The following is a 57671-nucleotide window of genomic DNA, read 5'->3' on the forward strand; positions in this document are numbered from 1 at the left end:
CGCCCGGATCACCGCCGACCGGCTGCGGGAGGCCGCCCACGCCGTCACGGCGGTGGCCAGCCCCACCGGTCGGGAGGCCCCGCTCGCACATCTGCTGGCCGATCGGCTGGCCGCCGCCGGGTTCGCCGCCACCGCGCAGCATCTCGACGCGCACCAGGCCAATGCCGTCGGCCGGCTGCGCGGCCGGGGCGGCGGCGAGGACCTGATGCTGTACGCCCCCATCGACACGCTCACCACCGGCGAGGACGCCGTCGACCTGCCGTGGATCGGCGAGCGGCTGCGCCCGGACATGGTGCCCCGGCCACGGGACGAGGGCCCGTACGTCACCGGGCTCGGCGCCGGCAACCCCAAGGGGCACGCCGCCTGCGTCCTGGTGCTCGCCGAAGCCCTCGGCGAGGTGCGCCCGCCGACGGCCGGCGACCTCGTGGTGGCCTTCGGGGCCGGCGGTATGCCGACCAATGCCATCGAGGCGCCGGGCTACCCCGACCGAGCCAACACCGGCCATGGCGTGGGCTGTTCGTTTCTGCTCGAACGCGGCTGGCACACCGACCACGCCGTCATCGCCAAGCCCGGCGACTTCATCGCCCACGAGGAGGTGGGGCTCTGCTGGTTCGAGATCACCGTGCCGGGCATCCACACCTACGCCGGCAGCCGCCACCGGCTCCCGTACCGCAATCCCGTCGTCACCGCGGCCGAGGTGGTGACCCGGCTGGAGAAGTGGCTGGCCGGCTACCCGGCCCGGCACCGGACCTCCACCGCCGCACCGCAAGGGGTGATCGGGTCGATCGCGGGCGGCTGGGAACGCATGCTCGCGGTGACCCCCGCGACCTGCCGTATCCGGCTGGACCTGCGGATCGCCCCCGGAACGCCGCCTCTGGCCGCCAAACGGGAGCTGGCGGCGTATCTGGCGCGCCTCTCCGCCGAACTGGACACGGACCTCGGGCTCGAACTCGTCCTGGCGATCCCCGGCACCCACACCCCGCCGGACGCGCCGGTCGTACGCGCCGCCGTCGCGGCCTGGGAGCGGACCACGGGAACACCGCACCGGCCGGCGCCCGACAACAGCGGCGCCACCGACGCCAACATCCTGCGGGCCCGCGGCATCCCCACCGCTCGGGTCGGGATGCCGAAAGTGACCTCCGACGTCGTCGACGCCGACTTCTCCCGCGGCATGAACACCGTCGACGTCCGCGCCATGCGACGCCTGTGCGAAGTGCTGGCCCGGGTCGCGCTCACGGCCACGAACGGCGAGCGCGCCCCCTCGGCTCCCGCCGACCCACGGAAGGACTGACATGACCCCACCTCCCGAGAGCCGCTACGCCGACGGCGGCGGCACCCGTTTCCACTACCACGATCTCGGCAGCGGCCCCGACACCGTGTTCCTGCACGGCGGCGGCCCCGGCTGCACCGCCTGGAGCGACTTCGGGCCCGTCGCGCCCCTGTTCGCGGCCGACCGGCGCTGCCTCCTCGTCGACATCCAGCAGTACGGCAAGTCCGAGAAGAGCCGTATCAGCGGACCGATGTGGGACCACCACGCGGCCCGGACGGTCGGCCTGTTCGACACCCTGGGTGTGGCGCGCGCCGACTTCGTCTGCAACTCCTGGGGCGGCACGATCGCCCTCAACCTCGCCGCCAGGTACCCCGACCGGGTCCGCGCGCTCGTGGTGACCGGCAGCATGCCGGTGTTCCACGGCCCGCTCGCCCCCCTGCCCGAGGGAGGCCGGCGTGGCCGCAACGCCCGCGACGTCTACTACGGCGGCGAGGGCCCGACGCGGGAGAAGATGCGCCGGCTCATCACCCGTCTGGAGTGGTACGACGGCGACCGGCTGCCGGAGGAGACCCTCGATCTGCGGTACGAGCAGAGTCTCGATCCGGGGGAACGCGAACTGGCCGCCGACTCCGACTCCCCGCGCGGCGAGTGGCAGGACCTCACCAAGGAACTCGGCGAGGTACGGGCTCCCACCCTGTTCCTGTGGGGCATGCACGACGCGTTCCTGACCCCGGACTACCCGCTGATGCTGGCCCGCATGGTTCCGAACGGCAACCTGCATGTGATGGACCACGCCTCCCACCACCCCCAGGAGGAGCGTCCGCACGCCTACCACTCCGTGGTCAGCGGCTTCCTCGACTCGCTCGGCTCCCCGGACCCCGGCGGCTCCTCCCCGCTCGCGAAGGGGGCGGCCCTGTGACGACTCGCGCCAGGAACCCGTTCGTGCTCCTGATCTCGCTGGCCGCCGCTGCCATCGGACTGCGCAGGCTCGCCGCCCGCAGCAACACCCAGGTGCATCGCATCAACCAGAAGTAGCCATCCCCGAGAATGGGAGCAGTGATATGAGCATCTGGACCGAACTGGGTCCCCTCGCCCACCGTGTGGAGTACGTCGACGCGAACGGCGTGCCGACACGCACGCTGCGCGCCGGCGACCCCGACGCCGAGGCCGTCGTCTTCCTGCACGGCACCAGCGGTCACCTCGAAGCCTTCTACCGCAACATCGCCGCGCACGCCGAGTACGACCTGTACGCCGTCGACATGCTCGGCCACGGCTACTCGGGGAAGCCCGCCAGGCCGTACGAGATCGCCGACTACGTCGCCCACCTGCTGGACTTCCTCGACGCCGTCGGGGTGGAGCGCGCGCACATCGTCGGGGAGTCACTCGGCGGCTGGGTCGGCGCCCGGACCGCGATCGAGCACCCCGACCGGGTGATCAGCCTGCAACTGCTGTGCGCGGGCGGAACCGTGGCCAACCCCGAGATCATGGAACGCATCCGCACCAGCACCGAGCGGGCCGTCGCGAGCGACGACATCGGCCTGACCCGTGAGCGCCTGCGGCTGCTCATGGCCGACGACGCGGACGCCACCGAGGAACTCGTCGAGGTGCGGCACGAGATCTACCACCGGCCCGATTTCGTCGCCAACGTCGGCAACCTCCTCTCGCTCCAGAACATGGAACGCCGGCTGCGCAATCTGCTGCGCCCCGATGAGCTGGCGCGGATCACCCAGCCGACCCTGATCGTGTGGGGACGCCAGAACCCGTTCGGCGAGGTGCCGGAGGCGGCGGCCATGCACAAGGCCGTCCCCGGCTCCCAACTCGAACTGTTCGACGCATGCGGGCACTGGCCCCAGCACGAGCAGGCGGAGCGCTACAACCGGATCAGCCTGGCGTTTCTGCGCGGGGCGACCGGCTGAGCCGGTCCGTCCGCTTCCACCGGAGCGGTTCGCCTCCGGCGAGCCGCGGGTGGGAGTGCGGCGCTCCGGTCTCGTCGGCGCGGCGCCGGCACGGGAGGAACCGCCGCACGGGCCGGGTGGGAGTGGCCAGGGCCGTGGCCGTACCGGACGTCACCGGACGAATCCGGCGCGTGGTCCCGGTCCGTTCAGCGGGCCGGTTCTGTTGACCGGCCCCGGCCCGCGGGGTGATCCTTCGACCATGGCGAGACAGGTCGAAGCCCGCCCCAAAGGGGCGGAAACGGTCGCTAACAGTGTGCTGGGCAAGGTCCAGCTCATTCTGGAGGTGTTCGGTCAGGACGACGAGCACCTCTCCCTCACCGAGATCACCCGCCGCTCCGGGGTGCCCAAGGCGTCCGTCCACCGTCTGGCGCAGGAACTGCTGCGTTGGGGCGTGCTGGAGCGCCGCGGCTCCGACTACTGGCTCGGTATGCGGCTCTTCGAGATCGGCCAGCGCGTGCCCCGGCAGCGGATCCTCCGGGAGGCGGCGCGGCCGTACATGGAGGACCTGTACCAGGCGACCAACGAGACGATCCATCTGGCCGTCCTCGACGGCCTGGAGGTGCTCTATCTGGAGAAGGTCTCCGGACACGGCCAGGTCACCCGGCCCTCGCGGGTCGCCGGGCGGATGCCGCTGTACTGCACGGCGACCGGCAAGGTGCTGCTCGCGTTCGGGCCGCGGTCCCTGGTGGACGACGTGGTGGCCGCGCCGCTGGAGCGGATCACTCCTCACACGGTCGGTACGCCGGGCCTGCTGCTCCAGGAACTGGCGCGGGCGCGGGCGGCCGGTTACGCCGTGGAGTCCGAGCAGACCCGAGTGGGGTTCCTCAGCGTCGCGATCCCGCTCGTCGGCGCGACCGGGGCGACGATGGGGGCGCTGTCGGTGACGGCTCCCGTGTTCCGGGCGGATGTGCGGAAGTACGCGGGTCTGCTGGACATGGTGGGCCGGCGCATCAGCAAGACCATCACCGCCATGAGCCGCGACTGACACGGCTGACACGCCTCGCGCGGGACCTGCCGGGTCCGGCCGCGCGAGCACTTCACACGGGCGGCGCCACGGGACACCGGCTGTAGCGTCGCCGCAGCGCTCCCACGGGCGGCCGGCCGCTGCCTAACCGGCTGTCGCGTTATCGCGCTGCGCGGAAACCGGTCACGCCGCGCGGGAATCACCTCGGCATCGGCGATACCGTCACGCGCCGGTCTCCCGCGCCGAGGACCCCGCCGTCACCCCTGCCGACGCCGCCGGTCCCGGCCACGGCCCCTGGTGTGGCGGCCCGTCCGGACTGGTCGGCACATGTCTCACCCGCGCCGCGGCCGGTCCGGAACACTGCGGCGGCGACCGGCCGGCGGACGTTCGCCGCGCGGACGACGACCGATGGACCGCGGATGGGTTCCGGCCACCTCACCGCATCGCTCCTGCCCGATCACCGTCCCCGGTGTCACGCTTCCCCCTGCGTTGCCCATCGCGCCCTGACCGCCCCTTGAGACGACACACGCCTCGCGGCGCATGGACCACAGCGCATCGGGGTGCTGAGGGTCCCGGCAGCGCACCCGCACCGAAGATCTCTGCCCCGTCCGGCACTCCCCCGCCGACGGGTCCTGTTCCGGCCGTGACGCGGTCGCCGCAGAAGGAGTACAGATGAGAAGGATTCCCCGCAGGACGTCGGCCGCCGGAGCGCTGCTCACCGGCGTCGCGCTGATCGCCGTGGCCTTGCCGTCCGGTACGGCCGGGGCCGCGCCCGCCACGGCCGCCGGGCCGGACCCGTCGGCCGCGCCGACCCGTGCCGGAGCCCTGCCGGTGAAGCTCAGCCGCGCGCACCAGGCCGACCTGCTCGCCGACGCCACCGCCGCCCGCTCCAGGACCGCGGCCGCCATCGGACTCGGCCCCGAGGAGACACTCCTTCCGACGAGCGTGCTCGAGGACGCCGACGGCACGGTGCACACCCGCTACGAACGCGCCTTCGACGGGTTACCCGTCCTGGGCGGCGACCTCGTCATCCACGCCACGCCCTCCGGCACCGTCAAGGGTGTGACCAGGGCGACCTCCGCCCGGATCTCCGTCCCCAGCACCACTCCCGCCCGCAGCGCCGCGTCCGCCCGCGCCTCCTCCCTCAGCCGGGCGAAGAAGGACGGAACCCGGAGCGCCGTCGCCGCCGGCGCCGCCCGCGCCGTGGTCTGGGCCGCCACCGGCCGCCCGGTCCTCGCCTGGGAGACCGTGGTCGAGGGCGCCCAGCCCGACGGCACGCCAAGCGAGCTCCATGTGGTCACCGACGCCACGACCGGAGCCGAACTCAACCGCCGTGAAGCCGTGATGAACGCCACCGGCAACAGCAGGCACAGCGGCCGGGTCCCCCTGGTCACCTCGCGCTTCGGCTCCCTCTACAACCTCACCGACATCCGCCGGGGCAGTCACCGGGTCTACGACATGGAAGGGCAGGGGGAAGGCAGCGGGAAGCTCTTCACCGACAACGACGACATCTGGGGCGACGGCACCTCTGCGAACCGGCAGACCGACGCCGTGGACGCGGCGTACGGGGCTCAGGTCACCTGGGACTACTTCGCCGATGTGCACGACCGCTACGGCATCCGCAACGACGGTGACGGCGCGTCGTCCCGCGTCCACTTCCAGAGGAACTACGCCATCGCCTTCTGGCAGGACTCCTGCTTCTGCGTCAGCTACGGCGACGGCGGCACGACGCCGTACACGTCCATCGACATCGCGGCGCACGAGTTGGCACACGGCCTCAACTCCAGCACCGCCAAGCTGTACAGCTTCGGCGAGGCCGCCGGTCTCTCCGAGGCCAGCAGCGACATCTTCGCCGCCGCCGTGGAGTTCCACGCGGACAACTCACGCGACCGGGGCGACTACATGATCGGCGAGAACGTCGACATCGGGGGCGTTCGTCCTCCCCTGCGCCACATGGACCGGCCTTCCCAGCGGGGCAGGTCCACCGACTACTGGCACCCCCGCTTCACCTCCGGCAGGAATTCCGCGTACATGGCCGGTCCGGCCACGCACTGGTTCTACCTGGCCTCCGAGGGCAGCGGCGCCAAGACCGTGAACGGCGTCGCCTACAACAGCCCCACCCACGACGGACTGCCCGTCACCGGGATCGGCCGGGCCGCGGCCGAGAGGATCTGGTACCGGGCCCTCACCCTCTACATGGTCTCCACCACCGACTACGCCGGAGCCCGCGCCGCCACCCTCGCCGCCGCCGCCGATCTGTACGGCCGGAAATCGGCCACGTACCGGCACGTCATGGACGCCTGGGGAGCCGTCAACGTCGGCGTCCGCCACGACAACCCCGCCCCCAGGCCGGCCGGGCCCGTCTTCGAGAACACCACCCGCGTCCCCATCCCGGACCTGCCCGCCGTGGCCGAATCGCCGATCACCGTCACGGGAGTCCCCGGCAAGGCCCCCACGATCCTGCTCGTCGACCTGCACCTCGTCAACGCGTTCTCGGCGAAGACGGAATTGGTGGCACCGGACGGCACCGTCTACCCCCTCGCGAGCAATGCCTACGGGGAAACGGGCTCCTACATCGCCACGCTCGGCGTCGATGCCTCCTCCGAGACCGCCAACGGCACCTGGACCCTCAGGGTGTACGGCGACATGTCCACCCAGACCGGGCCCTTCATCCACAGCTGGAAGCTCTCCTTCTGATCCAAGCGATCGGCGCGATGCCCGGATCCCGACAGGGGGACGGCGGCCCGGAGCGGACCCGGCCACCGTCCCCCGCCATCCGCCGCGCCCCCGCGTCGTCACCGAAACCGGGTTCCGTCCCCTGACCGCCGGGCGGCGCTCGGTGACGGGTGTGGGACCCCACCGGCGACGAGGTGATCGCGCCCGCGGCCGCCGCGCCGGTCAGTTACGCGGGGCGCGGTACGCCTTCGGCAGCTTGAAGCCGCGTTCGGCCATCACCGTACGGAGCCGGTCCGGGTAGTCCGTGATGATGCCGTCGACGCCGTCATCGATCAGCTTGTGCATCGTGGCCGGGTCGTTGACGGTCCACGGGATGACCTTCATACCGGCGGCGTGCGCCTTCGCGACCATCTCCGAGGTCACATACGGCCGGTAGCCGGGATCGTTGACGGCACCGCCCTGGGGGTCGCCGTGCACGGGCGAGAGGGCGTCGGCCTTGAACGACTTGACGGCCGCCACCAGGTCGCCGCCGAAGTCGTCGATGTCGATACCGCCGAGCCACGGGGACTTGCCGGGCATACCCGCCTGGAGGAACTGCTGGCCGTTGGTGAGTGCGACGATGGGCAGGCGCGGCTCGACCTGGCGCATGCGCATCAGGGCGCCCCAGTCGAAGCTCTGGATGGTGACCTGGTCCAGGACACCTGCCTCACGGACCTCGCGGGCGACGACCTGGACGAACTGCTCGCGCGGCGCGGTCTCGTGCGGCGCTCCCGCTTCCACCTTCGTCTCGACGTTCATCATGACCTTGTGCGCCTTGTAGCGCTTGGCGACGTCGAACACCTCGGAGAGCAGCGGCATCTTCGCGCCCGGGCTGGGGCGCTGTCCGGGATGCTGAGGCAGCGTCTGCGTGCCGCAGTCGAGCGTGCGCACCTGCGCCAGGGTGAGGTCGACGATGTACTTGCCGGCATACGGGTACTGCGGGTCTCCCGGCACGGCAGGGGCCGTGTCGCGGCACTTCGTCGAGGCGATACGCCGGTCGTGGGTGACGACGGCCGCTCCGTCCTTGGTGATCTGGACGTCGAGTTCGAGTGTGGTCACTCCGGTCTCCAGAGCGTTGGAGAACGAGGCGACGGTGTTCTCGACGACGAGTCCGAGCCCTCCCCGGTGGGCCTGCAGATCGAAACCCTGCTTCTGCTTCTGCTTCTGCTTCGGCTTCTCGCTCCCCGACGCCGCCGATGCCTGCGGAGCCATGAGCGACACGGCCGAGAGGACTGCCAGCGCGGACACCGTGATCCTGCGGCCGGTGAATCGCCCGGCGCGCACGGCGAGTGGGTGGTGAGACATGTGATGCCTTTCTGAGGGAGGGTCGTCCGGTCCGTGCACAGCATCCGGCGGGCGGGTCGGCTTCGGGCGACCGCAGGCTGAAGGACTGGTGACCTGGGGATGTCGGATTCGGTCGCGTCCGCTCCCGAGCCGGGAAGACGGGCGGGGCTTTCGGCCGGAACGGCGGCCGTGATCCATCGATGCACGCCGTTCGCCTGTTCGGGTGGCGATCCGTACGTAAGGTGACACCCGTCGTACCCGTGCCGGCCAGGCGGCGGGAAGAGCCGTACGGGGGAGCGGATGCACGGCATGAGCGAGAGGACGGTCTCCACGCACGGCGGCCCGCGGCACTCCCGGCGAGGGGGTGGCTGACCGTGCGAGAGCTGCCCGAGGAGGCGCGGGAACTGCTGGCGCTCGCCGCCGAGGTCGCGCGTATCCGCGACGCTCCCGAGTGCACGAGCCGGGATCTCGCCATCGCCGCGGTCGCCCAGCGGCTGATCGCGAAGGAACGCGATCCCGAGGGCGCTCCGCCCGGTCTGTCTCCGGAGATGCTGCCCTTCGGGCCGTCCCTGGAGCGGCTGCTGACGGAGCCGTCGGGAGAACCGGTCTCGTCCGGGCTGCTGGAGATCGCGGCCAGGGAGAATCCGGATCTCGCGGAGTATCTGGGTACCGGGTGAGGGCTCGTCTCACCGGGTTCGGGAACCCCGAGGGGACGTACCTCCTCGCCCGGGGACGTGAGCGGTTCGCCCAGGGGCACGAGCGGGACGAGTCAATCGTCCGATCCGGGCGCATACACATCCGAGGCCGCGGGGATTCATGAAACGATCCCCCGGACCGCCACCGGGCGACGGAAGGACTCCCACGGATGGATGAGGACCACAGCACAGAGGCCGCGACGGTCTTCGACGCGCTGGGCGCCGACTACGAGCGGGCCTTCGCCCACTCCGCCGCTCACCACGCCTCGTTGCTGAGGCTGTTGGAGGATCTCGCGCCGCGCAGCCGCGTGCTGGACGTGGGCAGCGGAACGGGCCTGCCGACGGCCCGGACCCTGGCCGACGCCGGCCACGAGGTGCTGGGGATCGATGTCTCCCCGGTCATGGTGGATCTGTCCGCCCGTCAGGTGCCGGAAGCGGTCTTCGAATGCGCCGACATTCGCGAACTGACCCTCAAGGACGAGAGTTTCGACGCCGTCTGTGTCTACTTCTCGCTTCTGCAGATGTCACGGAACGATCAGTCGCGACTCCTGGATCGGCTCGGGCGGGCGCTGCGTCCCGGAGGCCGTCTCGTCGTCGCGACGGTGCCGCTGGACGTGGAAGCCGTCGACGGAGTGTTCATGGGCCAGCGGGTGCGGTTGACCAGCTTCGGGCCCGAGGAGTTCACGGCGCTGGTCACCGGGTCGGGCTTCTCCGTCCTGTGGGAGCAGAGCACCCTGTTCACCCCGGACTACCCGGACGCTGTGGCCGAGCCACAGTTGTTTCTGCTCTGCCGCCGGACCTGAATCCGGCCCGGCGACCGCGGCCGCGGGCACGGTCGTGCCGTGCCCGCGGCCGGGCGAATCCGTGTCGGCCGGGGTGCCGGGAGCGCACCGGCCGGGATGCCGTAGCAGGGAGCGGCCGGGGAAGCGGATTCGCTGTACGGGCCCGATCTCGGCCATCGCCCTGACGTGGCCGCCGGTGTTGGGCTACGGTTCCGGTCCGGCGACGTTCCGCCGTCATCCGGCGGGCTCACGGTGGACCGGCAGATCACAGGGAACAGGCGGCAGCGCATGAGCGACCAGGGCGGGCGAGAGACGTTACGGCACGGCAGCCGACCGCATTCGGCGCGAGTGTACGACTACATTCTGGGCGGCAAGGACAACTACGAGGTGGACCGGGAGGCGGCCGAGGCGTCGCTGCGCGCCTGGCCCGGTCTGCGTACGAGCATGCTGGCCAACCGGGCGACGATGCGCCGCATGGTCCACTGGCTGGCGGCCGACGCCCGTATCGGACAGTTCCTCGACATCGGCACCGGCATTCCGACCGAGCCGAACCTGCACCAGGTCGCCCAGGGGGTGACTCCTCAGGCGCGGATCGTGTACGTGGACAACGACCCGATCGTTCTCGCCCACGCCGACGCGCTGATGGACAGCACTCCCGAGGGCCGGATCGCCTATATCGAGGCCGATATGAACACCCCGGACACGCTGCTGGCCGATCCGGCCCTGCTCAGGACACTCGATCTGAGCGAGCCCGTCGGCCTGACGGTCATCGCGATGCTCCAATTCGTCGAGGACGCCCAGGGGTTGATCGAGACCCTGGTCGAACCGCTGGCGTCGGGCAGCTGTGTGGCCATCACCCTGGCGACCGCTGATCTCGCCTCCGGATCCGAGGCGCTGGCAGCCGAGTACACGCGGCGGGGCATCCCCATGTATCTGCGGAACCTCGCCGAGGTGGAACGGCTCTTCCACGGCCTCGCCCTCGTCGACCCCGGCATCGTGCCGATGACGGCCTGGCGGCCGCCCGCCGACGGCGAGCGGCTGCCGGACGCGGCGACGAACATGTACGCCGGGGTGGCGCGCAAGCCCTGAGCCGCCGGACTGGTCCGCCGACGCGCCGACCGGGCTCCGGCGGCTCGCAGCGCTGGGGCCGCTCCTCCGGGAGACCGGCCTCGCCGGGAGGCGTCCCGGCGAGGTCGCGGCCGAGCCCGGTCGTGGAAGGCGGAGCCTGCTCCCCTCGGGGCCGGTCCGGTGCGCGGAGTCACGGCCGTGCTCCCGAGCCGGACGCGGCGTCGGAGCCGGAGCCGGACGCGGTGCCGGACGCGGTGTCGGAGCGGGACACGGCACCGGATTCGTCGGTGGCGACGGCGGGTTCTCCGGTGGGCGGCGCGAGCGTGAGCATGTGCGTACCGCTGCGCGGCCGGAGGTAGCAGACGTAGTAGAGCAGGGCCCCGCCGACGATGGCGGTCGCGATGAAGAGGTCCCGTCCGGTCTGCTCGCTCAGCACGAGCAGCGAGATCGCCAGTCCGACCAGGGGCGGCAGAGGCCACCACGGCATACGGTAGGGCCGTTCGAGGTCCCGTCTGCGGATTCTGCTGACCACCGCGGCCATGGCGACGAGCGAGTACTCGATGGCCACCGTGGCTCCCACCCAGGTGGTCAGGGTGACGACGTCGGCGACGAGGATCAGTGCGGTGCCGGCCGCTCCGATGATGAGGGTGGCGATCCAGGGGGTCTGGAACCGGGGGTGCACGGCGGACAGGGCGCGGCTGACGGGCGCGGGCCAGACCATGTCGCGGCCGGAGCTGTAGAGGATCCTGGCGAAGTAGGGCATCAGGGCGATGACACCGTTCAGGATCGCGATGGCGATGCCGAGGCTGATGACCGTGTTGAACGTCTCGCCGCCGATGCTGGTCAGGAAGTACTGCCAGGGGCTGTCGCTGGTGGTCAGCTCGGCCATGGACGGCGAGCCGAGCAGTGCCGCCGCGACGGGCAGCAGTTCGGCGAGTACGGCGACCACCAGCGCGCCGAACACGGCTCTCGCGATGTTCCGCGCGGGGCCCTGGGTCTCCTCGGAGAAGAGGATCGCGCCCTGGAAGCCGTTGTAGGCGAAGCTGGCGACGGCGACGCCCGCGATCAGCGCCCCGGCGGTCAGCGGACTCGACCCGCCGTCGGCGTCGAAGAGCTGGGGGGTGAAGAGGTCGGTCACCGGGCGCTGCGCGTTCACGAAGCCGAGTACGGTGACGAGGGCGACCGCGGCCAGTTCGAGTACGAGCAGGATCCCGGTGGCGAGCGCGCTGAACTTGATCCCGAAGACGGCGATCACGGTGGACACCGCGATGACGACGGCTCCGATGACGTTGGCGTCCGCCGAGAACACGGTCTCCAGGTACTCGGCCATGCCGAGCGCGATGACCGCCGGGATGAGGATCGCCTGCACCGGGCCGGTGAGTACCAGGGAGACGAAGCCTGACGCCCGCCCGAGGGTCCGGGCGATGAAGGAGTAGTCGCCTCCGGCCAGCGGGTAGGCCGCGCCGAGTTCCGCCCAGCAGAACGCCATCGCGATGCCGAGGAGGGCGGCCACCGCGAACGCGAGGGCCGCGCCGCTGCCGCTGATCGCGAAGACGACGGCGGCGATGACGAACGCCGAAGAGGCGGGGGTGATGGCGGCGACGACGATCGCCATGTTCCCGAGCACTTTCAGGCTGCGGGACAGTTCCTGCTCGTACTTCTCGGGCGTGGGTTCGTCCTTCCGGGGCGCGGGTTCGTCCGGTCGGAGCCCCGGTGCGGGCTTGTCGGTCCGGAGCCCCGGCGCGGGCCCGCCCGGCTGATTCCCGGATGCCTGGTTCCCGGGCGCCTGGTTCTCCTGGTTCCGGGGCGTCCCGCCCGCGCCGCCGGTGACCGGTGGTCCGCCGGCGGGTACTTCGGGCTGGGGTTCGATGGGTCTCACCTCGGCTGCTCCTTGCCTGAACGGTGGTTCGACGTGGTGGACGCGCGGAGTGCGGGACGGTCACAGGCGTTCGAAGCCCCGCGCCAGTTCCCAGTCGGTGACGGCGGCGGAGAAGGCTTCGAGTTCGACCTCTCCGGCGCGTGCGTAGTGGTCGACGGTGTCCTGGCCGAACGCCTTGTGCGCGGCCGTGCTGTCCCTGAAGGACGTGATCGCCTCGGCGAGGGTCGGGGGAAGCGGCCGCCTGCCCGAGGTGTACGCGTTGCCGGTCAGTGCCTCGTCCAGCTCCAGGTTCTCCTCGACGCCCTGGAGTCCGGCCGCGATGATCGCGGAGACGGCGAGATGGGCGTTGACGTCGCCGCCCGGTACCCGGTGTTCGAAGCGCAGCGACTCGCCCGAGCCGAGGACCCGCAGGGCGCAGGTCCGGTTGTCGAAGCCCCAGGCGACCGTCGTGGGCGCGTAGCTCGCGGCGGCGAAGCGTTTGTAGGAGTTGATGTTCGGTGCGAAGAGGAGGGTGAAGTCCCGCAGGTAGGCCAGTTGTCCGGCCAGGAAGCGGGTCATCAGCGGGGAGAACCCGTGGGGGCCGGTACCGGCGAACGCCGGTCGGCCGTCGTGGTCGCGCAGGCTGAAGTGGAGGTGGCAGGAGTTGCCGTCGCCCCGGTTGGCCTTGGGCATGAAGGTGGCGCTCAGTCCCTCGTCCGCGGCGAGCTGTTTCACCGCGAACCTGCCCACCGCCTGGTTGTCGCAGGCGCGCAGGGCGTCCGCGTAGCGGAGTACGAGTTCGTACTGTCCCGCGTTGGCCTCGCCGACGAGTCCTTCCAGCGGGACACCGGCCGTGGCCAGGTCGTTCATCAGCCGGTTCAGGAACCTTCCGCCGCTGCCGGTGTCCAGGAGGCTGAGGTCGTTGCCGAAGTGGGTGGCCGGTTCGAGTTCGCGGTATCCGCTCGCCCAGGCCCGGCGGTACGAGGTCGTGTAGAGCAGGAACTCCAGTTCCGCGCCGACCAGGGCGCGCAGTCCGAGGGCGTCGAGCCGGTCCAGTTGCCGGCGGAGGATCTGCCGGGGCGATACGGGGACGGGTGCGCCGTCGCGGGTGGTGAGGTCGCACAGGACGAGTGCGGTGCGGTCCCGCCAGGGGGCCGGGCGCAGTGCGTCGGGATCGGGGCGGAGGACGAGATTGCCGTATCCGGTCTCCCAGGAGGCGATGGCGTATCCGGACGGGGTGCTCATCTCGGCGTCCGTCGCCAGCAGATAGCTCTGGCACTCCAGTCCGCGTGCGGCCACCTCGTCGAGGAAGTGGCGGGCGGGCAGCCGTCTGCCGGGCAGCCGGCCCTGCATGTCGACGGCGGCGGCCTCGACGGTGTCGACCGCGCCCGTCGCGACGAGTTCGCGCAGCCCGGCCAGGTCGAGCGGGCGGGGCCAGGAGGATGTTCTCGGCTCCGCCGGGCGGGGCCCGTCCTCCGCTGGGCGGGGGTCGGTCATGATCTGCGGCCCGCGATGTCCTTCTTCACGGCCGCCTCCACCGCGCGCACGGTCGCCTGCACCCGGTCGACCATCTCGTCGAGTTCACCGTCGCCGGCGGAGAACGCGGGGGCGAGGAGGGTCTGGTCGCCGGCGAAGCCGTCGGCGGTGGGCTGGGTGGAGTAGATGAGGAGCTGTCGGTCGCGGGCCTCCTGGTCGATGCGCCCGGCGACTCGGAGCGACGGGTCGAGGAACGATTCGCCGTCGTCCGGGTCGACGTAGCTGATGCCGAGCAGGAAGCCGCGTCCGCGGACCTCGCGGACCATCTCGCAGCCGGAGAGGGCGTCTTCGAGGGCCTGCCGCAGCTTGGGGCCGCGCTCGCGGACCGACTCCACCAGGCGCTCGCGGCGGAGCCGGTTGAGGACGGCGAGGCCGACGGCGCAGGAGACCGGGGCGCCGTCCCAGGTGTGGCCCGGCTCGAACGCGCGGGACCCCTGGGCGACGGCCTGGTAGACGTGCTCCCTGACGAGCATTCCGCCGATGGGGATGAAGCCTGCGCCGAGTCCCTTGGCGGTGGTGATGATGTCGGGCACGACCGGCGTCTGGTGGGCGGCGAACCAGGTTCCGGTGCGGCCCAGTCCGGTGACCACCTCGTCGAACCAGATGAGGAAGCCGTGCTCGCGGCGGCGCTGCTCCAGCCCGTGCCAGAAAGCCTCCGGCGGGCTGTAGCCGGGCAGTGCGGCGGCGCTGACCGGCTCCAGCAGGAACGCGGCCACGTTCTCCGGCCCGGCTTCGGCGAGCACCCGGTCCAGTTCGGCGAGGGCGCTCTGTCCGGTGGGGTCGGTGCGCCAGGTCGACGGGGCGATGTGCGGCTGCTGCTGGATGTAGGGCTGGTACGGGCTCTGCAGGCCCGGTCGGCCGGTGAGGCCGAAGGTCGCGATGCTCGCGCCGTGGTAGGACTGCGCCGGCGAGATGATCAGATGGCGGGACGGCTCGCCCCGTTCGACGTGGTACGAGCGGGCCATCCGCAGGCCCAGTTCGTTGGCCTCCGTGCCGCCGGAGGTGAAGTGCACCCTGGTGAACCCCTCGGGGGCGATCCCCACGAGTTCGGCGGCCAGTTCCTCCTGGGCGGGTGTGGTGACGTGCACGTTGTACACGTACGAGAGCCGCCGTGTCTGTTCGGCGGCGGCCTCGACGATCTCGGGGATGTCGCCGTGCCCGAGGCTGGTCACCATCGCGCCTCCGCTGACGGCGTCGAGGTAGGCGTTGCCGGCCGTGTCGTAGAGCCAGACGCCGTCGCCCCGCTCGATGAGCGGGTATGCCCGGTCGAGTTCCCGGACGAAGACGCTGGTCCGGTCGGCCCGAACGAAAGAACGATCACTCACGAAAAGCCCCCATTGGTTTATTGGACCTCAAGTGAGTCCTTTATAGATTCCAGGCCGACCACTGTCAACGGTCGGGCACCGGGAGGCCGAGAGCGGGACGAAAGGGGAAGGGGGGAAGAGGAGGAAAGAGGGGAAGGGGACTGAGGCCGCCGACGTCTCCGCTACCGGCGGGTCTCGGCCTCCGCTCGCAGCTGGCGGGCGTTCTCCGCGGCCTTGGCCAGGTCGAGACCGTTCATGCTGGCACCCTCGCTGACGGTCACGTAGGTGTTGGCGTCCAGCCAGGCGCAGATGGTGTAGCTGGCCGTGTGGTTGCCCGACGGATCCGGGTTGTCGGTCCGCAGGGTTCCCACGGAGCAGCGCAGGATGCCACCGAGCGGGCCGGGATCCTCCTCCGTGACCTCACTGTGTGTGATGGTCATGCCCGGCTCGTCCACATCGGGCTCCGGCATATGGGCGAGTATCTCAGAGCGTTCCTGCGCACTGATCGGGCTGTCCTTCTCGACTGCCAGCGCGACCACGTAGTTCTCACCGAGTAATCCGCCCGTGTACGCGGCGGAGGTGACGCGCGAGTTCGGGATCCGCGCCCTGACGGCCGACTCCTGCTGCTTGAGCGACTGGCCGACGTAGCTGTTGTCGTCCCGCGACAGGTTCAGGAATGTGTCGGGCAGTTGGATGCGGCCCATCGCCTGGTCCCCCGCGGCCGGATTCCGGTTGCCCCCGGCCGCGGCGCCCTGGTCGCCCGTACCGGCGTTGGCGCCGGTCGTCGGCTGCGTACCCCGGCCGCCCGCTCCCTGTCCGGCTCCCGCCGTCGCACCCGGAGCCGAGGCGGGCCGCGAGGTTTCGTTCGAGTTCGTCAGGAGCATGGTGGTGGCGATCAGAGCCGTCGCGCCGACGGCTCCCAGCCCGATCCAGAGCGCTTTGCGTGGAGCACTGCCGGCCGGTCCCGGTACGGGCATCGGTCCCGGTTGCGACCACTGGGGCTCGGGCGGGCCGTAGCCGCCCGCAGGCGGCGCGTACCCCGGCGGGAAGTGCGGCACCGGAGGTGGATCGGGAACACCTGCCGGCGGTTGAGCGGGACCCTCGGGCGGCTGCTCGGGCATCTGCTGTCTCCTCTACCTGTCGTGGTGCGGTGTTTGGTGCCAACCGAGGTAATTTTCCCAGCATTTGAAGGACCACGACCAGGTTCGGGCATCTCTGTTGCCGAACCGCAGCACCCGGTCGGATCGGCCGGACTCCGCTTACCCCTTGCTCGGAGACGGGCCCTCCGGCACGGGTGCGTTCCCACCCGGACATCACCAGGACGTAGACATAACCGAAACTGGACGGAAGCCTCCCTCGCCGACGAACGAGTCCCCCAGGGACCACGGCCGCCGACGAGATCCTCGACTCCCTCGCCGACTACCTCACCAAGTACTCGGAGTCGCCGTTTCCGGCGCGGAGCACTAGCGGGTACGGGGGTCGCGCAGCGCCGGCCTGGCGGCGAGCGACTCCAGGAGCGTGTGCATGCTCCGGGCGGTCCGGCCGACGTGCTCGCGCATCAGGGCCTCCGCCGTATCGGCGTCCCGGCCCGCGAGAGCCGTGAGGATGCCCGCGTGCTCGTCGATCGAGACGTCGTGCCACGCCTGACTCTCGGGCAGGAGCGCGAGCACCGCGTTGAGATGGAGCCGGGTCCGCTCGATCGCCTCGACCACGAAACGATTGCCGCTCGCCCCGGCGATGGCCAGATGGAACGCGGTGTCCTCGCGCATGAACTCGGCGTCCGTGACGGCCGCGTTCATCCGGTCCGCGGCCGCGCCGATCCCGGCGAGCTGTTCCTCGGTCCGCGCCAGGGCCGCCGCCCTGGCCGCGGCGGGCTCGACCACCAGCCGGTAGTCGATCGCCTCCCGGATCAGATCGGCGGACTGCGCCACTTCGAGCACCCGGAAGTCGAGGGTCCCCGGCCGGTCCGCGGGCGCCAGGACGAAGGATCCACCGGCCCGGCCGCGCCTGGTCTCGATGAGGCGTTCGGCTTCGAGGGTGCCGATGGCGAGCTGGATCGTCGCCCGGCCGACGCCGAACAGCCGCACCAGCTCCCGCTCCGGCGGCAGGGCCTCGCCGGGTGCGAGGATGCCGAGACCGATGTGTCTGCGGATCTGTTCGGCCACGTACTCGTGCGCCCGCTGCTGTTCGATCACATCGAAGAGCGGGCTCTCGCCGTCGCCCGACTTCCCCGTCACGGTGGTCATGATGCCACGCCGTCCACTGCCCCTTGACCCATTCGACGCCCAATGTTTGCATAAGGACCTCAAACGGGTCCTTTCTTGGTTCGAAGAACGAGGATACGCGATGTCATCTGGTCGGCTCATCGGCGACGACGGCAGTGAACTGATCGGCTACACCGACCGGTGGTCGGCCGCTCCCGGCGACTCCGTCCGGCTGATGGTCTCGGCGTCGGCCGCGTCGATCGACGTCAACCTGGTACGGCTGCGCCACGGCGACCCGAACCCGGCCGGCCCCGGCCTGCGCGCCGACCCGGTCCCCTCCCCCGTGGACGGCCGCTACCCCGGTGGTACACAGCGGATCCGGGCGGGGTCGTACGGCGTACTCGCCGACCCCGGCCCGGCCGACCGGCTCTCGGTGTGGCTGTGGACGGCCAGGCCAGCGCGGGGCAGCCGCCAGGTGGTCGTCGGCCGGGGAGATCTGGAGCTGTTCCTCGACGCGGACGGAACACCCGGCGTCCGCCTCGGCGAGGCTCTGCTGACGGCCGGGCGGGCGGTGGATCCGGAGCGCTGGACCAGGCTCGGGGTGACCGTCGGCCCCGGATTCCTGCGGCTGGAGGCCGGTGACGACATCCGGTCGACGCCCTGCGACCAGGCGGCACCGGCCGGTCCCGTCACGGTCGCGGCGACCACGGCCGGGAGCGAGCACTTCACCGGCAAGCTCGAAGAACTCCGGGTCGGGACGCGGATCCACGACATCCGGGAACTGCGGCTGGTCAACGGACCCACCCTGGCGGTGACCGGACGGCACTGGAGGGACGACACGACCGACTTCCGTTCCGCGCCCGCCGAGTACGCCGCCGTGCACTTCCACGAGGACGACGTCGAGGACGCCGGATTCACCGCGACCGCCGAACTGACCGTCCCGGACGACCTGCCCAGCGGGGTGTACGCGTTCCGCCTGCGGGACGGCGAAGGGCTCGTGGACCATGTGCCGTTCACCGTGTGCCCGCCGCGCGGCACGGCCACCGCGCGCATCGGCTTCCTGCTGCCGACCCTGACCTATCTGGCGTACGCCAATGAACGCCTGGTCGCGGCGGGCGACGGCGGGATGGTTCCCGCGGACCGGACCACGGAGCCGGCGCCCGCCGACCGGTGGCTCGCCGCCCACCCGGAAGCCGGTCTCTCGGTGTACGACAAGCACGGCGACGGCTCGGGCTGTTCGCTCGTGTCGATACTCCGCCCGATCCCCAATCTCCGCCCGGACTTCGTCTGGTGGAACACCGGGGCTCCGGAGCGGTTCGGCGCGGACCTGTACATCGCGGACTTCCTGGACCACCGGGGCGAGCCGTGGGACGCGTTCACCGATCACGAACTCCATGAGCAGGGGGCCGCGTTGCTCGCCCGCTATCCGGTGATCGTCACCGGCACCCATCCCGAGTACTGCACCAGGGAGATGCTGGTCGCCCTGGAGTCCTATCTGGACGGCGGCGGCCGGGTGATGTACCTGGGCGGCAACGGCTTCTACTGGGTCACCAGCATCGATCCGGACCGCCCGTACATCGCGGAGGTACGGCGCGGCGTCAACGGCACCCGCGCCTGGAACTCCCGGCCCGGCGAGTCGCGCCACCAGACCACGGGCGAGCCGGGAGGGCTGTGGCGGTACCGGGACCGGCCGCCGCACCGCCTCACCGGCGTCGGCTTCACCGCCCAGTCCGACGGCCGCGACCGGGCGCCCGGCTACCGGCGGACCGCCGCCGCGGACGACCCGTCCCACGCGTGGATCTTCGACGGGGTCTCGGACGCGGACGTCATCGGCGACTACGGACTCAGCCTGGGCGGGGCCGCGGGCTACGAGATCGACCGCTACGACCGGCGCGCCGGCTCCCCCGCCGACGGCGTCGTCCTCATGACCTCGCAGGGCCTGCACCCCGACTCGTATCTGCTCGCCGTCGAGGAACTCGACGTCACCGTGGCGGAGGTCACGGGCAGCACCAGCGACCGGGTGCGCTCGGACGTGGTCCATCTCGAACGCCCCGGCGGAGGGTCCGTGTTCAGCGTCGGTTCGTGTTCCTGGGCGGGCAGTCTGTCGCACGACGGCTACCGCAACGACATCGCCCGCATCACCGACAACGTGCTGACCGAGTACCTCCGCCGCGGCGCGAAGTGAACGTCCGCGCGGCGGGCTTCGGCGGCGGAAACGCACGGCGTGTACGACGGATTCCCGCGGCCGACGTCCCGGCGGCCCGGCGTGGGCCCCGGCGGACGCCGTGGCGTCCGCCGGGGCCTCATGGCCGGTGCCGGGGCCGGTGCCGCCGCCCCGGCCCCGGCGCCCGGCTCAGCGGATGTCCACGTCCACGCAGGCGTAGAACGCCATGGGGGTGTCCGCGATGTTCCACACCGCGAGCACCTTCTGCCGTCCGCTCAGACCACCGAAGTTGACCTGGTGGGACACCGTCGAACCGGGCTGAGCGCCGCCGTCGTTGAACTCCGCGACCTTCCTGCCGCCGACGTAGTACTGCCAGGTGCTCGTGGCATGCCGTGCCGTGAGACGCCAGTTGAAGCTGGTCGAGCTGCTGACTGGGGTGACCTTCCAGCCCCTGCCGTCGTCGTCGAGCTCCGCGAAGCTGCCGTTTCCGCCGCTACAGCTCCGCAGGCCCTTGGGCCCTTCCACGCTCTGCGGTTCGTACTGGATGGGACCGCAGGGAATCGTGCGGGCGGCGCACTGGGCCTGTCGGCTCGGAGGGGAGGAGATGTAGCCGTGCGCGCTGGCGGTCTGGGCGGGCAGACTCACCGCGATGAGCGGAGAGATAGCCGCGCCGATGGCGACGGCCAGCCGTTTCTTCCCGTGCATGTCGGCTCCTTCTGTACGGAGGCCCGCGCCGCTGCGCGAGGGCCTCGTGGGGGGGGACAGACGAAGACGGATCCGCGTGCCCGCCGGGTCGACGGCCGGTCGTGGGGACCGGCAGTCGGCGGCTTCCCGACGAGCCCGCCTCACCGCTTGGTCCAGACCATACGTCTTGACCGTGCTCAGTCAATAGGGCGCGACCGTCATTTCCAGCCTTTCGAGGGGGCGGGCCGACCCACGAGACGCCGGGAACGCACGGCCAAACCGCCATCCGGACGCAATGTCGGTTTACCTCTGCTTTACGATCTCCTCAGTAGCGTGACCCGGACTTGTCATACCGGCCGGGCCGCGCCCGGCCGTATCCATGTCTGGCACCTTCCGGGAGTACCATGCGCCGCCGAATACACCCCGCCGCAGCGGTCGGCGGCGCGACGATCGTGGGCGCGGGCGCGATCTACCTCGCCGGACTGCTGCTGACGAGCGACGAGATACCCGACGGCACACGGGTACGCGGAGTCGACATCGGGGGCATGAGCCAGTCGCAGGCCCGCGAGAAGCTGGACAGGGAACTGGGGGCCGGCGACGCCGCGGGGCTGACGGTGCGCGTCGGCGACGGAACCGACAGCATCGATCCGCGCGCGGCCGGACTCGGCCTCGACGCCCGCGAGACCGTCGCCCGTGCCGGCCGGTCGGACAACGATCCGATCAGCGTGATCGGCCGCCTCTTCTCGTCCGGCGGCGGCGAGGTCGACCCCGTGGTCCGCGTGGACGAGGACAAGGCCCGTACGGCCCTGGAGGGGCTGGCGAAGAAGCATGAGCGCAAGGTCCGCGAGGGGACGGTCACCTTCGACAAGGGCAAGGCGAAGGAGGTCCGGCCGCGCACCGGGCAGACCCTCAACGTCGACGCCTCGATCGACGTCCTGCGCGGCTCGTACCTCGCCGCGAAGCCCGGACCCGCCGTCCTCCCGGTTCGGGAGACGGCGCCGAGGATCGGCGCGGCGGAGACGGAACGGGCCATGCGGGAGTTCGCGCGGCCCGCGATGTCCGGACCGGTCACCCTGACCACGGGCGGCGAACGGATCACGATCAACCCGTCCGTCCTCGGCAGGCACCTGAAGATGCGGCCGGACGGTGGCGGCCGACTGGTGCCGGAACTCGACGGCCGCGACCTGCTCGGCGATCCCGCTCTGGCCGTGCCGGTGGCCGCGGCCACGAGCGAGGCGACCGAGGCCGACCTGCGGCTCAGCGGCGGACGTGTCGAGGTGGTGAAGGACGGTGAACCGGGTCAGGAGGTCACCGCGAAGACGCTCACGGAGGCCGTCCTGCCCCTGCTCACCAAGTCGGGCACGGCGCGCACCGGCGAAGTCGCCACCAAGAAGACCGAGCCCAAGGTGACCAGGGCGAGCCTCGCGAAGCTGGGGCTGAAGGAGGAGATCTCCTCCTTCAAGGCCGACTTCCCCGCGTCCGAGTACCGCAGGAAGAACATCGGCCGCGCCGCCGAGCTGATCAACGGGTCACTCGTCATGCCCGGCGAGACCTGGAGCTTCAACCGGACCGTCGGCGAGCGCACCAAGGCGAACGGTTTCGTCGACGGCATCATCATCCTGAACGACCAGTACACCAAGGCGGCCGGCGGCGGCGTCTCGACCGTCGCCACCGCCATGTTCAACGCCGTCTTCTTCGCCGGCGTGAAGCCGGTGGAGTACGGCGCGCACTCCTTCTACATAGAACGCTACCCGGAGGGCCGCGAGGCGACGGTGGCCTGGGGCAGCCTCGATCTCCGGTTCGCCAACGACTCCGGCAACGCCATCTACATCCTGGCCGAGTCCACGGACACCTCGGTGACGGTCACCTTCCTCGGCACGAAGAAGTACGACTCCGTGGAGGCGGTCAAGGGACCGCGTACGAATGTGAAGCAGCCGGGAACCCGCCCCGGCGCGGCGACGGACTGCCAGCCGCAGACTCCGCTGGAGGGGTTCGACGTCACGGTCGAGCGCGTCTTCCGTTCCGGCGGCCAGGAAGTGAAGCGGGAGCCCTTCCGGACGCGCTACACCCCGCGCGACAGCGTCACCTGCGACTGAATCCCCGACACCCGGTACGGGCGGGCGGCACCGCCGCCGCCCGCCTCTGTGCCGCAGTACGCGGCCGGTGCCGTCGAGGGCCACGCCCTTGACGGAGACCGGCCACTCGGGCGAGACATACGACATGGAGCACGTCTGCGGATCAAGGAGACCGGACGCCGGGAACGCGACGGCGGCACGACGTCTCTCCGCGCCCCGTCCGAAGCCCGGACCGGGAGTGTGCCGCGCGCCCGCACGCAAGACGTCCTGAACCGGCCGACCGGTTCCCGCGCCCGTCCGACGGCCTGGGAAGGCGCGGCCCCGGCTTTTGACGACGGACCGACGACGGACCTGGCCACAGACCGACGACAGACCGGCGACAGACCGACGTCCGGGCCCGCCGGGCCCGGACGTGACAGTTCAGCGGGTGCGTGGCGTCAGATGCGAACGCCCCACATGAACGGCATACCGCTGCGCGCGATCGACTCGTACCGGACCTGCGCGCCGGGCTTGGGCGAGTGGAGGATCTGGCCGTTGCCGGCGTAGAAGCCGACATGGCTCAGGTCGCTGCGCATGAGGATGAGGTCCCCGGGCCGGAGGTCGCTCAGGGAGTTGATGCGCGTGCCGTAGTTGGCCTGGGCCTGGGAGGTACGGGGGATGGCGACGCCGGCCTGCTTGAAGGCCCAGGAGGTCAGGCCGGAGCAGTCGAAGGAGTCCGGGCCGGTCGCGCCCCACACATACGGCTTGCCGACACGGCTCTGGGCCGCCGAGAAGGCCGCCGCACCGCGCGAGGACGCGCTCTTCTCGTTGCCGAGGTCCGTGCGTGCGCTGGCGCGGTTGGCGCGGTCCTCCTGCTCGTTGATCTTGGCCCGCTCCTGGGCGCTGAGGGTGTTGAGGAGCTTCTGGGCCTTGGCGAGCTTGCCCTGGATCTCCTGTTTCTTCCGCCCGAGTTCGGTGCGGACGTCCCGCAGGTCCGCCAGCTTCCGGCCGGCCTGGACGCGTTCCTGTTCCATCGTGCGCTTCTGCGCCTGGTACTGCTGAAGGACGCTCAGTTCGCGGTCGCTGAGCCGGTCCATGACGGACGCCTGGTCCAGATAGCCGTCCGGGTCGGCGGAGAGCATCAGCTGCAGGGCGGGGTCGAGACCGCCGCTGCGGTACTGGGCGGAGGCGATCGCCCCGACCCGGTTGCGCATCTCGTTGAGCTCCTGCTGCTTGCGGGCCGCGGTGTCCTGGAGGCCGCCGACCTCCTTCTCCAGGGCGTCGGCCTTCTCCTTCGCGCCGTTGTACTTCTCCGTCGCCTGGGTGGCCTCTTCGTAGAGCCGGTCGACCTGCGCCTTCACGCCCTTCTTCGTCGGGTCGGGCAGGGGGTCGGCCGAAGCCGCCTGGGACGACAGGGCGACGGCCGCGGCGGCTGAGGCCGTGAGCACGGTCGCGCGGGTCCGGCTCGGAGGCTTGGGACGACGGTGGGACGCCACGATGGGGCCAGCTCCTTCTTCCTGGGCCGCCTCCCCACCAGTGCCGCATCGGCGTATCGGGTGTGGTCAGGCGCTGCGTACAAGGACGGCTGCTCCGTCGCACCGGACCGGTACGGGCTCAGGTGTACGAAGGAACCGACCGAATACTAAGCAGGTTAACGATGAGATTCCAACCGCCGCAACCGCCCCGGTGCCATCGCCGGCAACACCGGGCGGGACACGACGGTCGTCGATAACAGCACATGTACGGCATGCGCGTTCTCCGCGGGCAGGCGCGTCCCGGCGGATCCGTATCGCTGTGCGCGGCCTCTCCGGTAGCCTCCCCGGTCGGGGGTGAGGGCGACGTGTTCGAAGCCATCGTCGTGGGTGCCGCGGTCGCGTTTCTGGGGTGGATCGCGTCGACGGTGTGGCGCAACCGGGGGCAGCTCTCCCTGCCTCTGGTCTCGTTGCGCTTCCGGGGCACCGTCCGGGTCTCCGTGGCCGTACTGCTGCGCGTACAGCACGACGACACGTACGTCCTGGTGCACTCGCCGTTGCGGCCCCATGCCTACGGACCGTTCGGCGGAGCCGCCAAGTACCGTCCCGCGGCCCGTCCCCGGCTGGATTCGCTGGGCTTCCGGGAGGAGCCGAGGGCGGACGAGCGCATGCGGCACGACCTGCGGGGATTTCTCCCCTTCCGGAGGCTGCCGGCGTTCGGCCGCTGGCTGGCGGAGTACGAGGACCGGGAGACCGCCGCGGAGTGTCTGCGGCGTGAACTCACCGAGGAACTCGCCGAGGCGGGGCGTCCGGAGCTGTCCGGGCAGGTCTCGGGCCTCCATTTCCGCCTGGTGCGCAAGGTGATCGACGGGCCTCTGAAGGTGCCGGGGAAGGACTACCGTCAGATCCGGTTCCTCGAGGTGTGGGACCTCGATCTCGGCACCCCGGACGCGACCGCCCTGCGTGATTCGTTGCTCCGGGCCGGCCGTGAGGCGACCGGGGCCGGGGCCGGCATCATCTGTGTGAGTGCCGAGGCCATCGGTCACGGTCGTCAGGAGGGTTTCTATCTGGCCCCGCAGAGCGCGTTCCTGATGGGCGACCGCAGGCTCCACGCCGACATCCCCGCCCCCCGGTGATCCGATGCTTCCGAGAATTCCGAAGCTTCCCCGTGATACGGCGGGCGCGCGGGCGGGAACACCGGTGAGAGCGCCGGGGACGACGCGGCTCGGCACGATGCTGATCATCGGCGATGTGATGCTGGACGTGATCGGCGATCTGAGCGGCCTCGGGCCCGACGAGGCGTGCGATTCGGGGCATGTACGCGAGAGCGTGGCCCTGCGTCCCGGTGGGACCGGCCTCGTCGCCGCGGTGGAGGCTCGCGGGGTGGGCTTCGACGATGTGGGCCTGTGGGGATCGATCGGCGGCCTTCCGTCCGGGAGTGCCGATCCCGGTGGTGAAGCCGCCCTTCTCGCCCTGCGCGAGGCCGACGTCCGCGATCTGCTGCGACGGGAGACCCGCGCGCCCACCGGCACCGTCGTCCAGTTCGCGTTCGCCGACGGCCGTCGCCTCATGGTGGCCGATCCGGGGGCGAACACCATGGTGGACGAAGAAGGCCCGTCGGAGGCGGTCTCGGCGTTCGCGGCGCGTTCCGACACGGTGTTCGTGTCGGGGTATGTGATGACGTCACCGGCACGAGCGGTGCAGGTGTGCCGACTGGTCGAGCTGGCCCGATCGCATGGCGCGGTGGTGGTCCTGGACGTGGTGCCGCACCGGATCGAGCAGCTCGCCCCCTCCGTGGTGACGCTGCTGAGCGAGGTGGACGTGGTCATCGGCGAGGCGGGCACCCTGCACCATCTGTTCGGTCCCGGAGGTCTCCCGACGACGGAGGAGGAGACGGAGGATCTCGCCCGGCGCATTCTGCGGAATCACCGACTCGCCGTCGTACGCCCCTCCAATGAGCGCGAGTTGATCGCGGCGCGCGGTGAGCGGATCGGTGACCAGTCCGGCGACGGGTCCGATGACGGGTCCGATGACCAGTACCGGTTCCTCTGGGCCGACACCGGGTACGGGGACCTCTCCGCCATCGGGCGCTCCGGAAGCCACGACCGGCGGAATCTCCGCATCCTGGCGGAGTGGTCCGCCCACACCCGGCGGTCGCCCTGACCCGCGGGGGCGCTCCGTCCGGCGGGGAGTCGACCGTCGCGGGCGTCTTCCCTCCGGGACTCGGGCCCGCGCCCGGCGCCGGCCGCTTCCTCGCCGCGCTGGCCCCAGGGTCGTACGACCGGGCCGACTCTCGTGACCTCCGCGAGCCGGAATCCCGCGAGCTGGGCCCCCGCGGTCCGGGCGGGCCGCCCGCCGCGGAACGGGTACTCGTCCCATCGCCGCGGGCAGGCGGGCGGCGGGTGGTCCTCGACGCCGGATTCGGCGACGGACGGCTCCGATCGCAGATCCTCGCCGGGGGTCTGTCCTGGGTGGGCGCGGACATCGACCCGGCACGCGTCGCCGCCGCCCGCGCGGCCGGATTCCCCGCTGTGTGCTGTGACCTGACCCGGTCGCTTCCGTTTCGCACCGGTTCCGTGGACGGGGTCGTCCTCGTCTTCGTGCTCAACGTGATTCCCCGGCGCAGCCGCAGAAGTCGTCTGGCGGCGGAGATCCGGCGTGTGCTCAAACCGGGTGGGGTGGTGTGGATACGCGACTTCCAGCGGGTCGACGATCCCGGGGACGGGCGGATCGGCGGCGAGGTCGGACAGGCGGAGTGGTCGGCCGCGAACCGCCGCCATCGGTGGGGCCGTCGGCTGGCGGCCGAACTGGCCGGGGTACCGGCGCGTGATCTGCTGCCGGGTTCCTTCCCTGCCTTCCGCGTCGCTCCCGGATTCGCCGGAACGGATCGGTTCGTCAACCACCGTTATTCGGTACGGCAGTTCAGACGAGCCGTCGCACGGCGGCAGGTGACGTTCGACTTCGTGGCCTGCCACTCGACCGCGGACGAGCTGCGGAACGAGTGGGGTCGGATCGGTGTGGTGGAAGAGGTTGTACGGACTGTCGGCCAGGCGCGCGGGGGCACTAAACTGCCGGCGCTGGATCTCCTGGTCCGCATGTGACTTCGTGAGGGGAGCGACATGGCGGTCGTGATCGAATGGGACGGTCCGCTGACCGATCTCCGCATCCCGATCCAGGAGCTCATCGACCAGGTCTTCGGCTCGCAGGAGGGCTTCAACGCCGAAGTGGTACGGCTCCTGCCGTTGTCCGGCGCGGAGAGCGGCGCCGCCGTTCTCCGGGCGATCATGACCTCTCCGCAGTCCCCGCTCCCGTACATACTCAAATGCGGGGAAGCGGAGATCATCGACCGGGAACTGGCGAGCCACCAGCGCTGGAACAGCAGCACCACGCTGTGGAACGGCGCGCCGCTCCACCCCCTGACCACGCCTCCGCGTCTGCAGCGCGGCGGGGTCACCTGGTCGGCGGCGCTCTACCGTCTGGCGGGGAACACCGGGTCGATAGAGGATCTCCTCTCCCTGGACGAGGCGGTGGGCTCGTTCACCGACGGCGAGAGCGGGCCCCATGAGTCCTCGCGCTGGGCGGCGACCTTCAACACCCTGGCCCGTACGCTCGCGACCTCCTACCAGGCGACGCAGACGAGCGGCTCCGCGGCCCGTGTGCTGGCCGTTCCGTCGAGGGAGCTGCGGGCCGTCGTGTCGTCCGTCGCCGCTTCGGCGTCCGACGCCTCGGATCCCGACGTCGCGGGCTGGCATGAACTGGAGACGACCCTTCCTGCGTGGGAGGAGTATGTCGGGCAACTCCACCGGGAAGTCCGTCTGGTGCTGTGTCACGGGGACCTGCGGGGGGCCAACGTCCTGCTGGACGGCGAGACGTTCCATCCCTTCATCATCGATTTCGGCAGTGTCGGAATCGGCAGTCCTCTGATGGACCTGGCCCGGCTGGAGATCGATCTGCTGGTGCGAGCGGGAAACCTCGACGAGTCGGCTCTTCCGGCCGTGCATCAGATGCTCTTCGACGATTACTGCGACGCGGCCTGGGAGCACAGTGACGTCAAGGCGCTCCGGGTGGTCTACCACCTCCGCCGGGCCTTTGAGCGGGTGACCCATCAGGGAGTGCAGACCGGCCGGGTACTCGACGAGATCCGCTTCTTCCACTCCTGCCGGATTTCGACGGCGGCGCGCATGCTCCGCTGGGCCGACCGGTCGGTGACCTCCCGGAACGCCCGCCGCCATCTGCTGTGGCTGATGATCGAGGGCACCCGGCGGGTCCTTCAGTCGCCCCGCGGCGGGAGTCGGGTCATGCGCCCGCTGCCGCGTCAGGCGGGTCCCATCGTCCGGCAGACGTCGACCGTCGGCATCAACGCCGTGCACTCGTCGACCGATTGGCCGGCCAGGAACGCCGCCAAGAAGTCCGTGCTGGAATCCACCGACGATCTGTGGCTGATGGCCCATTCCGGCTGGTCCTACATGGCCCCCGAGGGTGCGCTGTTCGAGGCGATGGAACAGAGGACCCGGCGCAGCCGCTCCGGTGAAGCGGGTTTCTCCCGGATCATCATCATGAGCCCTTACACGGAGGAGGGGATCGTCCGGGCCGCCCAGCAGAACCCCCGCGCCACCACATTGGAGGGTCTGGAAACCACCCGGACCTTCACCCGGTTCAGCCGCTGTCTCTCCGATTTCCAGAATCTCTTCATGGACGATGAGACCCCGGACCCGCGGGTGGAGTTGCGTGTCTCCACCTTCAGTATCGGGGTGACCGTACTGCTGGCCGGCGGCACGATGTTCTACGAGCCCTATCACGCGGGGCTGGCGTCCCGCCGGGACGTCAAGCTCCAGACGTTTCCCGAGTTCGAGTTCTCGGGCCCGTCCGGGGCCGCGTATGTGAGCGCGGTGCGCGAGCAGATCGAATGGCAGTGGGAACGGGCGCTGAGCATCGACGACTATCTCGCGCAGGAGTCGGCCGTCCACGAGCGGTCGTCCGGCTACACCCGCCGGTTGCTCGGCGCTCCGGCCGGGGAAGCGCGCGAGTGAGCGGCCTGCTGTCCCGCGTGTCGGACGCCTACCCCTATGAGCCCATCCAGTTCCATGACAGCTGGCTGGCGGTGGACCCGGTGATCGGGTGCAAGGCGTCGTGCTCGTACTGTCTGCTCCGTATTCCGGGATGGACGGGGGTCCGGCCCGAGACGGTGACCCCCGTCGAGGACATCGTCGAACGCCTCCGCACGCACAAGTACTTCGAACCCCATGTCACCCGCCTGTGCTTCGGCACGCGCACCGATGTGCTGCTGCCCGAGGTCCAGCCGTACGCTCTGGACTTTCTCCGTGCTCTCGACGCCAAGGGGTTCCGCAACGCGGTGGCGCTGATCACCAAGCTGGAGGCGCCGGACGACTTCCTGGCCGCGATCAGGGCGCTGAGGCACATCCGCGTCGTGTTCCTGGTGAGCTGGTCGGCTCTTCCGCCGGGCGTCGAGAAGGGCGTACGCCGAGGCGCGGCCGTCGCGACGATACGGAAGCTCTCCGCGCGGGGCATCCCGGTGATCCACTACTTCCGGCCACTGGTGCCGGCCAACAGCGACGACGGGACCTTCCACCGGGTCCTCTCCGAGGTCGCGGGCCGGGCGCTGTGCACGGTGCACATCGGGCTCAAGCTCAATCCGCGCCTCAGGGACTTCTACGCGGCGGATCCGGTGCTCCACCCGGCGACGCTCGACACGGACGAGGCCGACTACGGCGTCTGGTCGCCCGAGGGCGCGGTAGGCCGGCTGCGTGCGATGGCCGCCGAGCACTTTCCCGACCATCCGCTCTACGACCGGACCTCGTGCGCGATGGCCCGCGCCCTCGGTGAGGCCGACTACACGGCGACCCTGAACCACGAGGAGAGCTGTCTGGCGAGCCGGTGTCCCGAGGGCCAGCGCAGGGCATGTGTGCGGTCGCGCCGCGTGCCCGGGGTCCGGGAGGTCGAGGAGAGGCTCCGCGGCATCGGGCTGACGAACCGTGTGGTGGTCGAGGACGGGGCGATCCATATCGACGGCGAGATCGGGCAGCAGGACTATCCGTACCTTCTGCACGCCTTCAGCGTCCCGATCTTCGCCGACGTACGGTTCTTCCGTGTCTTCAGGGGGGACATCTACCCTCCGGGCCGCTGACTCACCCGGCCGCGGGCGGCAGGGGACTCCGCCCGTCGGCGAGGGGGATGCCGGCGGCGCACAGGGGGCACTCCTCCGGTGCCCAGACCGCCGGAGCGTCCACCGCCGTCAGCGAGACGACCGGCAGCGGGAACCGGGGGACCTCGGGCTCGGGCAGCCCGCCGCTCCGGTCCACCAGGACGCCGATCCCGGCGACGGTGAACGGCTCCAGAGCGTCGATGGCGGCACCGAGCGTCCGTCCGCTGGACAGGATGTCGTCCACCACCACGACGCGGGCGGCCGGAGCGACCCGGTGGCCGCGGCTGAGCGTGAACGGTCCGTCGGCGAGGGGCCGTTCCAGGAAGAGCGCGTCGACGCCGAGATGGCGGGCGACTCCCCAGGCGACCACCATGCCTCCCTTCGCCGGGCCCGCGATCACCTCGGCGCCGAGCCCGCCGATCCGCTCGGCGAGGGCCGCGAACAGGCGGTCCGCCGCCGGGGGCCGCTGAAGCACGGCGGACTTGTCCCAGAACTCGCTGCTGTGGTGTCCGGCGGGCACACGGAAGTGGCCGCTCCGGATGCCTCCGCACTCCTCGAAGACGGAGCGCGTGAGTGCGGCGACGGAATCCGGATCATCCGGTCCGGCGCTCCGGTCGCTCGCGGGGCTTGCATCAGTCGCAGCGCTTCCGGTGCTTGCGGGTCGAGGCTGGTCCGGCATCGCGACGGCTCCTTCTCATCGGCTTCTCTTCGACTCGCCGGATGTGCGCCCTGTCGCCGACGCCCGGCGCAGACGCCCCGCCGGCACGGCCGGGACGGACGACGACCCGTCAGGATTGGGCCGGCATCACCCTGGTCACCTTGCCCTCGCGGTCCGCTTCCAGATAGCCGCCGTCGTACTCGTCGGAGAGGTAGACGGCGAATCGCGCCGGGGTGTCCGAGAGTTCGTTCGGCTGGCGTATCAGCAGATAGCGCGAGGTCGGCTCCTTGACGTTCAGGTCCTTCTCCGCCCGGCTCAGCAGCGCGGGCAGGACATCCCAGTCGAATGTGTCCAGCCCCACCGGCAGGTCGCCTCCCGCCAGCGTTCCGCTGATGGGGCCTCGGGAGACACCCTGGCCGACACGGTAGGTGTAGGTGTCGTACCGCTTCTTGCTGCCCTTGACCATGCCCTGCGCGGACGCGTACTCCGGGTAGACGGAGAAGCTGCCCACCTGGTCGGTGCCCATCTCCGCCTTGAGCTCCCTGACGGCCTGGCGGATGCCCTCCGGTGTCAGCAGGTCCGTCGTCTCCCGCGATCCCCCGGAACGCGTTTCGGGCTTGGACCGGGAGGACGCGGGCGTGGGAGCCGGACCGTCACCGGGCGTCCGCGACCCGCTGGGTGTGGAACCGGGCGAGGCGGACGAGGCGTTGTCGTCGGGACCGGGCAGCAGCGCCCACACCAGCACGCCCGTGAGCGCCGTGCCGAGGAGCGAAGAGCCGATGGCGATCCGGCGGATCCGCACGGCCCGGCGATCGGGCGCGGCTCCCGGCCCCGCATCGTCGGTCCAGGTCGGGGCGGTGAACGGGTCGGCTCCCCACGGGGCGGCGTTCCGGGGAACAGCGTCCTGGGGGCCGGTCGGCCAGGGTCCGGTGGGAGGCGCGTCGGCCCGCGGCCCTGCCGTCTGAGGCCCGGCCGTCTGAGGCGCGAAGCCGGGGGCGATCGGGGCCGAGGGCGGTGCCAAACGGTACGAGGTCGTCCCGGACTCCCCCGGCACGGGCGTGACCAGGTCTCCCCGCACCACGGCCGACAGCATCCGGTCCACGGTCTCCGGGTCGGGCCGTGCGGCCGGATCCTTGACCAACAGCGCGTTGAGGACGTCGGCCAGCGGTCCCGCCCGGTGCGGCGGCGGCAGTTCCTCGTTGAGGACGGCGGCGAGCGTGGCCAGCGTCGTCCCCTTGCGCAGCGGATGACGGCCCTCGACGGCCACGTACAGCATCATCGCCAGCGACCAGAGATCGGAGCCGGGCCCGCCGTCGTCCCCGGTGATTCGCTCGGGGGCCATGTAGTCGGGTGTGCCGATGAGGGACCCGGTGGCGGTCAGGACGGTCGACTCACGGATGGCGGCGATGCCGAAGTCGGTGAGCACGGGCCGGCCGTCTGGCCGCAGTAGAACGTTCGCGGGCTTCACGTCACGGTGCTGGATACCGGATTCGTGCGCGGCCCGCAGCGCGGCCAGCACCTCCCGGCCGAGTCCGGCGGCCTCGACGGGCTCCATCGGCCCCTGGTCCAGGCGGTCCTGGAGCGACCCGCCCGCCACCAGCTCCATCACCAGCCACGGATAGGTGTTCTCGCCGCCGTCCACGACATGGTGGATGGTCACGACATTGGGGTGGTCGACGCGGGCGAGCGCGCGGGCCTCGCGCAGCACACGGGCCCGCAGTGTCCGTGCGGCCTCCGGGTCGTACTCGGCGAGCCCCGGATCGGGGGGCCGCACCTCCTTCAGCGCCACGGCCCGGTCCAGAACCAGATCCCGAGCGCGCCACACCGTGCCCATGCCGCCACCCCCGAGCCGCGCCTCCAGCGCGAACCGCCCGTCGATGACCCGTCTACCGCTCTCCCCACCACTCATGGTCCGGAGCTTACGAGATCAGGGACACCGCCCCGCCATCCGGTCAGCCGCCGGACGCCGGACGCGGGGCACGCCGAGGCGACCGCGACGAGCGGCCCCTCGGCGGCGTCCGGATCTCCCTGGGGACGTCAGGGCTTGCGGGCGATCGCGGCGTGGCAGGACACTTCGGCGTCGGTGATGCTCTCCACGTCGTCGCCGGGGTCGGGACGCCAGTGGTGAGAGGTGACGACGCCGGGGTCGAGAAGGTCCCAGCCCGTGAAGAAGCGCTCGAACTCCTCGCGTGTGCGGGCCTGTACGGGCGTTCCCGCGGCTGTGTACGACTTGATGAGGTGGGCGGTGCCTTCGGGGTCGAACGCGGCGGTGAAGTGGCTGATGGCGAGAGTGCTGCCCGAGGGGAGGGCCCCCTTGAGGTGCTCGACGATGTCATGGGCCCTGTCGTCGCCCGGGACGAAATGCAGGACGGCGTTGAGGCTGAGGGCGATGGGCCGGCCGAAGTCGAGGACCGAGAGCGTCGGGTGGGCGAGGAGAGCGGCCGGTTCCGTGATGTCGCCCTGGTGGTACGCGGTCATGCCGTCGGGGTGGCTGTGAAGGAGCGCTCGGGCGTGGGCGAGGACGATGGGGTCGTTGTCCGCGTAGACGACACGGGCGCTCGGGGTGATGCTCTGGGCCACCTCGTGCAGATTGGGTGAGGTGGGGATGCCGGTGCCGATGTCCAGGAACTGGGTCATGCCCTGCTGGGCGAGTGCGCGGGTGGAGCGCTGCATGAAGCGGCGGTTGACACGAGCGGCCACGGGGGCCGAGGGGAAGGCGACCAGGGCGCGGGCGGCCGCTTCGCGGTCGGCGGGGAAGTTGGTGACACCGCCGAGAAAGTAGTCGTACATGCGGGCCGAGTGCGCCCGGTCCATTTCCAGGTCCACTGTGCCGTCGTCCATCGTCGTTCCCCCTGTGTGATGTTGGCGGGCGCGGCCGGGTCAGTCCCCTCCGTCAGCTCACTCCTCGAAACGGTGAGGGGCGACAGCGGGGACGGGCCGGCCTTGAAGCACTGCGGCCGAATGAGCGACCATCGAACGGTTGCACCAATCTTCCCCACTCCCACGGGTGAGTCATCATGCTATTGCGGTGCGCCGAAGAAATCGACGGGCGCCTTGCACGCAGAGTCGGTTCATCCGGTTGGCTGTCCAATGGGAGAGTGCCTCTTCCGCACCGAAGCCCTCCGTCGTGGACGGGTACGGTGTCCAACCCTCAAGGAAACGTGTGAACATCCCTCTGGACGCTCCGGCGGTCCGGACGACCGCCACGCGGGAATTAACCGAGACCGCCACGCGGGAACTAACCGACACCGCCGCGCGCCTCCGGTCCGGAGCCTTACCCATCGCCGCGAGCCGCTTGCACCACCGGTCGAGCACGCCCTGTTCACGGCGCGCCCGACCAGCCCGCCGCGACCGCGTCGCCTCCGGGGGTGCCGGCCGGTGACCCTTCCCACTCAGGGCCGCGCACCCCACGAGGACGCCGGACCACCCGTCACGCCATTCGACCGGCTGACGCTGACATTCGAGGCGTTCCATCAGTTCCACCGCACACTGTGGATGCGCTTCGCCCACACCCAGGTCGGCACCCACAAGGCCGCCGAGAAGGTGGTGGACGCCGCATGCGCCCGGCTCCAGAAGAACTGGAACCAGGCGCTCAGCCAGGAGTCCGTTCCCCGTTACGCGTGGACGGTGCTCAAGGAGGAGGTGCAGAACTGGCTCGACAAGCGGGGGGACACGCCCCAGTTGGTGGGCACCGCCGCCTTCCGCAAGGCCGTCGGGAAGCTCCTCCTGCACGAGATGCGCGACGACTTCGCCGCCCTGTCCGGGGAACTCGGTCTGTACGCGGCCATCTCCCGCCTGCCCGAGCGGCAGTACGACGTCGTGGTGCTGCTCTTCGTCCTCGGGCAGAAGGAGGAGGAGGTGGCCGACTATCTGGGGATCGAGATCGCCACCGTCCGCTCCCATGTACGGCACGCCCGGCGCAGTCTGGCCAGGGAACTCGACGTACGCCACGAGAACGAGGGAACCGGGAGGTAACGATGCCCCGCACCGACGAGCCGCATATCGACACCGTGCTGAGCGATGCCGAAATCCTCGTACACGACTACGACGGCTACGACACCGACGCCGCCCTGCGGCGCGTCACCGAACTCGCCACCGGCCCAGGCGTCCCCGTCCCACGCCCGCGCCCGCCCCTCTCCCGCCGGCTCACCGCCGCCGAACAGGCGGCACACGACCTCAACCTCGCGGTCAGCCTGATCGTGGACGCCCCGCAGGCGGCGACCAGTCTCCAGTGCCTTCTCGACCGGGACAGGACGGAACCGGCGGGAGCGCTGGTCTTCGCGGCGCTGCTGCATCTGGCAGGTCATCGTGAAGCCTCCCGGTTCTGGTGGCAGTTCGCGGCGGGCGGCGGCGACAGCACGGCCGCGTTCTGTCTCTACCTCCTCCACCAGGAGCGCGCCGAGTTCCGCGACGCGGCCTACTGGCGTGCGCAGAGCCGCCAGCTGAGCCGTCCCGGTGCGACGCGCCCGCACGGCGTACGGCCGCCGCTGCTCGCCGAGAGCGTCCGGCGCGAACTCATCAGCCTGTGCAGGCGGGGTCATAGACCGACCCTGCCGCCCCGGCTCGAAGCCCTCATCCATGGCCTCCCCACCGACGCCACCGACCTCGACTTCGGTGACATCCCGCGCCCCGACCACGACCTCACACGGACCCTCCCGCAGGAGGCGCCGTACCCCGCCTGAGCCGGGTCGCACCGGGTCGCGCCGGATTCCGAGGTGGGGTGGGCGGTCCGTTCGAACCCTCGGCCGAACCGATCACAGACCGGAGCATCGTCGGTAGTGTCGGGGTCCCCGGTCGGGATCCGGGGGTGGGGAGGAATGGTGACATCACCCGTTGACGATTTCGGTCCCTATACGGCACGGGCTCGTTCGGCGGTGGAGAGCGCGCAGATGGCGGCGCGCTCGCTCGATCACGATGAGGTCCTGCCGGGTCATCTGCTGATCGTCCTGGCCACCGGGCACGGGATGGCTCCGGTGATCCTCCGGGAGCTGTCGGTACCGGCGGACGGGGTCAGACGGGCCGCCGAGGAAGGGCTCGGTCTGGGGGAAGGGGCCGCGGTCCGGGGCGTCGCCTACTCCGCCGAGGCCCGCGGGGTGATCGCCCTGGCGCTGCGCGAGAACCCCCGGCCGGGGCCGAACCGGATCGGTACGGATCACTTGCTCATCGCCCTGCTGCGTGCGGGCGGATTCGCGGCGGAACTCCTCGCCGGACACGGTGTCACGGCTGACCGGGCCGTCGCCGCCCGCGACCGGCTGCTGCCCGACATGTGCTACGGCTGCGCCGAGAACGGCTACACGCCCGAACCCGCTCCGCGGCCGAAGCTGGTGCTGCCGGACCTCCAGGACATGAACGAGCGCATCGCGCTGCTCCGGCGGCTCAAGGAGGAGGCCGTGGACGCGCTCGACTTCGAGCGCGCCGCCTCGGTCCGGGACGCGGAGAAGGACCTTCTGCGGCGCAAGGCGATGCTCATCAAGGAGCAGACGGACGGATTCGACGCGGAATCGGCGCTGGACGAGATCGACCGGCTCGAAACGCTCGTGAGGCATCTGCGCGGTCTGCTCCACCACGGGCACGGCATCGCCTCCCCCTGACCAAGTGCTGTGACCGGAGCCCGTCCGGGAACCGGGCCCCGTATCGGGCGATCGGCCGGTTCCGCTGGTTCCGCGCTTTGGGCGGAACGGCGGAGACGGTGTGCCGGCATCCGGTGGCAGCCGGGAACAGGCGGTCCGGTTTCCGGGCGCCGGCCCTGATTCCAGGATGGATGGACATGTCCAACTGGTGGGACTAGTCTCTCAGTTGGTCTAGACCGCAACACCTGGAGCTCACTTCCCCCCAAGTCTGCAGCGCCCCCCACCACTCCCTTCAGGAGCGAAGCATGCGCAGAAAGATCGCCTCGTCGCTGGTCGGCCTCGGCCTGGTCGGCGCCTCCCTCGCCGTCACCTCCGGCAGCGCGCAGAGCCACGGCTACGCCGACACGCCCATCAGCCGCCAGCAGCTCTGTGCCGACGGCACCGTGCAGGACTGCGGCCAGATCGAGTGGGAGCCGTGGAGCGTCGAGGGCCCCAAGGGCTTCCCCGCCCGCGGCGCGGCCGACGGCTCGCTCTGCTCGGGCGACAACGCCCGGTTCTCCGAACTCGACGACCCGCGCGGCGGAGCCTGGCCCAGGACGACGCTGGTCGGCGGTGAGAGCCACACGTTCAACTGGCGGATCACGGCCCGGCACGCCACGACCGACTTCCGCTACTTCATCACCAAGGACGGCTATGACCCGACCAAGCCGCTGACACGGGCCGACCTGGAGCCGCAGCCGTTCCTGACCGTCCCGTTCGGAGGCCGCCAGCCCGGCTTCACGGTAACCCACTCGGGCGTCCTGCCCCAGAAGTCCGGCAAGCACCTGATCCTCGGCGTCTGGACGATCGCGGACACGGAGAACGCCTTCTACGCCTGCTCGGACGTCCAGTTCTGACGGACGTCCGCGCCTGACGCGCCGTCTTCCCCGCACAACAGCTCATGTCCAGCCGCGGGACCCCACCGTGCGGCTGGACATGAGCGCGTTCCGGGCGGGGAGACGGAGTGCGCCGGCGTGCCCCCGCGTCCCCCTTGTCCCCGTGACAGCGGGCGATCCCCGCCTGCAACCTTCTCGCAACGTAGCGGGGTGTTGACTGTGCTCCCGCACCGGCGACCCTTGGTTTCCGCGCTGCGCGTACCGCCGGAGGATGAGGAATCCGCTGGTCAGCCACTCCCTGAAGAAGCCCTGCTTCTTCCGACCGACAGCCCTCCGCAGGCCGGATGTCAGCCTGCGGAAGGTGCGGGCTGGACACCGCCCACAACCTCCGGGGCGGTGGCCGGCGAACAGGCCAGGGCCTCGGAGCGGAGTCGGCGCCGCTCCGGGGCCCCGGTTCGTCCGGTCACCACCCGGTCGGCCGGAAGGGTTCGAGGGGCGGGAGTGATCGCCCGGCCCCGGCCCGCCTCCCGCGCGTACCCGGGGCGCGCGCGGACGTATCAGTGGCCCTCGGCCACCGGCTCCAGTACGAAGACGGGGATCTGACGGTCCGTCTTCTCCTGGTACTCCGCGTACTGGGGAAACGCCTCGACCGCGCGCGCCCACCACTCGGCCTTCTCTTCCCCGGTCACCTCGCGGGCCTTCATGTCCTGCCGGACCGGGCCGTCCTGGAGTTCTACACGGGGGTCGGCGACCAGATTGTGGTACCAGAACGGGTGGCTGGGCCCGCCGCCCGCCGAGGCGACCACCGCGTACCGGCCTTCGTGCTCCACCCGCATCAGCGGGGACTTGCGGATCCTGCCGGTCCTGGCCCCCCGCGTGGTGAGGAGCACGACAGGCAGGCCGATGATCGTCGTGCCCTCGGTGCCGCCGGAGCCCTCGAACAGCTCGACCTGGTCACGTACCCATTTCGCCGGGCTCGGCTCGTACTCGCCCTCAAGTGGCATGGCGTTTCCTTCCGTCGCGGGAGGCTCTCGTCACTCAGGTGGGAATTCTGTCGCCGCGCGGCGCACGGGGCCGGAACGGCGAGCCGTACGCGCCCGGTGGCCGACCGGCCGGGCGGCGGTTCAGGGCTTGAGGTTGCCGACGACCTCGGCGGTGGCGGCGACTCCCTCGTGGATGGAGGGGGCCATGCTCGTGCCCGCGAGGAAGAAGCCGAGCAGTGCGCAGACGAGGGCGTGGGAGAGCTTCAGACCGCCGCTGCGCAGGAAGATCACGGCGAGCACCACCAGGAGCAGCACCACAGAAATCGAAATGGCCATCGCCAAGCCTCCTCCGCCGCGCCGGATTTGCGGCATTCGGCGGTCAGTCTGGCGCAGCGGGCGTGCCGTACGACCGACTGGCATGTCGGCCGTACGGGTGGTTGCGTGCGGGGAGCCCGGTCATGCGCCGTCGTGACGGCGGCGCGCGGGGAAACCGCGCAGTGACGCGGGCGGTGCGGGACCGGCGGTTCAGGCGTGCGCGGGGCCGGGCCGGCTCACTTCCGGCCAGTGAACCGTACGGTCGCACCACCGCTTCAGCAGGACGTCGTCGTGCCCCACTGCGAGGAGGCCGGCGCCGTGGTCACGGCGGTAGGTCTCGACGACCGCGACCAGTGCCGCCGTCGTCGACGCGTCGAGCATGGCGGTCATCTCGTCGCAGACGAGCCAGCGGGGGCGCAGTACCAGTGCGCGGGCCAGGCAGGCGCGTTGGAGCTGGCCGTCGCTGACCTCGTGGGGGCGGCGGGACAGCAGTTCTCCGGTGAGACCCACCGTGTCGGCGAGTTCCTCGGTGCGGGAGCCGGCGTCGGCCCGGCGGCCCGTCGCCCTCAGGGGCTCGGCGATCAGATCGCGCAGGGACAGCCTCGGGTCGGCGGAGAGCCTGGGCTGCTGGAAGACGACTCCGATGGCGGTGCGCTGGGCTCGGGGCGCGGCGTGCCGCCAGCCTCGGGCCGGTTCGCCGTCGATGACGACGCTGCCGGAGTAGGGGCGGTGCAGCAGCGCGGCGACTCGGGCGAGGGTGGACTTGCCGCAGCCGCTGGGGCCGAGGAGCCCGACCGCCTCGCCGGGTGCGAGGGTCAGCGAGGCGTCCCGTACCACCGGGTCGCGGCGGTCGTAGCCGGCGGTGACGGTGCGGAGTTCAAGCACGGTGGGCCTCCTTCGCCGACGGGGTGACCGGGTGGTGGCAGGCGACGCCGGCGGTGAAGGCGGGGCGGGTCGCGCACAGGTCGGTCACGCGGTCGCAGCGGGCCGCGAAGGCGCAGCCGTCCGGGAGATCGCCCAGTTCGGGCGGGAGTCCGGGCACGGGGGTGAAGTCCCGTTCGGGCAGGGCGTTGAGGAGTCCGCGGGCGTAGGGGTGGCGGGGGCCCGGCGTACCGAAGAAGGTTTGTGCGTCGGCGAGTTCGACGATGCGTCCCGCGTACATGACGGCCACCCGGTCCGCGATGCGTTCGGCCGCCGCGAGGTCGTGGGTGATCATCAGCAGGGCGCGGCCGGAGCCGCCGGGGGTCTGTGCGTCGATGTGGCGGCGCAGTTCGTCGGCCGTGCGGTTGACGAGGTCGCGGTCCAGTCCGGTGGTGGGTTCGTCGGCGAGGAGCAGGGGCGCGTCGCCGATGAGGGCGAGCGCGGTCGCGGCCCGCTGGGCGAGTCCGCCGGACAGCTCGTGCGGATAGCGGTCGAGGTGGTCGGCGGGGAACGCGGCCCGTTCGGCCGCGGCGACGGCGGCCTCGCGCGCCTGTCCGCGCGGGGTGCCGACGAGTGCGCGCAGGGTCTCCTCGATCTGTGCGCCGACGGTGCGCACGGGGGTGAGATGCGCCGCCGGGCTCTGCGGTACGAGTCCGATGAGGCGTCCTCGTACCGTGCGGGCGAGGGTGCGCTCGTCGGCGCCGAGGAGTTCGGTGCCGACGACAGTCGCGGTGCCCGCGGTCCGGGCGTTGCCCGGCAGCAGTCCGAGGAGCGCCGAGGCGAGCACGGATTTGCCGCAGCCGCTCTCGCCGACCAGGGCCAGGCACTCCCCCGCGGCGAGGTCGAAGCTCGCCGATGTGACGGCGGCGATATGCCGGCCGCCGCGCATCCGGAAGCGGACGGAGAGGTCGCGTACGGAGAGCACGGTGCCCGGCCGGTCCTCGGGGACTTCGGCGGCGGACGGCGGCGCGGCGGCGGACGGGACCACGGCAGCGGCGGCGGGGGTCGGGACGGCGGCGGTCACAGCATCAGCTCCGATCGGCGGCGCGGGTTGATCCGTTCCCGCCACGCGCCCGCGAGGCCCGCGATCGCGAGTGTCGGGATGATCAGGAACAGGCCGGGGAAGAGCGTCGGCCACCAGTCGCCCGCGAGCAGCGAACCGCGCGCGGTCTGGACGAGGTTGCCCAGGCTCGCCTGATGGCTGGGCAGCCCGAGGCCGAGGAAGGAGAGCGCGGACTCGTGCCACATGGCGTGCGGCACCATGAGCACGGCCGCGAGACCCGCCTGCGGCAGTACGCCCGGCAGCAGATGGCGGGCGGTGACCCGCCAGCGGGAGGCTCCGCCCGAGATCGCGGCGTCGACATAGGGCCGTGAGCGCAGCGAGAGCACCTCGGAGCGCACGATCCGGGCGGTGGAGAGCCAGTGGGTGAGCGCGACCGAGACGACGACCGGCCATACTCCGGGGCGGAACATCGCCACGATGAAGATCCCGAGCAGCAGATGCGGCACGGAGGAGAAGGTGTCCACCAGCCGCATCACGATCCGGTCGGTCCAGCCGCCGAAGGCCGCCGCGGCTGCCCCGACGAGCGTGCCGATCACGGTGGCGACGAGCGCGGCGACCAGGCCGACCAGGAGGGAGATCCGCAGTCCGTAGACACAGCGCAGCAGCAGGTCCCGACCGACGTCGTCGGTGCCGAAGGGGTGGGCGAGGGACGGCGGCTGGAGCTTGCTCGAGAGATCGACGGCCTGTTCGTCGAGTTGCACGATCGGCGGGACGAGCAGGACGGCGAGGACGACCGCGGCCATGATCACGGCGGAGACGGAGATCCGGACCGTGCGGGTGGAGCGCCGGGTGCGCCCGTGGGAGCGCCAGCCGGTTTCGGCGAGTTCAGCCATCGAAGCCCACTCTCGGGTCGGCGAGTCCGTACAGCACGTCGGAGAGGAGGTTGCCGAGGAGTACGGCGGCGGTGGCGAGGACGGTGAGCGCCGCCAGCAGCGAGAAGTCGACCGAGGTGGCGGCTTCGACGGTCGCTGCGGCGATGCCGGGCCAGCTGAAGACCGTCTCGACCAGCAGGGCCCCGGTGATCAGCTCGGGGACGCGTGAGCCGATGAGGGTGAGCATCGGCAGCATCCCGGAGCGCAGGGCGTGTCCGAGGAGTACGGAACGCTCGCTCAGTCCGCGGGCGCGGGCTCCGCGTACGGGGTCCTCGTCGAGCGCGTCGCCCACTCCCTGGCGTACGTACAGGAAGAACCAGGGCAGTTGCGAGATCCCGAGGACGGCCGCGGGCAGCACCAGGTGCGAGGCGACCTGGCCGAAGGTGACGACGTCGCTGCCGGTGTCGGTGAGCCCGCCGGGGGGCAGGACGCCGAGCTTGAGGGCGAAGAACCAGATCGCGAGCAGGCCGAGCCAGAACGCGGGCGCCGCTTCGAGGGTGTAGGCGGCGGAGCTGACCGAGCGGTCGAGCCAGCCGCCCCGGCGGCGCGCGGCGAGAACGCCGAGGGCGGTGCCGAGGAGGATCGCGACGGCGAACGCGGTGGCGGCGAGGAGGACGGACCAGCCGACCCGCTCGCCGATCACGTCGGCGACGGGCTGGCGCATCACGGTGGAATCGCCGAGATCGCCCTGGAGGGCGGAGGTCAGCCAGTTCCACCAGCGGGTGACGAGGGGCTGGTCGACGCCGAGGTTGGCGCGGATGCGGTCGAGGTTCTCCTGGGTGGCGGTCATTCCGGCGGTGCCGGTGTACGCCTTGACCGGGTCGAAGGGCGAGGCGGCGGCGACGGCGAAGACGCCGAAGGTCACCGCCAGCAGGACGGGGACCGCGAGCACGGCCCGGCGTCCCGCCATCCGTGCCATCGCGCCCCAGGGGAGGCGTCGTCCCGTCCGGGGCGACGCCTCCCCCTTGGAGAGGCCGAGGCTCACTTCTTGGGCGTCCAGTCCTCGACGTTCCACCAGGGGCCGGAGGCGAGCCCGTGCTCGTGCGGCTCGATCTGGGTGCTCAGACCGTCCCACTTGTCGTCGACGACGTAGAGGTGGTCGATGTGGGTGAGGAAGGTGTAGCCGGGGTTCTTCACCAGTTCGCGCTGGACGGTGTCGTACGCGGCCTTCCGCACGGCTTTGTCGCCGCTCCGGCGGCCGTCCAGGAGGGCCTTGTCGACGACGGGGTTGTCGTACCAGGCCATGTTGTTGAATCCGTCCCCGGCGAGGGAGGAGGTGAGCAGGAGGTACTGGTCGAAGTCCGGGTCGCCGGGCGAGCCGCCGCCCGCGAGGACCGCGTCGTCCTTCATCCGGGGCTCGATGACCTCCCAGGTCCCGGCCTGGGTCTTGATGGAGATGCCCGCCTTCTTGGCGTCGGAGGCGTAGGCGAGCGCGTGGTCCTGGCGGAGCTTGTCGCCGGAGGGGTACCAGAGCGGGAACTCGGCGCGTACGCCGTCCTTCTCCCGGACGCCGTCGCCGCCGGGCTTCCAGCCGGCCTCGTCGAGGATCTTCTTCGCGCGGTCGAGGTCGTAGGGGCGCTCGGTGCCCTGGGCGAACCACTCGCTGTCGGTGGGGACGGGGCCGTAGCCGGGCTTTCCGGCGCCTTCGAGGATCTTGTCGACCATGGCCTGCCGGTCGACGGCGATGTCGAGCGCCCGGCGGATCGCGAGGTCGCCGGTGACCTTGTTGCCGGTCGGGAGGGTCACGGTCCGGTAGTCGTACGTCGTGGCCGCGTGCGTCTTCTTCGACTTGTCGCCCTTGAAGCCCTCGGCGAGGTTGGGCGGCAGGATCGCGCCGTCGAGGTCCCCGGCGCGCAGCCGGGTGGCGCGGATGTCGTCGTCCTTGATGACCGCCATGGTGAACTTCTTCACCTTGGGCTCGCCGCCCCAGTAGGAGGGGTTGGACGTGAAGCTGATCTTCTCGCCCTTGGACCAGCCGGTGAGGATGTACGGGCCGGTCCCGATCGGCTTGGTGGTGAACGGGCCGGTGTTGACGTCCTGCCCGGAGACGATGTGCTCGGGGACGATCGGGTGGACGGTGCGCTGGGCGAAGGCCGCATAGGGGTACTTCAGCGTGAAGACGACGGTGTCGTCGCCGGTCGCCCTGACGTCCTTGATCGCGTCCAGTTCGGACTGGGAGGCGTTGTTGGTCTTCTCGTCCAGGACCGTCCGGTAGGTGAAGACGACGTCCTTGGCGCCGAACGGCTTGCCGTCGCTGAAGGTCACGCCCTGGCGCAGCTTGTATGTGTAGGTCAGCCCGTCCGCGCTGATCTCGGGGAGCGCCGTGGCGAGCGCGGGCTTGAGCTTCATTCCCGTGTCGAGGGCGAGGAGGCCGTCGAAGATCTTCGAGTTGCCGTCCTTGCCGAAGCCGAGGAGCGGGCTGAGGCTCTCGGGCTCGGTGGCGATTCCGACGACCGCGGCTTCCGCGGCGCCGTCGGTGCCGTTCTTGCCGGACGCGGCGCTGTCGGGATTGGAGCAGGCCGCCGCGCCCGCGGTCAGGGCGGCGGCCAGGGAGACGGCCGCCACCCCTCGTATGCGACGGCTCAGACGTGCCGATCTGCCGGATCGAGCGGACACCGCACCCACACTCCTCATTAATGAAGATCAACCGTTATTGCGAACGCTTCGCAATTAAACCCCATGAAAAGCGTGCTGCCTACATGGGGTTGGTGGGGACGGAGCGGGGTGCGCCGCGGACTCTCCGGTCCCGGCCAGCCGGAACCGGAGAGTCCGGTGGGCGGAGCGGGTCACGGGTGGGCTGGTGGCGGGTGGGATGGAAGGGCTGCGGCCGGACCCCTCCGGGCCCGGCCGCAGCCGTCTGATCGGGGTCCTCAGCGCGCGGGGTCGGCGTGGCGGAGTTCAGTGGCCCGCAGGTCGACCAGCCGGGCCAGGACCTCCTGGTGTCCGACGGGCGAACCGAGCGCGGGCCGCGCGGACTTGGCGCGCTCGCGCTACAGATGCGCGGGGTGCTCCCACGTCATTCCGGTGCCGGACGCACTCCTCTGGACGCACTTTTCGGTACGGGAGCGCGGTTCGCCGGCTCCGGTCATCGTGAGGTCTCTTCGGGGAGGACGACGAGACGGCCGGTCGTCACTCCGTCGGCCACCCGCTGCACCGCGTCGGCCGCGTCCTTCATGGCGACCCGCTCGCTGATCAGCGGCCTGATGACACCGCGGGCGGCGAGCCCGGTCAGTTCCTCATGGCAGTCGCGGACGGCCGCCGGATCCTTCCGGTTGTACAGGCCCCAGTGGAGCCCGAGGACCGTGTAGTTCTTCACGAGGGCGTGGCTGAGCGCGGGGGTGGGGATCACGCCGCTCGCGAAGCCGACGACGACGATCCGACCCTCGAAGGCGACGCATTTGGCGGACTGTGCGTAGGCGTCGCCGCCGACGGGGTCGTAGACCACGTCGGCGCCCCGGCCGCCGGTGGCCTCCTTGACGGCGGCGACGACATCGTCCGTACGCCGGTCGACGACGAGATCGCAGCCGAGGTCGCGGGCGACGCGGGCCTTCTCCGACCCGCCGACGACGCCGATGACACGGGCTCCGGCCGCGGCGCCGAGCTGGACGGCGGCGCTGCCGACGCCGCCCGCCGCCGCGTGGACGAGCAGGGTCTCGCCCGCCTGGAGGCGGGCACGCCGGTGGAGACCGAACCAGCCGGTCTGGTAGCCGATGTGCAGGGCGGCGGCCTCGGCGTCGTCGAGGGCCTCGGGTGCGGGGAGTACAGCGGCCTCGTCGGCGACGGCGTACTCGGCGAGTCCGCCGTCCGGGAGTACGGGGTTGGCGATGACGCGGCGGCCGTCCTCGGTCTCACCGCAGATCTCCACGCCGGGGGTGAACGGCAGCGGCGGCCGGACCTGGTACGTACCCCGGCATAGCAGCGCGTCGGGGAAGTTGACGTTCGCGGCGAGGACTCTCAGTAGGAGCTGCCCGTCGCCGGGAACGGGCCGGTCGATCTCCTCGAGCCGCATCACCTCGCTCGGCTCGCCATTGCGGTGCACTCGCCATGCCTGCATGTTCCGGGTCCTCCACAAACCGTCGGCGGTACTGCGTCCGAGAGCACACTAAGCGGTCGCTTGCCACCGGGGAAGCCCACCGGGCCACGACCGCGGCCCCGGTCCGCCCCCCAGCCCCCGTGCGTGCGCCGGCTCGGTTTCGGTTCCGGCGTCGGCGTCGGCGTCGGTCCCGGCTTCGGCGTGAAGGCCCCGGCCCGTCAGCTCCGCTTCGGTCTGGCCCTGACGTGCATCCGCTCGCCCTGCGGTCCGTACAGGCTGAGAAACTCCACGGGCACGTCACCCGCGGGTCCGAACCAGTGCGGGACACGGGTGTCGAACTCGGCGGCCTCCCCCGGCCCGAGGACCACATCGTGCTCCCCGAGAACCAGCCGAAGCCGCCCGGCGAGCACGTACAACCACTCGTATCCCTCATGCGAACGGGCCTCGGGGCCGGGACCGCCGGGCTCCTGCACCACCTTGTACGCCTGGAGTCCGCCCGGCTGGCGGGTGAGCGGCAGCATCGTGCGGCCGTGGCGGACGATCGGCTTCGCTCGCACCCGTGGGTCCCCGACGGGCGGCGCGCCGACCAATTCGTCCAGCGGGAGCTGATGGGCCCGCGCGATGGGCAGCAGCAGTTCGAGGCTGGGTCTGCGCTGCCCCGACTCCAGCCGGGACAGGGTGCTCACGGAGATCCCGGTGACCTCGGAGAGCGCTTCGAGAGTGGCCCCCCGATCCCGTCTGATCCTGCGGAGCCGCGGGCCCACCTCGTCGAGCACGGCGTCGAGCCCGGGGTCTTGGTCGTCGTCGGACATGGCTCCATTGCAGAATCGGCAAACCGTTCTGTCAAATCCGGCACGCTCGCCGCCGCTCCGTCCGCCCGAACGCGGACGTCTCCCCCGGCCGCCCCGCGGGCCGCTCACTCTGCCGCGCTCACCCGCACACGGAACGCCTCGCCTCCCTCAGCGCGGGAAAAGCTCGAAGGTGACCGCGGGCTTGCCGCCGAATCGGGCGCCCGCGGCCTCCGCGTTGCCGACGAGGAAGGCACGGCAGTACGCCTCCGGTTCCTCCTCGGTCAGGCCCTGGATGTATGTGCGGTGTTCCAGCAGGGATCTGATGGAGCGTTCCAGTCCCGCGCTCGCGTCCACCGCGTGCGTGGGCTCCGGGGAGCCGGCGACGGCCACCCAGCGGACGCCGTTCCACGGTTCGAGCCCCTGTCCGGAGATCAGCTCGGGGAATATCCAGCGGTTTCCGGCGTCCGCCGCCGCGTCCAGAGTCGCCCGGCCCACGGCCCGGTGGTCGGGGGTGTTCCAGGCGACGCCGCCCCAGGTGTCCCGGTGGTTGAGGGTGATGACCAGTTCGGGGCGGTGGCGTCGGATCGCCGCCGCGATGTCGCGGCGCAGCGCGGTGCCGTACTCGATCACGCCGTCCGGATGATCCAGGAACTCCACGGTGGAGACCCCGACCACCGCGGCGCTCGCCCGCTGCTCGCGCTCTCGCAGCGGGGCGCACTCGGCCGGGTCGATGGTGTCCATCCCGGCTTCTCCTCGGGTGGCGAGGAGGTAGGAGATCTCGCGTCCGCCGTCGGTCCACCCGGCGACGGCGGCGGCACAGCCGTACTCCAGGTCGTCGGGGTGGGCGACGACCGCGAGCGCGCGCCGCCAGTCGTCGGGCATCGGTCGCAGTTGCTCCAGTTGTTCGGTCATGGCCGCAGCGTACGGCGTTCGGGCGGCTTCAGACCTCCCCGCGGGCCAGCGCGATCAGCCGGTCGAGAACGCGGGGGCCGCTCGCCCGCACACCGTCGTGCTCGTACTCGTCGGTGACCCAGGTGCGCAGTCCGCGGATGGAGCGGGCGGTGCGCAGCGAGTGATCGGTGTCGACGTACATGTCGTCGTGGTAGACGGCGGCGGCGACCGGGACCTCGTTGGCGGCGAGCCGCTCGGGGTCGTACAGCGGGGTCCAGTCGGTCCGCGCGGCCAGCAGTTCGGCGGCCTCCCTCAAGGGGCGCAGCGCGGGGTCGACCTCGAAGTGCCAGGGGTGGATCGTCTCGCCGGTGAAGAGCAGCGGGGCGTCCCCGTCGAGAGCGGCGGCCCAGTCGAAGCGGGGGAAATCGGCACGTACGCGCTCCGCGGACCAGGCGGTCGGCTCCTTGCCCTGGCCGTAGATCGACTCGTGCAGTACGGCGTAGAGCGGGTGCCCCGCGAAGGAGAGGGTGGTGAACACGGCTTCCCGGAAGGCGTCGGCGAGTTCGTGACGGTCGCCGACCCGGATGAAGGCGTTCTCCAGGAGGTAGTGGAGCCGGTGGCTGCCGTCGCCGCCGCCGAGCAGCAGGCCGAGGGACTGGAACGCCTCGGGGGTCAGGGTGTAGCCGCCGGGCAGGGTGGCCGGGCGCTCGGCGAGATGAGCGGCGATACGGCGGGCGCGCTCCACGTCCTGGGGGTAGCGGGCGTAGTGCGCCTCGACCTTGCGTGTGATCCGGGGGTAGGCGGCCCGGTAGACGTCGTCGGCGTGGGCGTCGAGCGAGGGCAGACCGCCGGTGATGAGAACTTCGCGCAGCGCGTGTGGCGCGGTGGAGAGATAGTGCGTCGCGCAGAAGCCGCCGAAGCTCTGGCCGAGAACGCTCCAGGGAGCGCCTCCGGTGAGCTGCGGCCGGATCAGTTCGCAGTCGGCGACGATGCTGTCGGCGCGGAAGCGCGCCAGCAGATCGGCCTGGGCTTCCGGGCCGCCGCGCCCGGCGAGCGTCTGACGGTTCTGCGGGGTGGAGCGTCCGGTTCCGCGCTGGTCGAGCAGGAGCACCCGGTACTCCTGGACGGCGCGTCCCAGCCATGCCTCGGGTCCGGCGAAGCGGCGGGCGCCGAAGCCGGGGCCGCCCTCCAGATACAGCAGCCAGGGCAGGTCGTCGCCCGCTCGTGCGCCGGCGACGATCTCGCGTCCGTAGAGTTCCAGCTGTTCGCCGCCGGGGTTCGCGTGGTCGAGCGGAACGGTGAAACGCCGGTCGGTGAGGACGAGTCCGGGCTGGCGGTAGTGGGTCACTGCTGTTCCTGTTCTGTGCGGCACGCCCGTCCATGGGATCACACGCGGCTCACGCGGACGGGCGCGGGTAGGGCGAACAGGACGGTGAAGCGCTGGTCAGCGGGCGGGGAAGGCGTCAAGGGGGCCTGATCCTGTGGCGAGTCCGGACACCGGCCCGCTTGAGCGGCGCGGTCTCGGCCCGGATCTCCTCCAGCGCCGGCCCCGCGACCCCCGCCCGGTCCAGGGCCGCCCCGGTCGCAGAGGGCCCTGCTTGAACTCGGCGCGCGGGCGATGGTCTTCGGGGTGGTTCCAGCCGACCCGGCTGATCTTCTTGCGCGCCGTCAGATGGGGCATGACAGCACCGATCCGCGGTGCCGGGTCGGGATCCGGTGCCGGGCGGACGGTGCCGGATGGGGTACGGGCTCGGCCAGGGCCTGTGCGATGTGTGATCAGTTGCCGGGTTCTGCCCGACCGTGCTCGGCCGGTGGGCCGGGCGGAGGGTCTCCGGACAGTGACGACGCGCCGTATTTTCTGTGGCTCAGTTCGCCTGCGGGGGCCGCTGGGTGGGGCGGTCTCAGCGGGTTGTGTGGGCACCTCCGTTGACGTGGAGCACCTGTCCGGTGATGTGCCGGGCGGCGGGGGACGCGAGGAAGGCGACCGCGCCCGCGATATCCGCGGGCGAGCCCGCCCGGCCCGTCGCGGTGGCGGCCACGAGTTGTTCACGGCGCTCGCCCGGGAGAAGGTCCCGGAAGAACTCGGTGTCGGCGACATAGCCGGGCGCGACGACATTGGCGGTGATGTCACGGGCTCCCAGCAGGCGGGCCAGATCGAGGTTCCACGTGGCGAGTCCCGCCTTGGAGGCGCCGTAGGAACCGGCTCCCTGGTCGGCGGCGATGGATCCGATGTGCACGACCGCTCCGCCGGCGGTGAGCCTGCCGTCCAGCGCCCTGGTGGTCAGCGCCGCGCTGACCAGGTTCGCGTCCAGGTTGGCGCGGAAGTCCCGGGCGTAGGAGGCGAGGTCCGTCGTGCCGTCGGCGTCGAAGTCGGTGTTTCCGCCCGCGTTGTTCACGAGTACGTCGATCCGCTCCGGCAGCGCGGACAGCAGCGCGGTGAGCGCCGCGGGATCGGTGTGGTCGCAGACCAGGGCACGGGCCCCGGTCTCCGCCGCCACATCGTCGAGCGGGCCGGGGCGGCGGCCGGTGACGATCACGGTCTCGCCCTGCCCGGCGAAGTGCCTGGCGATGGCGCGGCCGATGCCCGTACCGCCCCCGGTGATCAGGATGGTGCGTGCCGTAGTGAGTGCCATATGCTGAGCTCCGACTCTCATTGAGGTCTAAATTTAGAGCTAAACGTATCACCTTCGAGGAGGTGTGGTGACAGAGGATCCCCTGATGGGTTCCGGCGGTGGTGCCGCGGACGGCCCGACGGCCGACTCGTCCGCCCAGGACATCGCCGCAGCGTGGAGGCGTGAGCGCCCCGGTACCCCGGTCGGCTCGATCGGGATCGTCACGCCGATCTGGCAGCTGGCCAAGCTCTTCGGCGACGACCGGCGCAGGGTCCTGGCGCGCGCCGGGGTGGACTCCGCGACCCTCGATCTCCTCAGCGTGCTGCGCCGCAGCGGTGAGCCGTACACCCTCAGCACCCGTGAGCTGGGCCGTCGATCCCTGGTGACGGCGGGCGCGGTCTCGCAGCGCGTCGCCCGCGCCGAACGCGAGGGCCTGGTGACCCGCCGGCCCGGCGAGGGCCGCCCTCGGACGGTTCAGGTCACGCTGACGCGGGCGGGCCACGATCTCGTCGAGGCGACGGTGGACCGAGTGCTCCACCGGGAAGCCGACATGATCGACGGCCTTACGCCCGAGCAGCAGACCGCTCTCACCGAACTGCTCCGTGTCCTGCTGGAGGACGTCCAGCGGCGGCTCGGTGAAGACGGTCGCATCACCCATGTCGGTCATGAGTGAGGTGCGGGCATGAGTCGCGGGCGGGCGTAGGGGAGGTGCGGGTGCGGCCCGTTGACGTACGGGCACGGGTACGTCCGGCACCGGCGCGAGGCGCACGACGTCTGGGGCCTGGCTGCCGGCAACCGGTTCCCGCCGCCGGCATGGAGCGGACATGTGCGACGCCGGTGCGGGTGCCGGTGCGGGGCGGGGTGCCCGTGCCCGTCGGCGCGGAGTGGACGTACGCGATCGCCGGAGTGGGTACCGGCGCGGGTCCGGTGGGCTCCGGTGCGCGTCGCCCGTCAACGCCCGGCGGGTCGGCGCCCCGGCGCGTCGTGGAGGACGCCGTCTCGGTCCCGCGCCGCCAAGCCGGTGCTCCGGCCCGGATCGGCGGGCTGCTCTCCGGGCCGTGCCGGCGTCCGGAGTTCCGGGACCGGCGGTGGCAAGGCATCGCCACCCGTGACAACAAGTCGCCCGAGACCTACCTCGTCGGCCTCCAACTCCGCGCCGCGACGGTCTGGATCGACGACCTCCTCAAAGCAACCGACTGATCACGACATCACACAGGCCCGAGGGCCCGCACCGGGACAGCCGCTTCGGCTACGGTGCTGGGTGTGCTGATCACGGGAGGGGACACGGCCGCGCCGGGAACCGCGCTGCTCATCGCGGCGGCGCCGGTCGGCAGGGGGCGTCTGATCGACGCCGGTTCCGTACTGCCCGCGCTGGCGGCGGTACCGCCGAGCGCGCTGACGGGCACACGTGCCGCGACGGTCGTCGAACTGGCCGACCCCCTCGATCCGCAGACCGTGCTGACCCGGATCCGGGCGGCGGCGACGGCGGAGGGCCCGCTTTTCCTCTATGTGGCGGGGCAGTTGCAGCTCGACCGCAAGCAGCGGCTACCGCATCTGGCGCTCGCCCGGAGCACGCCCTCGACCCTGCGGTACACGGCGCTGCCCTGGCACTGGCTCGCCTCCGAGCTGGCGATCCGCCGCCCCGGTACGACGACGCTGGTCGTCGATCTGGTCGCGGGCCCCGAGGCGTGGCGGCGGGTCACCGGGGACGGGCTGGGGATCGGACCGGCGGTCCGGCTGTACGGCCGGGTCGCCCCGGCGGGCGACGGGCGTGAGACCGCCGTCCCCGCCTATCTGCGGGCCTGTGCCGCGATCTGGCGCAGCGGTGCGCGCCCCGACCCGGCCTCGCTGCACGAGCGGGCCGCGGCGGAGGCGGGGGCGGACGGCGCGCTGCTGCTGACGCCTTCGTGGTCCCCCGGACCGGGAACTCCGTCTGTTCCCGGTGTGCCGGTGGGCGGCGGCCCTGTGCCGGTTCCCGTGCCGGGCGCGGTCGGCCCGCTGCCGACGGGGTACGCGCCGGACCCGGTGCTCGGGGCTCCGCCGCCGGGTACGGGCGACCCCGTCCCCGGATCGGCGGAACCTCCTACCGGACCCGTCCCGTTCCCGGCACCGGTACCGGTACCCGTGCCTGCCGACTCCGCGCCGGTCCCTGCCGGCTTCGCACCTGTACCCGCCGGCTCGGCACCGGCACCGGCACCGGACGGGAGCCCGGACGCCCATGGCAGTCCCGCCCCGACGGCCGGCCCGCCTCGGGGAGCGACGCCCGGTCCGCCCGCCGCACGGCCCACCCCCGCACCGGTCCCGTGGACGGGCGACCCTCACGCCTCCATCCTCTCGGCGGCGCGGGACGGACGGCACGATGAGGCCGCCGCTGCCGCAGCCGAGCGGGAGCGGGAGGAGACAAGCGCGCACGGGCCGGGTTCCCTCCAGGCGATCCACTGGCTGGAGGTACGGGCCGATCTGGCGCGGCTGGCCGGGCAACCCGCCCTCAGCTGCACGTTGTGGATGGCGGCGGCCGACGCCCGGCTGACGCGGCGGCAGCCGGCCGACGATCCCGATGTCGAAGGCGCGGTCGACCGGGCCCACCACCAGTGGGAGCAGATCACAGACCCGGCCGGGGCGCGGTCGCTCGCGCCGAGGCTCGTCGGCCTGCGCCGCCGCGTGCCGGGACGGCAGCGCGGGGCGCTGCGCGTCCTGCACCAGCGGTTGGAGAGGCTGGTTGTTTAAAGGGAGACACCCAACCAGGCGGGACCGCTCCCCGTTTCAGCCTGATCCGAACGACAGACCCCGGCCGCCCGTTCGCGTCCGGACGCGGGACCGCGGCCGGACGCCGACGGCACACGGGACGCCTTCAGGCGGTCCCCCGCAACGGCTTCGGGCAGCCGCCGCACACGCACACGGTCCGCCGGTCCGTTCGTTCGTCCGTTCCTTCACCACGGCGGAATCCGTCGTCGTCGGCGCGGTGTCGAGCCGCGTCGCCGTCCTGGTCGACGCCAAGCGACCCGGCACGCACTCCCGGCGGCCCCGTGGCTCAGAGCAGGCCGAGACCGGGGTCGCTCAGCACGGCGGCGGTGTCCGCGAGGGCCTGCGAGCCCTGTTGGCCGTCGACCAGCCGGTGGTCGAACGAGAGCGCGAGCTGCATCACCGACCGGGGCTCGATCCGCTCGTCCGCTCCGGTGCCGACCACCCACGGCATCCGCCGTACCGCGCCGACCGCCAGGATCGCGGCCTCGCCCGGGTTGAGAATGGGGGTGCCGGTGTCGACGCCGAAGACTCCGACATTGGTGATCGTGAGCGTTCCACCGGCCATGTCCGCGGGCGGTGTTCTGCCGCTGCGCGCGGTCGCGGCCAGCGCCGCGATCGCCTCGGTCAGTTCGAGGAGCGACATCTCGTGCGCGTCCTTGATGTTCGGGACGATCAGCCCCCGGTCGGTCGCCGCGGCGATCCCGAGGTTCACATAGTGCTTGAGCACGATCTCCTGGGCCGCCTCGTCCCAGAAGGCGTTCACCTCGGGTGTACGGCGTACCGCCAGCAGCAGCGCCCGTGCCACGAAGACGAGCGGTGACAGCCGCAGATCGCGGAATTCCCGGCGTGCCGAGATCCGGTCGCGCAGCCGCATGGTCTCGGTGACGTCGACCGTGACGAACTCGGTCACATGCGGCGCGGTGAAGGCGGATTCGGACATGGCGCGCGCGGTGTGTTTGCGGACGCCCTTGATCGGGATCCGGGTCTCCCGGTTCCCGCCGGGGGCGGTGGGGACTCCGACGGCCGCGGCCCGGTGGACGTCCTCGCGGGTCACCGTTCCGTCCGCCCCGGTCGGGGAGATGGTATGAAGGGGGACGCCGAGGTCCTTGGCCAGTTTACGGACGGGCGGCTTCGCCCGAGGGTGCGGCGGGAGTTGAGGGGCGGGGGTCGCCGGGGGCGGCCGGTGGCCGTCGGCCTTCTCCGGTGCGGCTGCGGGCAGCGGACGCCGTCGGCGCCGTACCGCGGCCTTCTCCCGTGGTCCGTAGCCGACGAGCAGGGCGGCGGCTTCGGCCGGGGCGGGTGACTGCGGGTCCGGGACGGGTGGCTGCGGGACGGGTGTCCGCTGGGCCGGGGCGGGTGCTTCGGCGGCGGCGGTCTCGATGGTGATGATCGGCTTGCCGACCGGCACCGTCTCGCCTTCGGCCGCGTGAAGTTCGGTGACGACTCCGGCGTACGGGCTCGGCAGTTCCACGGCTGCCTTCGCCGTCTCGATCTCGACGATGATCTGATTGACCTCGACGGTGTCACCGGCCTTGACGGTCCAGGTGAGGATGTCGGCTTCGGTGAGGCCCTCCCCTACGTCAGGGAGGCAGAACTGCTGTGACGACATTCTTCGGATGCCCTTCTAATAGCTCAGGCTGCGGTCGACGGCGTCGAGGATGCGCTCGACGCCGGGCAGCCAGTTCTCCTCGAGCCGGCTCGGCGGATACGGGGTGTCGTAGCCGGTCACCCGGATCACGGGCGCCTGAAGGTCGTAGAAGATCTGGTCCTGTACGCTCGCGGCGATCTCCGCGCCGAGACCGTGGGTCAGCGACGCCTCGTGCGCCACGACGAGCCGGCCGGTCCGCCGGACGGAGGCGTACACGGTGGGCAGGTCGATCGGGGCGAGTGAGCGCAGATCGATGACCTCGATGTCGCGTCCCTCCTCGGCGGCCACCGCGGCGCACTCCAGGGCGGTCTTCACCAACGGGCCGTAGGCGACCAGGGTGAGATCGGCGCCGGCCCGCACGGTCCGGGCCGAGTGCAGGGGCAGGGGCTCCGTCTCCCGGCCGGTGTCGACCTCGCCCTTGTCCCAGTAGCGGCGCTTGGGCTCCAGGAGGATCACGGGATCGTCGCAGTCGACGGCCCCGCCGATCATGTCGTAGCCGTCCTGCGGCGTCGCACAGGTCACGACCTTGAGGCCGGGCGTGTGGGCGAAGTAGGTCTCGGGCGATTCCGAGTGGTGCTCGATGGCGCCGATGCCGCCGCCGTACGGGATGCGGATCACGACCGGGAGGCTGACGCTCCCTTGGGAGCGATGCCGGTACTTGGCGAGCTGGGTGACGATCTGGTTGACGGCGGGGAAGACGAAGCCGTCGAACTGGATCTCGCAGACGGGACGGTAGCCGCGCATGGCCAGCCCGATCGCGGTGCCCACGATGCCGGCTTCGCCGAGCGGGGTGTCCATGACGCGGAGGCCGCCGAACTCCTTGTGCAGACCGTCGGTGATCCGGAAGACGCCGCCGAGCTGCGCGATGTCCTCGCCGAGGAGCATCACCGTGTCGTCGCGGTGCATGGCGGCGCGCAGACCTTCGTTGAGGGCGCGGGCGAGCGTCATCGTCATGCCGGGACCTCCTGTTCGGCGAGGGACGCCACGAAGGCGCGATGTTCGGCGAGCTGGGCGCGCAGGGCGTCGGGCATGTCGGCGTAGGTGTGCTCGAACGGCAGTCCGGGATCGGGGTCGGGCAGGGCCCGGCAGCCGGAGCGAAGCCGTTCGGCGAGTGCCTCGGCCATGGCGTCGACGTCCCCGAAGAAGCCGTCCGGGACGGCCGCGGTGGTCTCCAGATGGCGGCGCAGTCGGGCGATCGGGTCGCGTTCGCGCCACCGGTCGTCCTCGTCGGACGACCGATAGCGGCCGGAGTCGTCGGAGGTGGTGTGCGGGTTGAGCCGGTAGGTGAACGCCTCGATCAGCGTGGGGCCATGACCGCGCCGGGCCCGGTCGAGCGCGTGACGGGTGGCGGCGAGACACGCGAGCACGTCGTTTCCGTCGACGCGGACGCCGGGGAAGCCGAAGCCGGACGCGCGTTGGGCGACGGGAACCCGGCTCTGGACCTCGTACGGGGCCGAGATGGCCCACTGGTTGTTCTGGCAGAAGAACACGATCGGCAGGTTCTGGGTGGCCGCCCAGATGAACGCCTCGTTCGTCTCGCCCTCGCTGAGCGCGCCGTCGCCGTGGAAGCACAGGACGGCGGTGTCGCGCTCGTCCTCGCCCGATCCGACCAGTCCGTCGCGGACGACGCCCATGGCGTAGCCGGTCGCGTGCAGGGTCTGCGCTCCGATGACGAGGGTGTAGAGATTGAAGTTGTCGTCCTTGGGCCGCCAGCCGCCGAGGGTGGTGCCGCGGAACAGTCCCAGCAGGTTCACCGGATCGACGCCCCGGCACCAGGCGACGGCGTGCTCGCGGTAGGTCGGGAAGGTCATGTCCTGGTCCCGCAGGGCGCGCCCGGCCCCGACCTGGGCTCCTTCCTGGCCGAGCATCGAGGGCCACATGCCCAGTTCGCCCTGGCGTTGCAGGGCGATGGCCTCGGTGTCGACCCTGCGGCTGAGCACCATGTCGCGGTAGAGCCCGGGGAGGTCGACGGTCGAGAGGTCGAGCGGCAGCCGGTCGTCGGTGCGCAGCTCGCCCGCCGGGGAGAGCAGTTGTACGGGCGGGTCCTCGGGAGGGCCGGGGGTGACGGGAGGCTCGGGGGTGTGGGCCATGGACGTCTCGATTCGCTCGGGAGGGTCGGGAGGAGTGGCCGGAGCAGCGGTCGCGAGAAGAGGTCGCGAGAGGGTCGGAAAGCGGCGCGGGCGCGGGATCGGTGCCGGGGTGGGACCGGTACCGGGGCCGGACCGGCGCAGGGATGGGACCGGCGCAGGGATGAGGTCAGCGGGGTGCGGGGTCAGCGGGGTGCCATGCGGAGCGCGCCGTCGAGGCGGATGACCTCGCCGTTGAGCATGGGGTTGGCGAGGATGTGCTCGACCAGCACGGCGAACTCCTCGGGGCGGCCGAGGCGGGACGGGTGGGGTACGGCCGACGCGAGCCCTCGGCGGGCGGGTTCGGGCAGTCCCGCCAGCAGCGGTGTGTCGAACAGTCCGGGTGCGACGGTCACCACGCGGATTCCCCGTTCGGCCAGGTCGCGGGCCGCGGACAGGGTCAGTGAGGCCACCCCGCCCTTGCTGGCGGCGTAGGCCGCCTGGCCGATCTGTCCGTCGAAGGCCGCGATCGACGAGGTGCAGACGATGACGCCCCGCTCGCCGTCGGCCGGTTCGTTCTCCGCCATGGTGCGGGCGGCGTGCCCGAGGACCAGGAAGGTGCCGACGAGGTTGATGTCGACGACGCGGCGGAAGACCTCGGCCGGGAGCACTCCGTCGCGCCCGAGGATCCGGCCGGGGGTGGCGACCCCCGCGCAGGTGACCGTGGTCCGTACCGGTCCGAGCGCCCTGGCGTACGCGAACGCCTCGCCGACCTGGTCGGCGTCGGTGACATCGGCGGCGACGAAGTGCGCGCGGTCGCCGAGCGCGCTCACGGACGACTTGCCGGGCGAGTCCGGCAGATCGACCACGACGGTGGTCGTCCCGCGCCCGAGGAACCGCTCGGTCACGGCCCGGCCGAGTCCCGACGCACCGCCGAAGACGACCGCGACGGGGTCCGGTCCCGAGTCCGAACGGGGAGCCTCGGCCGTACGGGGATCCTGGGCCGTGTGAGAGTCCGGGGCGGCATCGGAGTCCGGGACCGCTTGTGGCATGGAAGTCTCCTCGGTGGTACGTGGGTCGGCGACGCGCGGATCAGCGCGCGGCACGGGCGAGATGACGGCTGATCACCAGGCGCTGGATCTGGTTGGTGCCCTCGAAGATCTGGGTCACCTTGGCCTCGCGCATATAGCGCTCGACGGGGTGGTCGAGCACATAGCCCGCGCCCCCGAGCACCTGGACGGCGTGGGTGGTGACCGACATGGCGGTGTCGGTGGCGATGAGCTTGGCGATGCTCGCCTGCCGGCTGTACTCCTGGCCCGCGTCCTTGCGCCGGGCGGCGGCCAGATAGGTGGCGCGTGCGGCCTCGGTCGACGCGGCCATGTCGGCGAGCAGGAAACCGAGGCCCTGGTGGTCGATGATCCTGCTGCCGAAGGTCTCCCGCTCGCAGGCGTACTCC

50 protein-coding genes (1 of these 50 running past the window's edge) are annotated in these 57671 nt (G+C 71.5%); 22 read left to right on the top strand and 28 right to left on the bottom strand.

The window, feature by feature from the left end; all coding sequences use genetic code 11:
* From ACWEFL_RS20715 to ACWEFL_RS20735, 5 genes are all read left to right on the top strand, one after another.
* On the top strand, positions 1-1291 hold a 1291-nt coding region (locus tag ACWEFL_RS20715), incomplete at its 5' end, for a peptidase dimerization domain-containing protein (RefSeq protein WP_451714558.1).
* Between the two features lies 1 nt (position 1292).
* Positions 1293-2189 carry an alpha/beta fold hydrolase gene (locus ACWEFL_RS20720; protein ID WP_451714560.1) on the top strand — a complete coding sequence of 299 codons (897 nt, stop codon included), beginning with the start codon at positions 1293-1295 and terminating at the stop codon, positions 2187-2189.
* A gap of 142 nt (positions 2190-2331) precedes the next feature.
* Entirely contained in the window at positions 2332-3186 is an 855-nt protein-coding gene (locus tag ACWEFL_RS20725; protein ID WP_451714563.1) for an alpha/beta fold hydrolase, read from the top strand.
* A 238-nt stretch (positions 3187-3424) separates the two neighbouring features.
* A complete protein-coding gene (locus tag ACWEFL_RS20730; RefSeq protein WP_451714565.1) occupies positions 3425-4210 on the top strand; it encodes an IclR family transcriptional regulator in 786 nt (261 codons plus the stop codon).
* 651 nt (positions 4211-4861) lie between these two features.
* Complete coding sequence (locus ACWEFL_RS20735) at positions 4862-6886, top strand: M4 family metallopeptidase (RefSeq protein ID WP_451714567.1); 2025 nt, start codon at positions 4862-4864, stop codon at positions 6884-6886.
* Between the two features lie 201 nt (positions 6887-7087).
* Here the strand turns inward: ACWEFL_RS20735 and ACWEFL_RS20740 are convergent, their stop codons facing one another.
* A complete protein-coding gene (locus ACWEFL_RS20740; protein WP_451714569.1) occupies positions 7088-8209 on the bottom strand; it encodes a glycerophosphodiester phosphodiesterase in 1122 nt (373 codons plus the stop codon).
* A gap of 353 nt (positions 8210-8562) precedes the next feature.
* On the opposite strand from ACWEFL_RS20740, the gene ACWEFL_RS20745 reads away from it, so the two are divergent.
* The 3 genes from ACWEFL_RS20745 to ACWEFL_RS20755 all read left to right on the top strand — a co-directional run bounded on the left by ACWEFL_RS20745 (position 8563) and on the right by ACWEFL_RS20755 (position 10754).
* Positions 8563-8865: a hypothetical protein gene (locus ACWEFL_RS20745; protein WP_451714571.1), complete on the top strand. Its 303-nt coding sequence runs from the start codon at positions 8563-8565 to the stop codon at positions 8863-8865.
* Positions 8866-9053: 188 nt separating this feature from the next.
* The gene (locus ACWEFL_RS20750) at positions 9054-9686 is read left to right on the top strand and encodes a class I SAM-dependent methyltransferase (RefSeq protein WP_451714574.1); all 633 of its coding nucleotides are present in this window, start codon (positions 9054-9056) and stop codon (positions 9684-9686) included.
* A gap of 267 nt (positions 9687-9953) precedes the next feature.
* A complete protein-coding gene (locus ACWEFL_RS20755; RefSeq protein WP_451714577.1) occupies positions 9954-10754 on the top strand; it encodes an SAM-dependent methyltransferase in 801 nt (266 codons plus the stop codon).
* A gap of 169 nt (positions 10755-10923) precedes the next feature.
* On the opposite strand, the gene ACWEFL_RS20760 is transcribed toward ACWEFL_RS20755, so the two are convergent.
* From ACWEFL_RS20760 to ACWEFL_RS20780, 5 genes are all read right to left on the bottom strand, one after another.
* Positions 10924-12612 (bottom strand): amino acid permease, encoded by a 1689-nt coding sequence (locus ACWEFL_RS20760; protein ID WP_451714579.1) that lies wholly within the window; start codon positions 12610-12612, stop codon positions 10924-10926.
* Positions 12613-12672: 60 nt separating this feature from the next.
* Positions 12673-14088, bottom strand: a complete 1416-nt coding sequence (locus tag ACWEFL_RS20765; protein ID WP_451714582.1) for a glutamine synthetase family protein — start codon at positions 14086-14088, stop codon at positions 12673-12675.
* Entirely contained in the window at positions 14085-15452 is a 1368-nt protein-coding gene (locus ACWEFL_RS20770) for an aminotransferase family protein (protein WP_451714585.1), read from the bottom strand. Before ACWEFL_RS20770 ends, ACWEFL_RS20765 begins: the two co-directional genes overlap by 4 nt.
* Before the next feature lie 161 nt (positions 15453-15613).
* Positions 15614-16552 carry a hypothetical protein gene (locus ACWEFL_RS20775; protein ID WP_451714588.1) on the bottom strand — a complete coding sequence of 313 codons (939 nt, stop codon included), beginning with the start codon at positions 16550-16552 and terminating at the stop codon, positions 15614-15616.
* Positions 16553-16894: 342 nt separating this feature from the next.
* Entirely contained in the window at positions 16895-17677 is a 783-nt protein-coding gene (locus tag ACWEFL_RS20780) for a FadR/GntR family transcriptional regulator (RefSeq protein WP_451714591.1), read from the bottom strand.
* 100 nt (positions 17678-17777) lie between these two features.
* Between ACWEFL_RS20780 and ACWEFL_RS20785 the strand changes: the two genes are divergently transcribed.
* Positions 17778-19820, top strand: coding sequence for a N,N-dimethylformamidase beta subunit family domain-containing protein (locus ACWEFL_RS20785; protein ID WP_451714593.1), 2043 nt, complete (start codon positions 17778-17780; stop codon positions 19818-19820).
* Between the two features lie 168 nt (positions 19821-19988).
* On the opposite strand, the gene ACWEFL_RS20790 is transcribed toward ACWEFL_RS20785, so the two are convergent.
* The gene (locus tag ACWEFL_RS20790; RefSeq protein WP_451714594.1) at positions 19989-20504 is read right to left on the bottom strand and encodes a lytic polysaccharide monooxygenase auxiliary activity family 9 protein; all 516 of its coding nucleotides are present in this window, start codon (positions 20502-20504) and stop codon (positions 19989-19991) included.
* 383 nt (positions 20505-20887) lie between these two features.
* On the opposite strand from ACWEFL_RS20790, the gene ACWEFL_RS20795 reads away from it, so the two are divergent.
* Positions 20888-22579, top strand: a complete 1692-nt coding sequence (locus ACWEFL_RS20795) for a VanW family protein (RefSeq protein WP_451714596.1) — start codon at positions 20888-20890, stop codon at positions 22577-22579.
* Positions 22580-22995: 416 nt separating this feature from the next.
* On the opposite strand, the gene ACWEFL_RS20800 is transcribed toward ACWEFL_RS20795, so the two are convergent.
* The gene (locus tag ACWEFL_RS20800; RefSeq protein WP_451714599.1) at positions 22996-24033 is read right to left on the bottom strand and encodes a C40 family peptidase; all 1038 of its coding nucleotides are present in this window, start codon (positions 24031-24033) and stop codon (positions 22996-22998) included.
* A 344-nt stretch (positions 24034-24377) separates the two neighbouring features.
* On the opposite strand from ACWEFL_RS20800, the gene ACWEFL_RS20805 reads away from it, so the two are divergent.
* From ACWEFL_RS20805 to ACWEFL_RS20825, 5 genes are all read left to right on the top strand, one after another.
* The gene (locus tag ACWEFL_RS20805; protein WP_451714602.1) at positions 24378-25145 is read left to right on the top strand and encodes an SMODS-associated NUDIX domain-containing protein; all 768 of its coding nucleotides are present in this window, start codon (positions 24378-24380) and stop codon (positions 25143-25145) included.
* 64 nt (positions 25146-25209) lie between these two features.
* Entirely contained in the window at positions 25210-26172 is a 963-nt protein-coding gene (locus ACWEFL_RS20810) for a carbohydrate kinase family protein (RefSeq protein ID WP_451714605.1), read from the top strand.
* A complete protein-coding gene (locus ACWEFL_RS20815) occupies positions 26142-27110 on the top strand; it encodes a class I SAM-dependent methyltransferase (RefSeq protein WP_451714608.1) in 969 nt (322 codons plus the stop codon). The genes ACWEFL_RS20810 and ACWEFL_RS20815 overlap by 31 nt, the downstream gene beginning before the upstream one ends.
* Before the next feature lie 18 nt (positions 27111-27128).
* Positions 27129-29039, top strand: a complete 1911-nt coding sequence (locus tag ACWEFL_RS20820) for an aminoglycoside phosphotransferase family protein (protein ID WP_451714610.1) — start codon at positions 27129-27131, stop codon at positions 29037-29039.
* A complete protein-coding gene (locus ACWEFL_RS20825; protein ID WP_451714612.1) occupies positions 29036-30154 on the top strand; it encodes a radical SAM protein in 1119 nt (372 codons plus the stop codon). Before ACWEFL_RS20820 ends, ACWEFL_RS20825 begins: the two co-directional genes overlap by 4 nt.
* A 1-nt stretch (position 30155) precedes the next feature.
* Here ACWEFL_RS20825 and ACWEFL_RS20830 read toward each other — a convergent pair whose 3' ends face one another.
* The 3 genes from ACWEFL_RS20830 to ACWEFL_RS20840 all read right to left on the bottom strand — a co-directional run bounded on the left by ACWEFL_RS20830 (position 30156) and on the right by ACWEFL_RS20840 (position 33671).
* Positions 30156-30692 carry a phosphoribosyltransferase family protein gene (locus tag ACWEFL_RS20830; protein WP_451714614.1) on the bottom strand — a complete coding sequence of 179 codons (537 nt, stop codon included), beginning with the start codon at positions 30690-30692 and terminating at the stop codon, positions 30156-30158.
* A gap of 268 nt (positions 30693-30960) precedes the next feature.
* Positions 30961-32739, bottom strand: a complete 1779-nt coding sequence (locus tag ACWEFL_RS20835; RefSeq protein ID WP_451714617.1) for a protein kinase domain-containing protein — start codon at positions 32737-32739, stop codon at positions 30961-30963.
* Positions 32740-32867: 128 nt separating this feature from the next.
* Positions 32868-33671, bottom strand: a complete 804-nt coding sequence (locus ACWEFL_RS20840; RefSeq protein ID WP_451714620.1) for an SAM-dependent methyltransferase — start codon at positions 33669-33671, stop codon at positions 32868-32870.
* A gap of 537 nt (positions 33672-34208) precedes the next feature.
* Between ACWEFL_RS20840 and ACWEFL_RS20845 the strand changes: the two genes are divergently transcribed.
* The 4 genes from ACWEFL_RS20845 to ACWEFL_RS20860 all read left to right on the top strand — a co-directional run bounded on the left by ACWEFL_RS20845 (position 34209) and on the right by ACWEFL_RS20860 (position 37296).
* On the top strand, positions 34209-34805 hold the full coding sequence (locus tag ACWEFL_RS20845) for an RNA polymerase sigma factor (protein WP_451714623.1): 597 nt from the start codon (positions 34209-34211) through the stop codon (positions 34803-34805).
* A 2-nt stretch (positions 34806-34807) separates the two neighbouring features.
* Positions 34808-35512, top strand: a complete 705-nt coding sequence (locus tag ACWEFL_RS20850; protein WP_451714625.1) for a glycoprotein — start codon at positions 34808-34810, stop codon at positions 35510-35512.
* Positions 35513-35650: 138 nt separating this feature from the next.
* Complete coding sequence (locus tag ACWEFL_RS20855; RefSeq protein ID WP_451714628.1) at positions 35651-36421, top strand: Clp protease N-terminal domain-containing protein; 771 nt, start codon at positions 35651-35653, stop codon at positions 36419-36421.
* Between the two features lie 284 nt (positions 36422-36705).
* A complete protein-coding gene (locus tag ACWEFL_RS20860) occupies positions 36706-37296 on the top strand; it encodes a lytic polysaccharide monooxygenase auxiliary activity family 9 protein (protein WP_451714629.1) in 591 nt (196 codons plus the stop codon).
* Positions 37297-37832: 536 nt separating this feature from the next.
* Here the strand turns inward: ACWEFL_RS20860 and ACWEFL_RS20865 are convergent.
* The 12 genes from ACWEFL_RS20865 to ACWEFL_RS20920 all read right to left on the bottom strand — a co-directional run bounded on the left by ACWEFL_RS20865 (position 37833) and on the right by ACWEFL_RS20920 (position 49777).
* On the bottom strand, positions 37833-38279 hold the full coding sequence (locus ACWEFL_RS20865) for a nitroreductase family deazaflavin-dependent oxidoreductase (protein ID WP_451714632.1): 447 nt from the start codon (positions 38277-38279) through the stop codon (positions 37833-37835).
* A 120-nt stretch (positions 38280-38399) separates the two neighbouring features.
* Positions 38400-38594 (bottom strand): hypothetical protein, encoded by a 195-nt coding sequence (locus ACWEFL_RS20870; protein ID WP_451714635.1) that lies wholly within the window; start codon positions 38592-38594, stop codon positions 38400-38402.
* A 189-nt stretch (positions 38595-38783) separates the two neighbouring features.
* Positions 38784-39458, bottom strand: a complete 675-nt coding sequence (locus ACWEFL_RS20875; protein WP_451714638.1) for an ABC transporter ATP-binding protein — start codon at positions 39456-39458, stop codon at positions 38784-38786.
* Positions 39451-40383 carry an ABC transporter ATP-binding protein gene (locus ACWEFL_RS20880; protein ID WP_451714921.1) on the bottom strand — a complete coding sequence of 311 codons (933 nt, stop codon included), beginning with the start codon at positions 40381-40383 and terminating at the stop codon, positions 39451-39453. Before ACWEFL_RS20880 ends, ACWEFL_RS20875 begins: the two co-directional genes overlap by 8 nt.
* A gap of 131 nt (positions 40384-40514) precedes the next feature.
* Positions 40515-41390: an ABC transporter permease gene (locus tag ACWEFL_RS20885; RefSeq protein WP_451714641.1), complete on the bottom strand. Its 876-nt coding sequence runs from the start codon at positions 41388-41390 to the stop codon at positions 40515-40517.
* A complete protein-coding gene (locus ACWEFL_RS20890) occupies positions 41383-42348 on the bottom strand; it encodes an ABC transporter permease (RefSeq protein WP_451714924.1) in 966 nt (321 codons plus the stop codon). The genes ACWEFL_RS20885 and ACWEFL_RS20890 overlap by 8 nt, the downstream gene beginning before the upstream one ends.
* A gap of 62 nt (positions 42349-42410) precedes the next feature.
* Entirely contained in the window at positions 42411-44063 is a 1653-nt protein-coding gene (locus ACWEFL_RS20895) for an ABC transporter substrate-binding protein (RefSeq protein ID WP_451714643.1), read from the bottom strand.
* 451 nt (positions 44064-44514) lie between these two features.
* Positions 44515-45483 carry an NADPH:quinone oxidoreductase family protein gene (locus ACWEFL_RS20900; RefSeq protein ID WP_451714646.1) on the bottom strand — a complete coding sequence of 323 codons (969 nt, stop codon included), beginning with the start codon at positions 45481-45483 and terminating at the stop codon, positions 44515-44517.
* A gap of 197 nt (positions 45484-45680) precedes the next feature.
* Positions 45681-46274, bottom strand: coding sequence for a helix-turn-helix domain-containing protein (locus ACWEFL_RS20905; RefSeq protein ID WP_451714649.1), 594 nt, complete (start codon positions 46272-46274; stop codon positions 45681-45683).
* Positions 46275-46421: 147 nt separating this feature from the next.
* Entirely contained in the window at positions 46422-47165 is a 744-nt protein-coding gene (locus ACWEFL_RS20910) for a PIG-L deacetylase family protein (RefSeq protein WP_451714652.1), read from the bottom strand.
* A 28-nt stretch (positions 47166-47193) separates the two neighbouring features.
* On the bottom strand, positions 47194-48492 hold the full coding sequence (locus ACWEFL_RS20915; RefSeq protein WP_451714654.1) for an alpha/beta fold hydrolase: 1299 nt from the start codon (positions 48490-48492) through the stop codon (positions 47194-47196).
* 553 nt (positions 48493-49045) lie between these two features.
* Entirely contained in the window at positions 49046-49777 is a 732-nt protein-coding gene (locus tag ACWEFL_RS20920; RefSeq protein ID WP_451714657.1) for an SDR family NAD(P)-dependent oxidoreductase, read from the bottom strand.
* A gap of 85 nt (positions 49778-49862) precedes the next feature.
* On the opposite strand from ACWEFL_RS20920, the gene ACWEFL_RS20925 reads away from it, so the two are divergent.
* The 3 genes from ACWEFL_RS20925 to ACWEFL_RS20935 all read left to right on the top strand — a co-directional run bounded on the left by ACWEFL_RS20925 (position 49863) and on the right by ACWEFL_RS20935 (position 52483).
* Positions 49863-50429 (top strand): MarR family winged helix-turn-helix transcriptional regulator, encoded by a 567-nt coding sequence (locus tag ACWEFL_RS20925; RefSeq protein WP_451714927.1) that lies wholly within the window; start codon positions 49863-49865, stop codon positions 50427-50429.
* 140 nt (positions 50430-50569) lie between these two features.
* Positions 50570-50956 (top strand): hypothetical protein, encoded by a 387-nt coding sequence (locus ACWEFL_RS20930; RefSeq protein WP_451714940.1) that lies wholly within the window; start codon positions 50570-50572, stop codon positions 50954-50956.
* A 63-nt stretch (positions 50957-51019) separates the two neighbouring features.
* A complete protein-coding gene (locus tag ACWEFL_RS20935) occupies positions 51020-52483 on the top strand; it encodes a hypothetical protein (protein WP_451714659.1) in 1464 nt (487 codons plus the stop codon).
* 304 nt (positions 52484-52787) lie between these two features.
* Here the strand turns inward: ACWEFL_RS20935 and ACWEFL_RS20940 are convergent, their stop codons facing one another.
* From ACWEFL_RS20940 to ACWEFL_RS20960, 5 genes are all read right to left on the bottom strand, one after another.
* Positions 52788-54110, bottom strand: coding sequence for a dihydrolipoamide acetyltransferase family protein (locus ACWEFL_RS20940; RefSeq protein WP_451714662.1), 1323 nt, complete (start codon positions 54108-54110; stop codon positions 52788-52790).
* A 15-nt stretch (positions 54111-54125) separates the two neighbouring features.
* A complete protein-coding gene (locus ACWEFL_RS20945) occupies positions 54126-55103 on the bottom strand; it encodes an alpha-ketoacid dehydrogenase subunit beta (protein ID WP_451714665.1) in 978 nt (325 codons plus the stop codon).
* Complete coding sequence (locus ACWEFL_RS20950; protein WP_451714668.1) at positions 55100-56239, bottom strand: thiamine pyrophosphate-dependent dehydrogenase E1 component subunit alpha; 1140 nt, start codon at positions 56237-56239, stop codon at positions 55100-55102. The genes ACWEFL_RS20945 and ACWEFL_RS20950 overlap by 4 nt, the downstream gene beginning before the upstream one ends.
* A 182-nt stretch (positions 56240-56421) precedes the next feature.
* Positions 56422-57267: an SDR family NAD(P)-dependent oxidoreductase gene (locus tag ACWEFL_RS20955; protein WP_451714671.1), complete on the bottom strand. Its 846-nt coding sequence runs from the start codon at positions 57265-57267 to the stop codon at positions 56422-56424.
* Positions 57268-57307: 40 nt separating this feature from the next.
* A protein-coding gene (locus ACWEFL_RS20960) for an acyl-CoA dehydrogenase family protein (protein WP_451714674.1) crosses the window boundary here: on the bottom strand, positions 57308-57671 show its final stretch. 788 nt of this gene lie beyond the right edge of the window; 364 of the gene's 1152 nt are visible here — the last part of the coding sequence; the start codon falls outside the window, past its right edge; its stop codon occupies positions 57308-57310.

The organism is Streptomyces sp. NPDC004838, assembly GCF_053600955.1.

Coding starts and splice junctions, on each gene's coding strand:
- ACWEFL_RS20720 (WP_451714560.1), top strand. CDS start 1,293: ATGACCCCACCTCCCGAGAGCCGCTACGCCGACGGCGGCGGCACCCGT.
- ACWEFL_RS20725 (WP_451714563.1), top strand. CDS start 2,332: ATGAGCATCTGGACCGAACTGGGTCCCCTCGCCCACCGTGTGGAGTAC.
- ACWEFL_RS20730 (WP_451714565.1), top strand. CDS start 3,425: ATGGCGAGACAGGTCGAAGCCCGCCCCAAAGGGGCGGAAACGGTCGCT.
- ACWEFL_RS20735 (WP_451714567.1), top strand. CDS start 4,862: ATGAGAAGGATTCCCCGCAGGACGTCGGCCGCCGGAGCGCTGCTCACC.
- ACWEFL_RS20740 (WP_451714569.1), bottom strand. CDS start 8,209: ATGTCTCACCACCCACTCGCCGTGCGCGCCGGGCGATTCACCGGCCGC.
- ACWEFL_RS20750 (WP_451714574.1), top strand. CDS start 9,054: ATGGATGAGGACCACAGCACAGAGGCCGCGACGGTCTTCGACGCGCTG.
- ACWEFL_RS20755 (WP_451714577.1), top strand. CDS start 9,954: ATGAGCGACCAGGGCGGGCGAGAGACGTTACGGCACGGCAGCCGACCG.
- ACWEFL_RS20765 (WP_451714582.1), bottom strand. CDS start 14,088: ATGACCGACCCCCGCCCAGCGGAGGACGGGCCCCGCCCGGCGGAGCCG.
- ACWEFL_RS20775 (WP_451714588.1), bottom strand. CDS start 16,552: ATGCCCGAGCAGCCGCCCGAGGGTCCCGCTCAACCGCCGGCAGGTGTT.
- ACWEFL_RS20780 (WP_451714591.1), bottom strand. CDS start 17,677: ATGACCACCGTGACGGGGAAGTCGGGCGACGGCGAGAGCCCGCTCTTC.
- ACWEFL_RS20785 (WP_451714593.1), top strand. CDS start 17,778: ATGTCATCTGGTCGGCTCATCGGCGACGACGGCAGTGAACTGATCGGC.
- ACWEFL_RS20790 (WP_451714594.1), bottom strand. CDS start 20,504: ATGCACGGGAAGAAACGGCTGGCCGTCGCCATCGGCGCGGCTATCTCT.
- ACWEFL_RS20795 (WP_451714596.1), top strand. CDS start 20,888: ATGCGCCGCCGAATACACCCCGCCGCAGCGGTCGGCGGCGCGACGATC.
- ACWEFL_RS20820 (WP_451714610.1), top strand. CDS start 27,129: ATGGCGGTCGTGATCGAATGGGACGGTCCGCTGACCGATCTCCGCATC.
- ACWEFL_RS20835 (WP_451714617.1), bottom strand. CDS start 32,739: ATGAGTGGTGGGGAGAGCGGTAGACGGGTCATCGACGGGCGGTTCGCG.
- ACWEFL_RS20840 (WP_451714620.1), bottom strand. CDS start 33,671: ATGGACGACGGCACAGTGGACCTGGAAATGGACCGGGCGCACTCGGCC.
- ACWEFL_RS20850 (WP_451714625.1), top strand. CDS start 34,808: ATGCCCCGCACCGACGAGCCGCATATCGACACCGTGCTGAGCGATGCC.
- ACWEFL_RS20860 (WP_451714629.1), top strand. CDS start 36,706: ATGCGCAGAAAGATCGCCTCGTCGCTGGTCGGCCTCGGCCTGGTCGGC.
- ACWEFL_RS20865 (WP_451714632.1), bottom strand. CDS start 38,279: ATGCCACTTGAGGGCGAGTACGAGCCGAGCCCGGCGAAATGGGTACGT.
- ACWEFL_RS20870 (WP_451714635.1), bottom strand. CDS start 38,594: ATGGCCATTTCGATTTCTGTGGTGCTGCTCCTGGTGGTGCTCGCCGTG.
- ACWEFL_RS20880 (WP_451714921.1), bottom strand. CDS start 40,383: ATGCGCGGCGGCCGGCATATCGCCGCCGTCACATCGGCGAGCTTCGAC.
- ACWEFL_RS20885 (WP_451714641.1), bottom strand. CDS start 41,390: ATGGCTGAACTCGCCGAAACCGGCTGGCGCTCCCACGGGCGCACCCGG.
- ACWEFL_RS20890 (WP_451714924.1), bottom strand. CDS start 42,348: ATGGCACGGATGGCGGGACGCCGGGCCGTGCTCGCGGTCCCCGTCCTG.
- ACWEFL_RS20895 (WP_451714643.1), bottom strand. CDS start 44,063: ATGAGGAGTGTGGGTGCGGTGTCCGCTCGATCCGGCAGATCGGCACGT.
- ACWEFL_RS20900 (WP_451714646.1), bottom strand. CDS start 45,483: ATGCAGGCATGGCGAGTGCACCGCAATGGCGAGCCGAGCGAGGTGATG.
- ACWEFL_RS20905 (WP_451714649.1), bottom strand. CDS start 46,274: ATGTCCGACGACGACCAAGACCCCGGGCTCGACGCCGTGCTCGACGAG.
- ACWEFL_RS20910 (WP_451714652.1), bottom strand. CDS start 47,165: ATGACCGAACAACTGGAGCAACTGCGACCGATGCCCGACGACTGGCGG.
- ACWEFL_RS20920 (WP_451714657.1), bottom strand. CDS start 49,777: ATGGCACTCACTACGGCACGCACCATCCTGATCACCGGGGGCGGTACG.
- ACWEFL_RS20925 (WP_451714927.1), top strand. CDS start 49,863: ATGGGTTCCGGCGGTGGTGCCGCGGACGGCCCGACGGCCGACTCGTCC.
- ACWEFL_RS20930 (WP_451714940.1), top strand. CDS start 50,570: ATGGAGCGGACATGTGCGACGCCGGTGCGGGTGCCGGTGCGGGGCGGG.
- ACWEFL_RS20940 (WP_451714662.1), bottom strand. CDS start 54,110: ATGTCGTCACAGCAGTTCTGCCTCCCTGACGTAGGGGAGGGCCTCACC.
- ACWEFL_RS20945 (WP_451714665.1), bottom strand. CDS start 55,103: ATGACGATGACGCTCGCCCGCGCCCTCAACGAAGGTCTGCGCGCCGCC.
- ACWEFL_RS20950 (WP_451714668.1), bottom strand. CDS start 56,239: ATGGCCCACACCCCCGAGCCTCCCGTCACCCCCGGCCCTCCCGAGGAC.
- ACWEFL_RS20955 (WP_451714671.1), bottom strand. CDS start 57,267: ATGCCACAAGCGGTCCCGGACTCCGATGCCGCCCCGGACTCTCACACG.